53 protein-coding genes and 2 other annotated features (1 of these 55 running past the window's edge) are annotated in these 57,671 nt (G+C 30.1%); of the genes, 1 reads left to right on the forward strand and 52 read right to left on the reverse strand.

The window, feature by feature from the left end; genetic code table 11:
* Positions 1-144: 144 nt before the first annotated feature.
* Together KQI42_RS08965 and KQI42_RS08970 are read right to left on the reverse strand one after the other, a co-directional pair.
* Positions 145-1,101: an L-threonine 3-dehydrogenase gene (locus KQI42_RS08965; RefSeq protein ID WP_216518996.1), complete on the reverse strand. Its 957-nt coding sequence runs from the start codon at positions 1,099-1,101 to the stop codon at positions 145-147.
* Between the two features lie 129 nt (positions 1,102-1,230).
* Positions 1,231-2,055 carry a DegV family protein gene (locus KQI42_RS08970; RefSeq protein ID WP_216518998.1) on the reverse strand — a complete coding sequence of 275 codons (825 nt, stop codon included), beginning with the start codon at positions 2,053-2,055 and terminating at the stop codon, positions 1,231-1,233.
* Between the two features lie 317 nt (positions 2,056-2,372).
* Between KQI42_RS08970 and KQI42_RS21335 the strand changes: the two genes are divergently transcribed.
* Positions 2,373-2,498: a hypothetical protein gene (locus tag KQI42_RS21335; protein WP_281420384.1), complete on the forward strand. Its 126-nt coding sequence runs from the start codon at positions 2,373-2,375 to the stop codon at positions 2,496-2,498.
* Between the two features lie 481 nt (positions 2,499-2,979).
* Here the strand turns inward: KQI42_RS21335 and KQI42_RS08975 are convergent, their stop codons facing one another.
* From KQI42_RS08975 to pstB, 50 genes are all read right to left on the reverse strand, one after another.
* Positions 2,980-3,237 (reverse strand): putative metallopeptidase, encoded by a 258-nt coding sequence (locus tag KQI42_RS08975; protein ID WP_216519000.1) that lies wholly within the window; start codon positions 3,235-3,237, stop codon positions 2,980-2,982.
* 527 nt (positions 3,238-3,764) lie between these two features.
* A complete protein-coding gene (leuS, locus tag KQI42_RS08980; RefSeq protein WP_216519002.1) occupies positions 3,765-6,176 on the reverse strand; it encodes a leucine--tRNA ligase in 2,412 nt (803 codons plus the stop codon).
* A gap of 229 nt (positions 6,177-6,405) precedes the next feature.
* Positions 6,406-6,608 (reverse strand) — a binding site (T-box leader).
* A gap of 133 nt (positions 6,609-6,741) precedes the next feature.
* Positions 6,742-7,287, reverse strand: coding sequence for an SF0329 family protein (locus tag KQI42_RS08985; protein WP_216519004.1), 546 nt, complete (start codon positions 7,285-7,287; stop codon positions 6,742-6,744).
* A 67-nt stretch (positions 7,288-7,354) separates the two neighbouring features.
* A complete protein-coding gene (locus tag KQI42_RS08990) occupies positions 7,355-7,891 on the reverse strand; it encodes a hypothetical protein (protein WP_216519006.1) in 537 nt (178 codons plus the stop codon).
* Entirely contained in the window at positions 7,892-8,344 is a 453-nt protein-coding gene (locus tag KQI42_RS08995) for a hypothetical protein (RefSeq protein WP_216519008.1), read from the reverse strand.
* Between the two features lie 194 nt (positions 8,345-8,538).
* Complete coding sequence (locus KQI42_RS09000; protein WP_216519010.1) at positions 8,539-9,240, reverse strand: leucine-rich repeat domain-containing protein; 702 nt, start codon at positions 9,238-9,240, stop codon at positions 8,539-8,541.
* Positions 9,241-9,276: 36 nt separating this feature from the next.
* The gene (locus tag KQI42_RS09005; RefSeq protein WP_216519012.1) at positions 9,277-9,729 is read right to left on the reverse strand and encodes a leucine-rich repeat domain-containing protein; all 453 of its coding nucleotides are present in this window, start codon (positions 9,727-9,729) and stop codon (positions 9,277-9,279) included.
* Between the two features lie 64 nt (positions 9,730-9,793).
* Entirely contained in the window at positions 9,794-10,189 is a 396-nt protein-coding gene (locus tag KQI42_RS09010; protein WP_216519014.1) for a hypothetical protein, read from the reverse strand.
* Positions 10,179-11,327 (reverse strand): DUF3885 domain-containing protein, encoded by a 1,149-nt coding sequence (locus tag KQI42_RS09015; protein ID WP_216519016.1) that lies wholly within the window; start codon positions 11,325-11,327, stop codon positions 10,179-10,181. Before KQI42_RS09015 ends, KQI42_RS09010 begins: the two co-directional genes overlap by 11 nt.
* Positions 11,328-11,355: 28 nt before the next feature.
* Positions 11,356-11,853 carry a hypothetical protein gene (locus KQI42_RS09020; RefSeq protein WP_216519018.1) on the reverse strand — a complete coding sequence of 166 codons (498 nt, stop codon included), beginning with the start codon at positions 11,851-11,853 and terminating at the stop codon, positions 11,356-11,358.
* 367 nt (positions 11,854-12,220) lie between these two features.
* Positions 12,221-13,609: an asparagine--tRNA ligase gene (gene asnS, locus KQI42_RS09025; protein WP_246566319.1), complete on the reverse strand. Its 1,389-nt coding sequence runs from the start codon at positions 13,607-13,609 to the stop codon at positions 12,221-12,223.
* Positions 13,610-13,656: 47 nt separating this feature from the next.
* Positions 13,657-13,887: a binding site (T-box leader), on the reverse strand.
* A gap of 247 nt (positions 13,888-14,134) precedes the next feature.
* Positions 14,135-15,835 (reverse strand): Hsp70 family protein, encoded by a 1,701-nt coding sequence (locus KQI42_RS09030; protein WP_216519020.1) that lies wholly within the window; start codon positions 15,833-15,835, stop codon positions 14,135-14,137.
* Positions 15,836-15,847: 12 nt separating this feature from the next.
* Complete coding sequence (locus KQI42_RS09035) at positions 15,848-19,189, reverse strand: tetratricopeptide repeat protein (RefSeq protein ID WP_216519022.1); 3,342 nt, start codon at positions 19,187-19,189, stop codon at positions 15,848-15,850.
* 229 nt (positions 19,190-19,418) lie between these two features.
* Positions 19,419-20,741 carry a replication-associated recombination protein A gene (locus KQI42_RS09040; protein ID WP_216519024.1) on the reverse strand — a complete coding sequence of 441 codons (1,323 nt, stop codon included), beginning with the start codon at positions 20,739-20,741 and terminating at the stop codon, positions 19,419-19,421.
* A gap of 246 nt (positions 20,742-20,987) precedes the next feature.
* Positions 20,988-22,061, reverse strand: coding sequence for an ornithine racemase Orr (orr, locus tag KQI42_RS09045; RefSeq protein WP_281420388.1), 1,074 nt, complete (start codon positions 22,059-22,061; stop codon positions 20,988-20,990).
* 39 nt (positions 22,062-22,100) lie between these two features.
* Positions 22,101-23,465, reverse strand: a complete 1,365-nt coding sequence (locus KQI42_RS09050; protein ID WP_216519028.1) for a GlmL-related ornithine degradation protein — start codon at positions 23,463-23,465, stop codon at positions 22,101-22,103.
* On the reverse strand, positions 23,455-25,671 hold the full coding sequence (gene oraE, locus KQI42_RS09055; protein ID WP_216519030.1) for a D-ornithine 4,5-aminomutase subunit OraE: 2,217 nt from the start codon (positions 25,669-25,671) through the stop codon (positions 23,455-23,457). The genes KQI42_RS09050 and oraE overlap by 11 nt, the downstream gene beginning before the upstream one ends.
* A complete protein-coding gene (locus KQI42_RS09060) occupies positions 25,671-26,036 on the reverse strand; it encodes an ornithine aminomutase subunit alpha (RefSeq protein WP_216519032.1) in 366 nt (121 codons plus the stop codon). The genes oraE and KQI42_RS09060 overlap by 1 nt, the downstream gene beginning before the upstream one ends.
* 14 nt (positions 26,037-26,050) lie before the next feature.
* The gene (ortB, locus tag KQI42_RS09065; protein WP_216519034.1) at positions 26,051-27,469 is read right to left on the reverse strand and encodes a 2-amino-4-oxopentanoate thiolase subunit OrtB; all 1,419 of its coding nucleotides are present in this window, start codon (positions 27,467-27,469) and stop codon (positions 26,051-26,053) included.
* A 1-nt stretch (position 27,470) separates the two neighbouring features.
* Entirely contained in the window at positions 27,471-27,776 is a 306-nt protein-coding gene (gene ortA / locus KQI42_RS09070; RefSeq protein ID WP_216519036.1) for a 2-amino-4-oxopentanoate thiolase subunit OrtA, read from the reverse strand.
* A 52-nt stretch (positions 27,777-27,828) separates the two neighbouring features.
* Positions 27,829-28,878, reverse strand: a complete 1,050-nt coding sequence (gene ord, locus KQI42_RS09075; RefSeq protein ID WP_216519038.1) for a 2,4-diaminopentanoate dehydrogenase — start codon at positions 28,876-28,878, stop codon at positions 27,829-27,831.
* Positions 28,879-29,074: 196 nt separating this feature from the next.
* Positions 29,075-30,487 (reverse strand): sigma-54 interaction domain-containing protein, encoded by a 1,413-nt coding sequence (locus KQI42_RS09080; protein ID WP_216519041.1) that lies wholly within the window; start codon positions 30,485-30,487, stop codon positions 29,075-29,077.
* A 19-nt stretch (positions 30,488-30,506) separates the two neighbouring features.
* Positions 30,507-32,183: a sensor histidine kinase gene (locus KQI42_RS09085; protein ID WP_216519043.1), complete on the reverse strand. Its 1,677-nt coding sequence runs from the start codon at positions 32,181-32,183 to the stop codon at positions 30,507-30,509.
* Between the two features lie 214 nt (positions 32,184-32,397).
* On the reverse strand, positions 32,398-33,105 hold the full coding sequence (locus KQI42_RS09090; RefSeq protein ID WP_216519045.1) for a response regulator: 708 nt from the start codon (positions 33,103-33,105) through the stop codon (positions 32,398-32,400).
* Complete coding sequence (gene pgeF / locus KQI42_RS09095; RefSeq protein ID WP_216519047.1) at positions 33,095-33,865, reverse strand: peptidoglycan editing factor PgeF; 771 nt, start codon at positions 33,863-33,865, stop codon at positions 33,095-33,097. The genes KQI42_RS09090 and pgeF overlap by 11 nt, the downstream gene beginning before the upstream one ends.
* Positions 33,866-33,880: 15 nt before the next feature.
* Complete coding sequence (gene nrdR / locus KQI42_RS09100) at positions 33,881-34,339, reverse strand: transcriptional regulator NrdR (protein WP_216519049.1); 459 nt, start codon at positions 34,337-34,339, stop codon at positions 33,881-33,883.
* A gap of 66 nt (positions 34,340-34,405) precedes the next feature.
* Positions 34,406-34,648, reverse strand: a complete 243-nt coding sequence (locus tag KQI42_RS09105) for a YlmC/YmxH family sporulation protein (RefSeq protein ID WP_216519051.1) — start codon at positions 34,646-34,648, stop codon at positions 34,406-34,408.
* A 92-nt stretch (positions 34,649-34,740) separates the two neighbouring features.
* Positions 34,741-35,514 (reverse strand): RNA polymerase sporulation sigma factor SigG, encoded by a 774-nt coding sequence (gene sigG, locus KQI42_RS09110; RefSeq protein WP_216519053.1) that lies wholly within the window; start codon positions 35,512-35,514, stop codon positions 34,741-34,743.
* Positions 35,515-35,657: 143 nt separating this feature from the next.
* Positions 35,658-36,380, reverse strand: coding sequence for an RNA polymerase sporulation sigma factor SigE (gene sigE, locus KQI42_RS09115; protein WP_281420391.1), 723 nt, complete (start codon positions 36,378-36,380; stop codon positions 35,658-35,660).
* Positions 36,377-37,285 (reverse strand): sigma-E processing peptidase SpoIIGA, encoded by a 909-nt coding sequence (gene spoIIGA, locus KQI42_RS09120; RefSeq protein ID WP_216519055.1) that lies wholly within the window; start codon positions 37,283-37,285, stop codon positions 36,377-36,379. The genes sigE and spoIIGA overlap by 4 nt, the downstream gene beginning before the upstream one ends.
* Before the next feature lie 156 nt (positions 37,286-37,441).
* Positions 37,442-38,542, reverse strand: coding sequence for a cell division protein FtsZ (gene ftsZ, locus KQI42_RS09125; protein ID WP_216519057.1), 1,101 nt, complete (start codon positions 38,540-38,542; stop codon positions 37,442-37,444).
* A gap of 53 nt (positions 38,543-38,595) precedes the next feature.
* A complete protein-coding gene (locus KQI42_RS09130) occupies positions 38,596-38,967 on the reverse strand; it encodes a small basic family protein (protein ID WP_343231675.1) in 372 nt (123 codons plus the stop codon).
* A complete protein-coding gene (locus KQI42_RS09135; protein ID WP_216519059.1) occupies positions 38,960-39,685 on the reverse strand; it encodes a DUF881 domain-containing protein in 726 nt (241 codons plus the stop codon). Before KQI42_RS09135 ends, KQI42_RS09130 begins: the two co-directional genes overlap by 8 nt.
* A 16-nt stretch (positions 39,686-39,701) precedes the next feature.
* Positions 39,702-40,433 carry a DUF881 domain-containing protein gene (locus KQI42_RS09140; RefSeq protein ID WP_216519060.1) on the reverse strand — a complete coding sequence of 244 codons (732 nt, stop codon included), beginning with the start codon at positions 40,431-40,433 and terminating at the stop codon, positions 39,702-39,704.
* A 13-nt stretch (positions 40,434-40,446) separates the two neighbouring features.
* On the reverse strand, positions 40,447-41,196 hold the full coding sequence (locus KQI42_RS09145; protein ID WP_216519062.1) for a cell division protein FtsQ/DivIB: 750 nt from the start codon (positions 41,194-41,196) through the stop codon (positions 40,447-40,449).
* Between the two features lie 50 nt (positions 41,197-41,246).
* Complete coding sequence (gene murA, locus KQI42_RS09150) at positions 41,247-42,500, reverse strand: UDP-N-acetylglucosamine 1-carboxyvinyltransferase (RefSeq protein ID WP_216519065.1); 1,254 nt, start codon at positions 42,498-42,500, stop codon at positions 41,247-41,249.
* A gap of 79 nt (positions 42,501-42,579) precedes the next feature.
* On the reverse strand, positions 42,580-43,686 hold the full coding sequence (gene murG, locus KQI42_RS09155; RefSeq protein WP_216519067.1) for an undecaprenyldiphospho-muramoylpentapeptide beta-N-acetylglucosaminyltransferase: 1,107 nt from the start codon (positions 43,684-43,686) through the stop codon (positions 42,580-42,582).
* 5 nt (positions 43,687-43,691) lie between these two features.
* Positions 43,692-44,819 (reverse strand): putative lipid II flippase FtsW, encoded by a 1,128-nt coding sequence (ftsW, locus tag KQI42_RS09160; RefSeq protein ID WP_216519069.1) that lies wholly within the window; start codon positions 44,817-44,819, stop codon positions 43,692-43,694.
* A gap of 1 nt (position 44,820) precedes the next feature.
* Positions 44,821-46,182, reverse strand: a complete 1,362-nt coding sequence (gene murD, locus KQI42_RS09165; protein WP_216519071.1) for a UDP-N-acetylmuramoyl-L-alanine--D-glutamate ligase — start codon at positions 46,180-46,182, stop codon at positions 44,821-44,823.
* A gap of 18 nt (positions 46,183-46,200) precedes the next feature.
* Positions 46,201-47,166: a phospho-N-acetylmuramoyl-pentapeptide-transferase gene (gene mraY, locus KQI42_RS09170; protein WP_216519073.1), complete on the reverse strand. Its 966-nt coding sequence runs from the start codon at positions 47,164-47,166 to the stop codon at positions 46,201-46,203.
* 29 nt (positions 47,167-47,195) lie between these two features.
* Positions 47,196-48,662, reverse strand: a complete 1,467-nt coding sequence (locus KQI42_RS09175; RefSeq protein WP_216519075.1) for a UDP-N-acetylmuramoyl-L-alanyl-D-glutamate--2,6-diaminopimelate ligase — start codon at positions 48,660-48,662, stop codon at positions 47,196-47,198.
* A gap of 74 nt (positions 48,663-48,736) precedes the next feature.
* Positions 48,737-50,905, reverse strand: a complete 2,169-nt coding sequence (locus KQI42_RS09180) for a stage V sporulation protein D (RefSeq protein WP_216519077.1) — start codon at positions 50,903-50,905, stop codon at positions 48,737-48,739.
* Between the two features lie 12 nt (positions 50,906-50,917).
* Positions 50,918-51,394, reverse strand: a complete 477-nt coding sequence (gene ftsL / locus KQI42_RS09185; RefSeq protein ID WP_216519079.1) for a cell division protein FtsL — start codon at positions 51,392-51,394, stop codon at positions 50,918-50,920.
* A gap of 20 nt (positions 51,395-51,414) precedes the next feature.
* The gene (gene rsmH / locus KQI42_RS09190) at positions 51,415-52,347 is read right to left on the reverse strand and encodes a 16S rRNA (cytosine(1402)-N(4))-methyltransferase RsmH (RefSeq protein WP_216519081.1); all 933 of its coding nucleotides are present in this window, start codon (positions 52,345-52,347) and stop codon (positions 51,415-51,417) included.
* A gap of 17 nt (positions 52,348-52,364) precedes the next feature.
* Positions 52,365-52,796: a division/cell wall cluster transcriptional repressor MraZ gene (gene mraZ, locus KQI42_RS09195; RefSeq protein ID WP_216519083.1), complete on the reverse strand. Its 432-nt coding sequence runs from the start codon at positions 52,794-52,796 to the stop codon at positions 52,365-52,367.
* Positions 52,797-53,003: 207 nt separating this feature from the next.
* Entirely contained in the window at positions 53,004-53,732 is a 729-nt protein-coding gene (lgt, locus tag KQI42_RS09200; protein ID WP_216519085.1) for a prolipoprotein diacylglyceryl transferase, read from the reverse strand.
* Between the two features lie 68 nt (positions 53,733-53,800).
* Positions 53,801-55,087, reverse strand: a complete 1,287-nt coding sequence (gene yfmH, locus KQI42_RS09205) for an EF-P 5-aminopentanol modification-associated protein YfmH (RefSeq protein ID WP_216519087.1) — start codon at positions 55,085-55,087, stop codon at positions 53,801-53,803.
* Between the two features lie 11 nt (positions 55,088-55,098).
* Positions 55,099-56,376, reverse strand: a complete 1,278-nt coding sequence (gene yfmF / locus KQI42_RS21675; protein WP_216519088.1) for an EF-P 5-aminopentanol modification-associated protein YfmF — start codon at positions 56,374-56,376, stop codon at positions 55,099-55,101.
* A 147-nt stretch (positions 56,377-56,523) separates the two neighbouring features.
* A complete protein-coding gene (locus KQI42_RS09215; RefSeq protein ID WP_216519090.1) occupies positions 56,524-56,994 on the reverse strand; it encodes a YhcN/YlaJ family sporulation lipoprotein in 471 nt (156 codons plus the stop codon).
* A gap of 76 nt (positions 56,995-57,070) precedes the next feature.
* Positions 57,071-57,671 carry the 3' portion of a phosphate ABC transporter ATP-binding protein PstB gene (gene pstB / locus KQI42_RS09220; RefSeq protein WP_216519407.1) on the reverse strand. It continues 149 nt past the right edge of the window, so 601 of the gene's 750 nt are visible here — the last part of the coding sequence; its start codon lies off the right edge, out of view — the gene reads right to left on this strand; it ends in the stop codon at positions 57,071-57,073.

Below are 57,671 nucleotides of genomic sequence, written 5' to 3' on the forward strand. Positions count from 1 at the left end.
TACAGGCCTGTATTTTTATTTCTTTGCTATACTTTGCTTTTCTCCCCATAAAAAAATACCTCCAAGTAGATAGTCTATTTTTAATTAATTAGACTGTCTACTTTGGAAGTATCATATCAAATCTCTCTAGTCCTTATCAATTATCTATAATCCTAATTTAATTTTTAATTTTTCTAACATATCCTTAGTCATGGAATCTAAATCATATTTAGGATTCCATCCCCATTCTTCTCTAGCTGCCGTATCATCTAATGAATTTGGCCAAGAATCTGCAATAGATTGTCTCACTGGGTCTACTTCATAGTCTATTTCAAATTCAGGAATTACTTTTTTTATAGATGCAGCAATTTCTTCTGGGTCAAAACTCATAGCTGAAACATTGAAAGCATTTCTATGAATTAGCTTAGATGAGTCTGCCTCCATTAATTGAATTATAGCATCTAATGCATCAGGCATATACATCATATCCATCTTAGTTCCTTTATCTATAAAGCTAGTATATCTCTTATTCTTTAAAGCATCATAATAAATATGTACTGCATAATCTGTAGTACCTCCACCAGGCAAAGTTTCATATGATATTAATCCTGGGAAACGAACGCCTCTAGTATCTACTCCAAATTTTTTATAATAGTAGTCACATAGAAGTTCTCCTGCAACTTTAGTAACTCCATACATCGTATTAGGTCTTTGAATAGTATCTTGTGGTGTTTTATCCTTTGGTGTTGATGGACCAAAAGCTGCTATTGAACTTGGTGTATATACCATACAACTTTCTTCTCTAGCAACTTCAAGAATATTATATAAGCCATTCATGTTTATATCCCAGCATTGTTCAGGATGTTGTTCTCCTACTGCAGATAATATTGCTGCTAAATTAATTATAGTATTAACATCATGTTTCCTAACTACTTCAGAAATTCCTTTAGCATCGTTAATGTTTAATATTTCAAAGGGTCCAGACTCTATTAATTTTTCATGACCTTCTTTAACTCTTCTACTACTAGCGATTACATTATTAGCACCATAAATTTTTCTTAATTCTGTAGTCAATTCTGAACCAATTTGTCCTAAAGCTCCAGTAATTAAAATTTTTCTCATAAAAACACCTCCAATTATAATAAATTCCTTTACAATTCGTTACAATTATATCATATTTCCTTTAATAAAAAAATCTATTTCTTAAATATTAGATAATTAAGATTAAACTTTGGGCTTACAGCCCAAAGTTTAATAGAAACAAACTCCTATACTTTTAGGCCCTAAATGAGCACCAACTACTGGTCCTAATTCATCTATAGAAATATTTATATTAGGAAATTTCTCTTCTAAGATGTGTTCTAATCTATTTGCTTCTTCTTCATTTAAGATATGACAAATACTTATTCTTTCAACATTTTTAGGAATCTTTTCTATTATAGCATTTATCGCTTTATTTTTTCCTCTAACCTTTTCTAACAATTGAAGTTCTCCATCTTTTAGTTCAATTATTGGTTTTATATTTAATAAATTCCCAACCGTAGATTGTACAGAAGAAAGCCTTCCTCCTCTGCCCAAATATTCTAAAGTATCTGTTGTTACATAGATTTTCATTTTATACCTTTTATTTTCTAAATACGCTTCTATCTCTTTAGCCTCTTTTCCTTGCTTAACCATATTTACTGCATCTTCAACTAAAAATTTCAAATTTGAAGCTGCTTGTTCTGAATCAACAATAGTAATCCTTTTATCCCCTAACATATTTTTAGCAAGTATAGCACTATTGTAAGTGCCACTTAATTTAGAAGATAAAAGAATAGCTATTATCTCATCGTATTCTTTTAATGCCTTATTAAATTCACTCAAAAAATCACCAGCAGGTGGTTGTGATGTAGTTGGAAATAAGTTGGTCGTACTAAGTTTTTCAAAGAAGTTCTCAAATTCTCCTGGAAAACCTTCTGTATACATTTTTTCTCCCAAAACATAGCTAAGTGGCACAACTGTTACTTTTTCTTTTTCTACATATTCTTTTCTCATATAACTAGTGCTGTCCGTTATAATTTTTATTCTCGGCATTTAATTACCTCCTTTTATAATAGTTCTGTTCTTAAATATAGCAGAATTATATTATTTCATATTTTTATTTACTTTACAACTATATTATATTCAACTATAAAATAATTAAAATCAATGAAATTATATAAAAATAACTCTCTTTAAACATTAACACTTTTCTTTAATCAGCATAAACTATTATAGAGATCTAAAAAATACTTATCGCAGTTCTCTTACTCTTCACATTATTTTTATACTTAAACTTTAACAATTTATTTTCGGTACTCATGATCCAATGTAAGAGTTTTTGTTCTAAATTTTTATTAGGAGGTGCTATTATGGTAGATAATCAATGTCGTGGTGGATTATTTGGTGGTGAATGTGGTATGGATGATTCATTACTATTCTTCTTCCTATTATTAGTGATTTTATTCTGCAGTTGTGGCGGATTTGGTAGATGCTAAATTTCCCACCAGTCGGGGCTCGCCCCGATTTTTTTATGTTTTCTCATCTTTTTTTATTTATATATCTATCTTTATCTACAACAACCATAAATCTTCATATTTACCCATTGATACCATTGGATGCTCCTATGCCAGCCTTGAGCACTATCTTTATAAATAAAATCGTAGAACATCAAATTAATTTTAGTCCCTCAGTTGTTTTTCATTAAATGCCTTTACTTTTTCTTGTAATAATTTACTATATTTCTTAACATTTTTATTGTTTTAAAAAAATATAAGTTACTTTCCTTCATTTTCTTATTATTTTTCCAACTTTTTTAGGTATCCTTTCTTCATTTCTAAATATATATTTTCTTTAGAGTCTATTTCTTTACATATCTATAATGCTTGATTTTAGTATATTTATGATATATGCTGCTCTGGGTTTAGGAGATCATCGTTTATCAACTCTTTATTTCTGCTTTAGTTGTTGACTAATCTTTTAATGTTGCTCCATATCACTCCTATTCTTTATGTAGTATGGCTGTAAGTCTCCAAATTTATCTATATATCTAAGTTCATGACATATTAACGTTATTATTTGTTCTTTACTCACTTTTTCAATGAAATAATTTTTAATTTCTAAGATATAATCATATCCTGTTATTTCTGAAAATTGTTTATTAATTGACGTATAATTAAGTCTACACTTATCTTTATCAAATTTTTTAGATATAGTTATTATTTCTCCGTTAGCCATTGTTTATTACATTTTTCAAAAATAATTTATCTTAAATATTAACACTTTTCTTCAGCCAGCATAAACTGTTAAAGAGACTTTAAATAAAATTTTTCACCTCTAATCCCTTGTTTTCCATATTATTTTTATACTTAAATATTAACAATTCATTAACATTACTCATATTTTAATATGAGGGTTCTTGTCCACTACCTCTTATTATAAAATATATGGTAAATAACTAATGTAGTGATTGGATTTAGTAGACGCTAAATACAATACAATCGAGGCTTGTCCTCGATTTTTTCTTTATTAATTATTTTTTATTTTCTTTTAGATTAGATACACATTTATTAATCAATTAGTTAAAATAATGTTAACATGAAAATAATATCTTAATTAGCCAGTGATACTGTTGAAATGATTCTAAAAAACTATGTTCATACTGATGATGAAATCATAAAGGCTGTCGAAAAAAATCAATCAAATTTTTGAAGATTTTTTGACGACAGCCTATCAACCTAGTATTTTAACTGAATTAAGTGCTTTTATTTTACAACTATATTATATATTTTTCCCATTACAAATATTTCTTTCACTATTTGTTTTCCTTCTAAATATTTCATTATATTTTCATCAGCTTTTGCTTTTTCCTTTACAATATCTTGACTATCATTAACATTTACCACTATTTTTCCTCTTACTTTTCCATTTATTTGTACTGGTATTTCAACTACTTCATCTTCTGTTTTAGCTTCTTCATATTGAGGCCAAGTTGTTTCATGTAAATATCCAGGTAAGCCAATAGTTTCCCACATCTCTTCTGTTATATGAGGGGCTACAGGATTTAATAATATTAAATAAGTCTTCAAGTCTCCTTTAGTAATTTTTCCAAAGTCATTAAATTCATTTAATAAAGACATTAGGGCAGCAATACCTGTGTTGAATTTTAATGTTTCGAAGTCTTCAGATACTTTCTTAATTGTCTTGTGAATACTTGATTCTAATTCCTTTGTATAGCTATTGCCTTCTGTTAAGATATCTTGAAGTCTCCATACTCTTTCAAGGAATCTTCTACATCCCTTTACACCATTTTCTGACCACGGTACGGATTTTTCAAAGTCTCCAATGAACATTTCATAGGTTCTTAATGTATCTGCACCATAATCTCTTACTATATCATCAGGATTTACTACATTTCCTCTTGATTTTGACATTTTCTCATTATTATCTCCCAATATCATACCATGAGAAGTTCTCTTTGCATAAGGTTCAGGTCCAGGCACTACTCCAATATCGTATAAAAACTTATGCCAAAATCTTGAATATAATAGGTGAAGTGTAGTATGCTCCATTCCACCATTATACCAATCTACCGGTAGCCAATATTCTAATGCTTCTTGAGAAGCAAATTCTTCTTCATTACATGGGTCAATGTATCTAAGGAAATACCAAGAAGACCCTGCCCATTGTGGCATTGTATCAGTTTCTCTATGGCCTTTACCTCCACATTTTGGACATGTAGTTTCTACCCAATCCTTAATATTAGCCAATGGTGACTCACCAGTATCTGTTGGCTCATAGTTCTCTACCTCTGGTAACATAATAGGTAATTCTTTTTCAGGTACTGGCACCCAACCACATTCATCACAATGTACTAGAGGTATTGGCTCACCCCAGTATCTCTGTCTAGAGAATACCCAATCTCTAAGCTTGAAGTTTACTTTTCTAGTTCCAAGACCTTTATCTTCTAGCCATTTAGTAATATATTCTTTTGCTTCCTTTACTTCCATACCATTGATGAAATCAGAGTTTACAACAACTCCTTCTTCTGTATCTGTGTAGGCTTCTTTTTCTACTTCTCCGCCTTTTATTACTTCGATTATAGGAAGATTAAATTTCTTTGCAAATTCCCAGTCACGAGTATCGTGTCCTGGTACTGCCATGATTGCTCCTGTACCATAGCTCATAAGAACATAATCAGAAATCCAAATAGGAATTTCACGGCCTGTAGCAGGATTTATAGCTCTTAAACCTTTTATTTCCACCCCTGTTTTTTCCTTTGATAGTTCAGTTCTTTCAAAGTCTGATTTCTTACTTACCTCATGCTGGTATTCTTTAATTTCTTCTAGATTTTCTATCTCATCTTTATATTTTTCTATTAGAGGATGCTCAGCAGCTATAACCATATATGTTGATCCAAATAGAGTATCAGGTCTAGTAGTGAATACTCTTAACTTATCTTCTTTTCCTGCAATTTGAAACTCTACTTCTGCCCCTTCAGATTTACCAATCCAATTTGTTTGCTGAGCTTTTACTCTTTCAATATAATCTACTTTATCTAGGTCAGATATTAGTCTATCTGCATATTCAGTTATCTTTAACATCCATTGGTTTTTTACTCTTCTTACTACTTCACCGCCACATCTCTCACAGTTTCCTTGGACAACTTCTTCATTTGCTAATCCAATCTTACATGATGGACACCAGTTAATAGGCATTTCTTGCTTATATGCCAAACCTTTTTCAAATAGTTTAAGGAATATCCATTGAGTCCATTTATAATAATGTGGGTCTGTAGTATTTATTTCTCTTAACCAATCAAATGAAAATCCTATTGATTGCAATTGAGCTTTAAATCTTGCAACATTTTGCTCTGTAACTATAGCTGGATGGATTTTATTTTTTATAGCAAAGTTTTCTGTAGGTAATCCAAAAGCATCCCATCCCATTGGAAATAAAACATTGTACCCTTCAAGTCTTCTCTTTCTAGAAACGATATCCAATGCCGTATAAGGTCTTGGATGGCCTACATGCAGTCCATTTGCTGATGGATAAGGGAATTCTACTAATGCATAAAACTTTGGCTTATCAGATTTATTTGATGCTTTAAAAGGTTCTCTTTCTTTCCAAATTTCATGCCATTTTTTTTCAATTTCATTTGGTCTATACTCTCTCATATTCTTTCCTCCTTCATAATGCAATTCTCATAGCAGTAAAGCTCACTTAGCTAGGTCATTTACCGCAGTCTCGCAGCTCAAATCTATTCACTCGCTAACAGTCGTGCAAATTTGGTCCTCACAGACACTCCCAATGATAAATTCTACATTAAGGTTGGTGCTCATTGCGTTTGACCTACTAAAGCTCACTTCGTTCGCTAAGTTAGGTCATAAAAAAACCTTTCATCTCTATAGAGACGAAAGGTAAATTCCGCGGTACCACTCTTATTGATATTTCTATCCACTCAAAATATAACGGCATTTAACCGACTAAGATTACTTTTTCACCTTAGTAACTCAAGGACGAGTTCAGTCTTCATCAATGCTATCTTTCACCAACCGATAGCTCTCTATAATTAATTAGGACTTACTACTTCCCTTCACAGTATTTATTAATTTAAGACCTATTATAACCAATAAATCATTTTAAATCAAGATATTTTTATAATTTATACCTTTACCCTATTGCATTTTATTTAATCTTTTGGAGGATCTCCTTAAGTATAAATATCTTTCCTTGTACTCTTTATAATAAATTCTCGGACTCAAGCCTTAGTTTATAAAAGAATTGTAACCATTGAGGCTGATTATCAACTTCTGGTATTATATTCATTAGGGTACGCTTTCCTATTCTTCTGTCCATAATTGCAAACATTCGTATCATAGGATTAGGGGAATTAATACTTTCTTTTATATCTAAATTTTTATATTCCCCAATAGCATCCGTAATATGGTAAATTTCAAAAAAACCATCATTATTCATCATTTCATTTACCATATCTTCAACCTCTTCATTTTCTTCATTATACAAAGTTTCTTTTCCTGTCCATTTTCTGGTTGGAACTCCCCTCTCCTCTTTTAATACCCTCTCCTTATAAACATAACCCTTTACATAATAATTAAAGGGATTTCCTCTTAAAACCTCCTTCCCATCAACTCTTATGGCAATTCTTCCATAATCATCATGTGCTTTACGATAATGAGTTATAAAATATTGTACTCTTCCCTTTAATGATTCACATATATAATCATTCTCCAATTCTCGTCTTAATCCACTCCATGAATTACCCATTCAATAACCCTCCTATATCAATTTTCTTACTCTCTAAATTCCTATCTTACTTTAAATAGTTAATTATCTATTCAAAAAAAGATTTTAATGTTTCTTTATAACTTGGAATATCAATAATTTCTAATTCTACTTCCTCCCCAAATAAATCTAACATTATTTCTTTCATATGGCAAATCAACTTCCAAGGTGCTAAAACATTTCTTTCCTTAATGAATATATCTACATAATACGGAGATTCTCCTTGGTTATTTTTTATATCTAGTAAACTACCTATTTTATATTTAGGAAATATTTTATAATTGAAATTATTCTTAAATATACTTGTAGGATAATAAAGGATTGTAACTAAATGAAGTTTTGCTCCATTTAAAAACTCCTTATAAGATTCTAAAAATTTATTATACCCCTCATCTTCTTTCTCTATATAAAGATTATTTTCTATATAATATTCCATACAATCTAAGTCCATTAAATCAAAATGAAATACTATATCTTCACCTCTTGAATCCGACGTTATATCAAATTCAACTTCAGTAGGAAATTCAGAAAATCCATATATACCAAACCAATAATTCCAATGACGAATCTTTATATATCTTTTCACTTATACCTCTCCCTGTAAATTATCTTTGAGCTTGTCTTTAATATATTCTTCATAGGATTCATCAATATTTTTAATACATATATCCTCCCATATTTTTAATAGCTTTTCTATTCTTTCATCTATTTCATCATCTTCAATATAAATACCTTCATCAAAACTAGAACTATCTTCTACATATCCATATTTATTTGTATAAGCTAAAGTCCTGGGAACTGTACATGCTGAAATATGTGGGCATGGATTTTCTAAACAATAATCTCCTGGTTTCCCTATACTATATTTACAAAAAGTTGGTACTTTAATTTCACCATCTGTATCAAGTCCACATATTAATTCAAATAAACCAATCCTAAACCATCTATCATCTTTCTCCCAAACCTTACCATCTTCATCTATTACATTGCCTTCTTTATCTACAATATGACCGTATTCATCTATTTTATTTTGATTCATAAATAGTCCTCCCACGTTTTTATTTTAAATGTAATATTTAATTACATCTCTTATATTTTTCCTAATCATTCCATTAAAATAATGTAAACGTCAAATAGATACCTGTTACAGTTATTTAACAGAATATAGATTTATCATGTTTAGCCTGTCTTTTTCTTGACAGAGAACCAAAGTTATCTGTTAATACTATTTAATTAAAAGTCTTTAATTTGAAGTTTCTGATAATATTCCTTTATAGGACTATAGTCAGATATTTGGTTTTCATTAAGTACTAAACATGTTAATTTGTTAAGCTTTTCTAGAGAATTTATGTCATATATTTTATTAGAATTTAACTTTAGCTCTGTTAAATTTTCTAAATTACTAAGGGCACTTATGTCTGAAACCTGATTATTAGATAAATCTAATTTTATTAAATTCGTTAGATTCCGTAAAGGACTTATATCACTTATTTTATTATTATTTAATTTTAACTCTGTTAAATTTACTAAATTTTCAAGAGCACTTATGTCAGAGATTTGATTATCAGATAAATTCAATTTGGTTAAATTTGTTAGATTATGTAAAGGACTTATATCACTTATTTCTGCATTGAACAAATTTAGCTCAGTTAAATTTTCCAAGTTATTTAAAACACTTATATCCTTTAGATTACTTTTGCCTCCAGAAATATAACCCGGTAAATGTAATTTTTGCAAGTTGGATAGGTTGCTTAGAGAACTTATGTCTGCATTCCCATCATAGCCTAAATATAGTTCAGTCAAATTTGGTAGATTACTTAAGAAGTTTATATCGCTAATTTCATAAGAATAGAAGTATAATTCAGTTAAATTGCTTAAATCTCCTAACACATTAATATTTATATGCTCACAATATGAGATATTAAGTATATCCAATTTTGGTAGATTACTTAAAGGGGTTATATCCTCAACTCAGGTACGACTTATATTCAATTGAGTTAAATTCTTTAAGTTATTCAGTGCACTTATGTCACGAATATCATTATTGTAAGATAGATTTAACTTAACTAAGTTAGTTAAATTACTTATACTGCTTATATCTCTAATGCCATTCCATGATAAGTCTAACTCTTCTAAATTGGTTAGATTCTCAATTCCGCTCAAGTCTTTAATATTAGCTGAAGCAATTTCAAGGACAGTAATGTTTTCCAAGTCTGCTTTATGTATTTCACCTGTCATTTTTGATGTTTTTTTTCTGATTGCTTGCTCCAAATGAGGATCCGAAAAAGTAATGAAATCACTATTGTGATTATTTTTTGCACTATTAGAATTTTGAGTTAATTGATTGGCTCTATCTTGGTTATAATGCACACCTAGCCATATTATACAAATGCAAGCTATAATAACAGTAAGATATTTTTTCATTTAAAAACCCTACCTAGATTAAAAGCTTAAGGCATATATCTTAAAATTATAAAATACATGATACTTACATTAAAATAATCTCTTTTGCAATAATATATCCACACATCCATAAGGACGCTGTTAAATAAAATACTCTGTACTCCTTCTCTTTTAAGTAATCCTCTAATTCCTTAATGTTACTTACTTCAATTGTTGGAAATCCATATTTTAGAACTTCTGAAATCCTATTAACTTTCTCTAATAAAAAGCATTCTATTGTGACTTGATAAATCTCTAAAATAATATTATTCAAAAGAACGTTTTCAAAAACATGAGCAAGTAGCCCTTGAAATCTAATAACTACTTCTTCGTCATAACTCTTTGTATTTATTTGTAAAATCTGTTTTTCAAAGTCAACCATATAAGAAATAATTATATTATCATGTACTAACCCATATTCTTTAATAATATTATTTTTCACTTTTCAAATCCCTCTTTCTTCTATGCCACTCATTCCAAAATGCTATATATCCATTTCTTTCAAATTCATCTTCTGGAATATTTTTAGACAAAGATTCCTTATAAAAATTTTCCACCATATTAGCAAAATGCAATACTTCTTCCTTATACTGAAGATAATAAGCAAATACAGTATTTCCTTTTTCAGTAATAAGCCTAACCATACCATCTTCATGTAGAACAGTCCAATCAATTCCATTATCACATCCTATGATTTCTACCTCATGTAAAGTTTCATTGGGAACCATAGAATGTCCACAGCAAGGTAACATATGCTCTCCTTTTGCTAACAAATGGTCTTCAGATAAGGTCTTTAACATTCTAAGAGCTGCTGCACTAATAGTACATGAATAGGATAATTCTTCTCCTATAGTAACTATTATATCTCCATGAAGACATAAATCATTAGGATCATCCTTGGTTTCATTTATCCAATAAAGATTGTTTACTTTTATTTTGAAATTTTGATAATCTAACGTAAAAATACTATCATGAAATTCCTTCCATACATCAGTAAGATATTCTTCCTTTAGAGCAAAAACATAAATTCCTCTATCATCATATAAATGAAAAATGCATCCACTATTAATATCCATAGCAAAAATAGATGAACAAAAATCTATTTCTCCACCTATATCTGATAAAATTATCTCTCTAAATAATTTCTGTATATTTATTTCTTTCACATGATATAAATGTCTTATACAGGTATAGATTTCATTATCTTGATGTATTGATAAATCATCCTTACGTATAGGATATTGCCATTTTAACTCATATGTATCATATTTAGATATATGAGTTAGAGTACTTTCTAAAAACTCCTTCTCTATTTCATCATCTTGTCCAAATAAATTATCGTAAACAACTAAAAGATTATCACTATAATTTATAAATCTATATATTTCTGTAGCTTTCTGAAGACACTCTTCTACACATGTTTCATTTAAGCTCCCATCTTCCAGATACTGATACCTTTTACTTAACTCATCAATATGAAGCATATATTTATGAGTTAGTCTATTTAAAGTCTTGTCTTCTACTCCATATTGTTCTAAAATATTTTTTAAAATATCATTTAGTCTTTCTTGTGTTTTCAATTTCTATTCACCTACCTTTTATTGTTCCTCAATTTTTAATAACAAGACAAACACCTGTATTTTCTAAAATGAATAAAACATCTTCTTTGCTCATCATAGATAAGTTTATCTCCTTTTTCGTAGGTTTAAAATAATGTTCTGTAAAATAATCTATTTCATCATTAACTATTAATAAATGCTCTAATGGTATATTACTTAATTTGGGCATTATGGTATAATGCTTTGAATAATCACCTCCAAGATAAATACTCCATATCTCTATCTCAGTATGAGGTTGCATATATTTAAATAGATAATTCTTAAAATTTTCTATGCAGGAAGCTTCTTCCGTCAACCCAACATCATGACAATACTTTTTAGTAATTAAATTAGATACTTCTACATTATCCTTTGAACAATAGCAATTTATTACTGAAAAACCTTGTAAAAAGCCGATTGTAGTTTTAGAAACAAAAACTTTTTTGAACTGTCTCATATCCATCTCTGGTAGTGGAAAATCATAGGCTAATAAATGTATTACACTCAAATCATATCACCTCATTTTCCATTTATTACTCATAATTAAAATTTGTTTAACATGATTTTAACTAAAAACATAAAAACCATATTTATGATAAAGCTTCAAACCATTAGATTATTAATGGTTTCTATGCTTGTCATTATTATATCATATTCTCTTCAAGAGAGTTCCAAAGGAAATTATGATTTTTATTATCTGGGAGATAATTCTCCAAAATAGTTAGTGATAAAATAATAAAGAGAGGATTATATAATACATAATAGATAGACGTAAATTTATGAATTAAAGTATATTTATTTATATCTTATATTAATTTTCCAAAATATTAAAAACAAGACCCTAAGAATATAAATCTTTCCTAGGATCTTGTTTTTTAAAATTCTGCAGATTTTACTGTTCTAGGGAATGGGATTACATCCCTAATATTTGACATACCAGTCATATACATAATTGCTCTTTCAAAACCAAGGCCATATCCAGCATGTTTAGTTCCACCATATTTTCTTAATTCTAAATACCACCAGTAATCTTCTGGATCCATTCCATTCTCAATTATCTTTTGTTCTAATACATCTAATCTTTCTTCCCTTTGGCTGCCACCAATAATTTCCCCTACACCTGGAACTAATAAATCCATAGCAGCTACAGTTTTATTGTCTTCATTCATCCTCATGTAAAATGCTTTTATTTCCTTTGGATAGTTTATAACAAATACAGGCTTTTTAAACACTTTTTCTGAAATATATCTTTCATGTTCTGTTTGTAAATCTACACCCCATTCTACTGGGTATTGGAATTCTTCTCCTGATTTTTGAAGTAACTCAACAGCTTCTGTGTAAGTTATACAACCAAAATCAGAATTTACTACATTCTCTAATCTTTCAATTAAACCTTTATCAATAAAGGAATTGAAAAATTCCATTTCTTCCTTTGCATTTTCCATAACGTATTTAATAATAAATTTCATCATATCTTCTGCTAATTGCATATTATCTTGTAAGTCAGCAAAAGCTATTTCTGGCTCAATCATCCAAAATTCTGCTGCATGTCTAGCCGTATTTGAGTTTTCTGCTCTAAAAGTTGGCCCAAAAGTATATACGTTTTTATAAGATAAAGCAAAAGCTTCAGCCTCTAGTTGACCACTTACTGTTAAATTAGTTTCTTTACCAAAGAAGTCTTTAGTAAAATCTATTTCTTTCTCATTTGTATAGGGAATATTGTGCAAATCCAATGTTGTCAATCTAAACATTTCCCCAGCACCTTCAGCATCACTAGCAGTAATTATTGGAGTATGAACATATACAAATCCTCTTTCTTGGAAAAACTTGTGTATTGCATAAGCTGTTAAAGATCTTACTCTAAATACAGCATTGAAAGTGTTGCTTCTAGGTCTTAAATGAGCAATTGTTCTCATATATTCAAATGTATGTCTTTTCTTTTGTAATGGATAATCTGCAGTTGAATATCCTTCAATTTCAATTTCACTAGCCTTTACTTCAAAAGGTTGTTTAGCTTCTGGTGTTGGTATTAGTGTACCTTTTACCTTTATTGATGAACTAAGTGGCAATTTTTCTATTTCCTTAAAATTCTCCAATCCTTCTTCAAAAACTATTTGAATATTTTTAAAGAATGTTCCATCATTTAATTCTATAAATCCAAAAGTCTTTGATGATCTTGATGTTCTAATCCATCCTTCCAATTCAATTTGTTGATTTAAATATTTATCCGTGTCATTGTAGATACTCTTAATAGTAGTTTTCATAATACTCTCCTTTCTTTTTTATCAAAAAATATAAAAAAACCTTCATCCAAAAGGACGAAAGTTTAACTTCCGCGGTACCACCCTAATTGCTAATGCCACTTTAACACACAATAATGTGTTTCACAGGTAACGGTGTGATTCCGTCTAAGTCTACTCTCTTAATGATTTCGATTAGAAACTCAAGGATGTTCTTCAATATAAGTCTCGTACCTATGTCTCACTATCATAGGCTCCCTTTGACTACCTCTTATATCTACTCTTCCTATCAAAGTTTTCTTATAACCAATAGGAAAGCTCTGCTTTGATGTATTTTACTTAATGAACTTTCCGTAAATGAGTTTCAAGAAAAGTTACCTTTAACTCTTTGATATATGCTTTTCTTACTTTTATATAATTATAGTTATTTTACTTGGAGTTGTCAATAAATTTAGCTAATCTTTCTTTTATTTCTTTATTATATCCATTTTACTAAATTTATACCATAAAATAATTCCTTATAAAACGGCGTTCTTGAAAAATACTATTTTATCTTAGCTTCTGCTCTTCTTCTATATAATCCAACTCTTCTTTGAATACTTCTCTTGCATTTTCTATTTTTATAGGATCCTGAGTTTTAAGTGCAGATTCAAATTTTACAATTATATAATCTAACTGCTTTCTCGTATCTCCTACACTCTCCTCATACATTCGTTCACTTTTGAATAAAAGAAGTTTATTTTTTTCCTGTTCTCTAGGAGGAATCTTCAAGTAACTTATTTCTTCCATTCGCTTCTCTATCATTTCATCAGTCATATCATTATTTTTGTTTTTAATAATTTGTTTGACTTTATTTCCTATAGAATTTACTTTAACTTCTACTTCCAATATAGAATTAATATCATAAGTGTATGTTACATCTATACTTTCTTCACCTGCCAAAGCTAAGGGAACTTCTACAAATAACTCTCCCAAAGATATATTATTCTTTGCAAATCTACTCTCCCCTTGAAGTATATTTATTCTTATTTTACTTTGATTATCATATACCGTATATAGAGTTTGAGTTCTACTTGCAGGAATTACAGTATTTCTATCTATTATTGGACAAAAATAACCTGCTTCTTTTCTATTATTTTCCCTTTCCATAACAACTTCTGTTCCTAAAGTATATGGACAAACATCTGTTAAAATTACTTCTTTTATATATTGGTTTCTTTCTTTCAAAGCAGCTTGAATTGCTGCACCTAGAGATACTGCTTCATCAGGGTTAATTGATGTATTTGGAAACCTTCCAAAAAGCTTATTTACAAACTTTCTTACAATAGGAAGTTTTGTAGAGCCTCCTACAAGTATTACATCATCTATTTGAGATAATCTCAGATTTGTATCATTTAAACTTCTCTTTATAGGATTTCTAATTTTTTCTAAAAGAGGTTCACACGCCTCTTCATAATCATCAATATCTATTTGAAATTCAATTCGTTCATCATTTATAATACAGTTCATAGAAGATATTTTACTATCTGAAAATCCTCTTTTACATTTCTCTGCTTGGTCCAATATATGTGATAAAGTCTTTGAATCTAGAGACTCTATATCTATTTTGTTTTTTTTGATAAATAGCTCAACTAGAATTTGAGTAAAATCTTCTCCGCCTAAATAATTGTCACCAGCAACTGCTCTAACTTCAAGTATATTATTGAAAAGTTCTAAAATGGAGACATCAAATGTACCTCCACCTAAATCAAATACTAAAATTTTAGCATCAGCTTTTTTTTGATACAATCCATAAGCTATAGCTGCGGCTGTAGGCTCACTTATAATACGTTCTACTCTAAATCCAGCCATTTCTCCTGCTTTTTTAGTTGATTTTCTCTGTTCATCGTTGAAATATGCAGGAACACTTATTACTGCTTCTTCTATTTTTTCACCAAGAAAATGTTCTGCATCTTCTTTTAAATATTTCAATATAAATGATGATAACTCTTCAGCATTAAATTCATTTTTCCCTAGTTTAAAAACTTTCTGACTTCCCATATCTCTTTTAAAAACCTGTGCTGTACTGTCATAGTAAATTGCACTTCTTTCTAGTGCAGTTTCACCTACATATATATTAGAATTTTCATCTATACTAACAACAGATGGTGTTATGTTTTTCCCTAAACGATTGGGAATTATTTTCGCACCATCTTCTGTAAAATATGACACTGAACTGTTTGTTGTTCCTAAATCTATTCCTATTATCATGCTATTCTCCCCTTATTTTTTAGATGCTAATCTTTTAACTGCAATATACGCATAAAGGTACTCTGGCTCATATTCTAATACTATATTATAATACTTCAATGCTTCTTCTATATCTCCTTTGGCTTCTGCTAACATACCCATTAAAGCAAATTTTTCATAACATTTTCCATATGGACAGCCTTTACATTTTTTGTATTTATCCATTTGAGCAATATAGTGTTCGGCATTTTTAATATAGCCCATATTTATATATGCCCTTGTTATATTGTGTAGTCTAGCAGGCAGATATCCATCATCTGTAAAATATTCTTTTTCATCGCCTATATCTTTAATACAATACTCTATTGACTTTTTAAAATAACTTTCTTTTTTAAATCCTAAAAATTTATATACCATTCCTATATGAAAATATATAATAAATAGATTTTCATAATCTGTTTTATCTACATCTTTTAATGCTTTTTTATAATAATGCAGAGCTTTTATATATTTATTTTGATATAAATAGAATTTACCTAAATCAAGGTAGGCATCGGTATTATTTTTACCTTTACAAATTGCATCTTCATAATAATATTTTGCCTTCGACAAATCACCTTTAAGTCTATATAAATCTCCCTTTGTACGCTTGATTTCATTTATATCTGCATTTTCTACATTTTCCATATGTTCGCTGCATATTTTAATTCCTTCATCATATTTACCCATTACTACATATAACTCACTCAAACTTTCATAAAAAACATCCTTATTAGGAAACCTTTCCAATCCCTTTTTTAAATATTCTTCAGCTTTATCATATTGTTCCAATATCCTATAAGTCTTTGCTATATTATTAAAGGGCAGAGGTGTTTCTTCATAATCCATACATTCCATAGATTTGAGATAATACTCCAGAGCTTTCTCATACTCCCCTAAATTGTGATAATTAAATCCCAAGTTATTGTATGGAAACGGATTTGCAGGGTCTAACTCAATTGATTTTAAATAATTATCTATACCTTCTTGAGTTCTTCCAAGTCTTGAAAGGGTGAGTCCCTTTGAAAGATAGTTGTATCCCGTTTCTTTTATCTCAATTAGTTTATCCCTATATTTTAAAGCTTCATTGTAATAGTTTCTTTTTTCATCTCCCGTTGAGCATTGTGCCTTTTCCTCTAACATACTGGCAATTGCAGAGTAGGCTTCTGTACGTTCAGGATTAATATCCAGAAGTTTATTATAATATTCTATGGCTTCGTCTAAATTACGCTTCCCCTCATGAGCTGCTGCTAAACGATAAATAATTTTTTCATCATTAGGATATTCATTATCAAGCTCTGTAAATATATTTATTGCTTCATCATATTCTTCCAGTTCGTGATGTATATATCCTTTGTAAAATACAAATTCAATTTTTTGAGTTAGTTTAACAGCTTCATTCATAGCATTAAGTGCATCTTGAAATTCATACATAGCTACACATACATCTGCTTCCGCATATAAAATATCCAAATAAAATTCTTCTTTGTAGTCATTTTTTACATGCTCATCTTTTAAATCCAACACCAATTTATATGCCTGTTCCCTTACCTCCACTATAGTTTCAAGGGTTTGCCTTAAAGCTTTAACTTTATACAGCCTTATTTCTTCATTATTTATATCATTGTCTTCAGCCCTTTTTATAATATCTAAACAATCTTCGTATTTGCCAAATAGATGGAATGTCTTTATTGCTAGAAGATATGGCATATAATATCCTGACTCTATGTTTATAGCATTGTAATAATCATCAATTACATCCTGATACCTTTCCATATTGTAATAAGCTTCCTGTCTGAACAAATATGCCGGATAATAATCTGATGCCCTTTTAATTATTTCATCACATATATCTATACATTCTTCATTATTTTCATATCTTAAAAATGTCTGTGCTTTATAATTCATATATAGTAGTTTGTTGTTTTCATCTTTTTCATTTTGAATTGCCTTTTCTAAATAACTTAAAACTTCTTTCAAATTTTCTTCGTTTTGTTCTTTTATGTTTGAAAGAGTTATTGCAATTGTATAATATGAATATCCAAAGTTTCTTAATCTCTTTGCTGTCTCTTCACTTCCATCATCTTCTATTTTTTCTAAATCATCTACCCAAGCTAGTAAAAGGGGATATGCTTTTTCATAATTGTTGACAGATAAATATGTCCTTCCCATTAAATTGTTATATAATGGTTTGTTATCTTCAGGAATGTCTACACCTTCTAAAAGATTTATGGTATCGTCAAATTTATGATTTTGATAAAAGCACCATCCTAATTCCACTAATGCTTCAAAGTCATCAGGATTTTCATCGAGTTGCTCCTTATAACTTTCTATCAAATATTCATTTGCTTTCATCATTTCATTTGAAGCATTTTGGTCACCAGAAAAAACATATAACATATCAAGGAACCATTCTTTTGCTTTAAAATATTCCTTTTCTGCTAAAAAACATTTACCTAATCCTAGTTTCGCACTATAGTGATTTGGAGTTCTTTCAATGAGTTTTTCATAATATTCTTTTGCTCTGGAGATTTCACCTATCTGGAAAGAGACTTCTCCTACGTATAAGGTAATATAGTCGGAATTAGGATATTTATTTCCCAATTCTATTATAATTTCTTCTGCATATTTATCCTTTCCTAATTTTAAATAATGTCTAACAACTTCTACATCTTCATAGGGATGATAAATTGCATTATTTTTCATTATTTCAATTTCTTTTTCTATACCCTCTAGCTCATTATAATCTAGCATATCTTTTACTCTAAAATAATGCCTTATATAATCATCATATTCTCCCAGTTCAGGACCTTCAAATAGATAGAAATCCAAAAAATCCTCATAAAAAATAGAATTGCATACGAAATCTATGAAATTTTTAGGGAATTTTTCGTAAAGTTTTTCTCTATCCTCTGTAATATCAAATCGTTCATCTATTAATGTCCATACTTTATGGGGCAGATAGTAATTATCCATAAAAAAAGCAAGTAACCTTTCTTGAACAATCTCTACTGTGTCTAAACCTATACAAATATCATCACTTAAAAGCTCTCTCCATTTATCCAGAGATATTCTGTCTGGAAAATCAAAGTATTTTTCTTCTGCTTTTTTCATCCACTTTCCTATATCATCTAAGTCATCAAATTCTATAAATGCTTGTTCTTTCTTTAGTTCTTGTATATGTATAATTGCATCTTCATATGCTTTTCTAAGTTCCTTAAATCCTTCTGGATCATCTTCTGGATTTACATTAACAAGTTTTTCTCTATATGCAGATTTAACTAAATCTTCATCCTCAGTTTTATCGATTCCTAGTATATTCCAAAATTTTTCCATTGTTCTTTTCGCCCCTTTATATAGTTTTATATTTCTATTATATCTGATGAAGATTTTCATATGATTTGTCACAGGGAAATTCTTCATATAACATATATCGGAGTTTTTAACAAAAAATAAAGATGCAAAATAGTTCTTTATAAGAATTTAACTATCAACAGTTGATCTTAATATTAATTTATATACTTATCTATTTTATAAATTTAAAATTAGCTGATAATTCTGTTTATTATAATTCTTTACCATAAGATAATAGTCTTTTCTTTATTTCTTTTTCATATCCATTTTCTGTTGGTTCATAGTATTTCTTTCCTATAAATTCAGTAGGCAAATATTGTTGTGGAATAAAAGCATTTTCATAATCATGAGGATATTTATATCCTATGCCATGACCTAAATTCTTTGCTCCAGGATAATGGCCATCCCTCAGATGTGTAGGTACCTTGCCTATTTCTTTGCTTCTTATATCCTCTAGGGCTTTATCAATACCGATATATGCTGCATTGCTCTTTGGAGCAGTAGCTACATAGACTGCTGCTTGTGCTAAAGGGATTCTTCCTTCTGGCATACCTATTACATTTACTGCATTGAAGGCAGATACTGCAATATTTAAAGCATTGGGATCTGCATTCCCTACATCTTCCGATGCACAGATTATAATTCTTCTAGCAATAAACTTAGGATCTTCTCCTGCATTTATCATTTTTGCTAACCAATACAAAGTAGCGTCTGGATCAGAACCTCTCATACTTTTAATAAAAGCAGATATGGTGTCATAATGTTCATCACCGTCTTTATCATATCTAGCTGTTTTTATTTGTATAGATGATTTTATTGTGTTCAAATCAATTTGGACTATTCCATTTTCGTCCTTTGAAGTAGAGAGAACTCCAATTTCTAATGAATTTAAAGCCATTCTTCCATCACCATCAGCTATAGTAATTAAATAGTCTATGGCTTCTTTATCTATATCTACTTTATATTCTCCTAATCCTTTTTCTTTGTTAGATAGACCGTTTTCAATTATCTTACGTAAATCTTCTTTTGTTAGACATTCTAATCTTAATACCATAGCTCTAGAAAGTAATGCCTTATTTACTTCAAAATAAGGATTTTCTGTAGTGGCACCTATTAAAATAATTATTCCTCTTTCTACAAAGGGAAGTAAGGCATCTTGCTGTGATTTGTTAAACCTATGGATCTCATCAATAAACAATACTGTTCTTTTATTGTATAATTTTAAATTTTCTTCTGCCCTCTCCATTACTTCTCTAATATCTTTAACTCCAGAGGTTACAGCAGATAATTTTTCAAATATCATATTGGTAGTATTAGCTATTATCATGGCTAAAGTAGTTTTTCCTGTCCCAGGAGGACCATATAAAATCATTGAGTTTAGCCTATCTGCTTTTATTGCTCTATTTAAAAATTTCCCTTCTCCCAAAAGATGATTTTGACCTACAAACTCTTCTATAGTTTGTGGTCTCATTCTATCTGCTAAAGGTGCATTTTTTTCTAATTGTTTTTCCATATTCATGGTAAATAAATCCATTTAATCACCTATCTTGTTTATTCATATATTATCTTTTATATTATCTTAGAATAAAGCATTAGTCAATCTGACTATCAGTTCTTTCATCGATTCATATTTCCAAAAATAGATTTAGGTTACCAATATCTTTTATTCATTAAAATTTCAAGTTTTTACTAATTACCTTTGATAAATTTTCATTAATAAACAAACAGGCTTTAAGAAGTTTAGTTCCCAAAGCCTGTTTGTTTTAATTATCCTATATAATTATTCTAAAATTATTTTTTCAATAAATTCAGAAGTCATTGCCCTAAGTATGCTTACGTAAGTCATTTTAAATTCAACTATATCTCCAACCTTATAGTCTATATTACTGTCACTACCATCTAATATTAAGTGATCACTGCTTCCTCCAAGGATAATAATTCCTTCATCTATAGGATGTATATTATCAAAATCTATATCTTGTTTTCCAACAGCACATAGAATTCTTTTACGAACTCCTCTATCTACAAAAGTAGGTGTATTACCAAAAGCATCTTTTCCTATTTCTCCTGTAGGAACTGAAGGTTTTTCCTTTAGTTCAATAATTTCAGCCTGTAACTTAAATCCTCCCGCATCTGTACCCAATATTTGCTTACCATAAGCAGCTTCTCTGCCAAGAATTAAAGATTCACCTAATCTTAAATTATTTATAACTTCTATGCCTTCATCTTTTGTCAATAAATGAATACTACTTGAGTTACCTCCAGATACAATCTCTAATCTTATTTTATATTTTTCTTCTATGTCCTCTGCTAAAGATGATAGTCTATTTAAAATTTCTTTATTCGGAATAACACCACCATAGCAAGTTAAATTGGTTCCTATTCCTGCTAACCTAACACCTTTTAATTCTAATATTTTCTCAATACTTTGAAATAAGCTTTCATCACTATAATATCCTTCTCTTAAATCTCCTAAGTCTACCATTAGAATAATTTTATGAACTTTACCTTTCTCCACAGCCTTTTCTGACAATGATATTATTGTTTCAATTTCTGAATTAAGGGATATATCTGCATATTCCACTACTTTCTCTACTTCGGATTTCATTGGTAACCTTAACATTATCTTAGGTATTTGAAAATCTTTAAGTCTTATTAAGTTTTCAATTCTAGAATCTGCTAAATAGCTAACTCCTCCATCTACATATGCTTGAGCAATTTTAGGATTACCACAGAATACTTTAGTAACACCGGCTACTTTAATATCATGTTTATTACATAAACTGACTACAGTCTTAACATTATTTCTTATTATATTTAAATCTATTGTCATCCTTGGGTAACTCAAATTCATCCCTCCAATTATTATAAAATTAGTCCAACTATCGTTGGACTATTTAAGATTAAGACTATTCTTTAAAAGTCTTAATGCTTCTTCTGGATATTTTTTAGCCATTACTCCTAAAGAAGCCATAATATAATGATTGTCAATGAGTATTTCTGCCTCTTTATTTGGTAATAATTCATTTCCTTTATTACTCAAAGCTATCTCTTTTAAAATAGATACTCTGTTTGGTAAACGAGTTAAGGCTCCACCAGTACCAATTATATACTTAACTTGTGTTAAATCCTTACCTTCCGCTATGGTGTTTTTCCCTCCAGGACCATATAAATGTCTTAAATGTCCAGCATGACGTTTAACTCCCGTAATAGTAGCATGAAGTGCCAATTTTTCTACAAATTGTTTCTCTAAATCTGTTACTGGTATTGGTTTATGATATAATATTATGTTTTCTAGTTCTTCCATAGTTATATTTAGTTCCTTTACTAGCTCTTCTTTCCCAACCATTTCTACTATATTATGCATATTCACATATACACCTAAATCACCTTCTACCGTTCTTTTAGCTAAAGGTTCAGGATTAATTAAAATTCTTGAGACTTCATCACTGTCTTTTGTCACAGAATGAATATCTGAGGTTGCTCCTCCTACATCAATGGTTATTAAATCACCTATTGAATCATAAAGCAATTGACTGGCTTCCATAACTGCCCCAGGTGTAGGCATTATAGGACCTGTAACCATTTCTCTTACTTTTTGCATTCCTGGAGCATGGATAATATGCTTTTCAAATACCTGTTGAATTACTTTTCTAGTCGGTTCAATATTTAATTCATCAATCTTAGGATAAACATTATCTACAATATAAAGTTCTGTATCTTTGTCATTAAATATTTCTAATACTTCATCATGATTTTCAATATTTCCTGCATAAATTACTGGTATATTAAGATTTAAATCTGCAATAAGTTCAGAATTATGAAGAGCTGTATCCCTTTCACCATAGTCCACTCCACCAGCAATAAGTATTATATTTGGGTTAATCTCTTTGATCTTCTTTAGATCAGACTTTCTTAACTTGCCTGCAGTTATATATTTAATATTAGCTCCAGCTCCTAATGCAGCTTCTTTGGCAGCTTTAACCGTCATATCGTAGACTAGACCGTGAACCGTCATTCTTAGTCCTCCTGCTGCACTACTGGTAGCTATTAGCTCTTTATACTCTATAGTTTCTTGACTTAGATTTTTAGATAAATCATTAATTGCTCCTTTAAGACCAATGTTTACATCACCTTCTAAAACAGTAGTTGCAGATTGACCCTGCCCAATAAATTTTGGGCAGGAATCTAAATCATTAAAAGCATTCACTACAGTAGTAGTACTACCTATTTCAGCTACTAAAATATCAATTCTCATTTGCTAACTCTCTTCTTTTCTTAACTAAAAATGTAGCAACATGGTCTCCTTTTGAACCTCTTCCAAAGCCAGCATCCATACCATTTTCTACAGCTAATTCATTGGAAACTTGAGTTCCTCCTGCAGCAAGGATGATTTTATCTCTTATACCTTTTTCAATACATAGTTCATGAAGTTTTTTCATATTTTTATAGTGAATATCATCGTGACTTATTATAGTTGAAGATAGTATAGCATCTGCATTTAATTCAATAGCAGCATCTACTAGCTTTTCAACAGGTATGGATGTACCTAATATATGGCACTCTATACCAAATCTCTCTATACCACCATGTTTAATATCGATTATTTCCCTTAATCCAACGGAATGTTCGTCTTCACCGACAGTAGCTGCAACTATTTTCATCGGTTTTTCTTTAATATCATTTCTAATTTCATCTTCTGTTAATATTTCTGGCTTAGGTGGTATAACTAAATCATCTATATCTATATTAAAGGCTACTCTTCCTTTTAGTTCTATACGAGTTCCTTCAGCTTCTTGCATAATCTCTTTATGAATTACTTCTACATCTTCTAAGCCTAATTTTTTACCTATTTCTATAGCAGCAAATTCAGCTACTCTCTCTTCCGTTGGTAGGAATAGAGTCATTAATATGATTCCATCACCTAACCATTCCATTTCAGGTTTTATTTTTGAAGATTTTCTAAGTTCTTCAACTTCTTTAAGTCTTACATTGACATTATCATTTTCATCTAACTCATCAATAAATATGATTTTACTTGGATCTTCAAAAGTACCTCCACCTATTAAAGAAGCTGGATTATCAATTAAAGATTCATCATATTGTCCAATATTATTATATCCAAAATGAGCTGTAACAGGAGCCATATAATCAGTATCTCTTTCAAATACTGTACCTTCGCCTACACCAGCATCAATCTTTCTAACTATTCCATCTCCATTTCTTTCTGGATAATAACCAGAATCAACAAAGAATCCACTTTCTACAGCTTTAAAGTATCCTCCTACTTCAAGAATCTCCTCCATAAATAGAATAGCTCTTTCTTTTAGCTCTCTAACAGTTTCAGCTAATTCTCCTTCATTCCTCTTTAACTCTACCATAGCACCTAAACCATCCATACCTGCAAATGCTTGCCTAGCCGTATCTACAGCTTCAATATTATATATATGCCAAGGAACATTTCTTCCTTCATCAGGTGTAATAGTTGATTGAATATCTGCTCTAGTAAGTTGAGATATTAAAAGGTTTAATACATGGGTTACTGTAGCTTCTCTAGTTGAAGACTCCATATATTTTGTATTCATTTGAGCTCTCATCTTGTATTCGGCAAACAATTCCCTTAAAGCCACAGCATAAGGTAAATCCAATCTCATACATGGAGCTGGAGGAGCTGTTGGTGGTACTGTTGATAGACAAATATTTTGTTTTTTCATTCCAACCTTTACTGAGAATATAGAATTTATAGCATGTTGTACCATTAGTTCAGGCATTACTTTCCAAGCTTCCCTCGCAGTAGCATTGGCATTATGTGCACCATCAATTTGAGCTATATCTGCCCATGCCATAACCCTTTTAGCAGCAGCAGCATCTACAAAGGATCTTATCATATTAATATTTCTATATAGCACATTATATTGAGGGTCTTGGTGAGCCCCATTAACTCCTTCTTCTGCAAACATCACTGCTATTTCAGGTCCTGCTACTCCACTAATGTAAGAGTGATAGTTAATTGGTCTTCCCACTTCATCTTCAATATAATCTAAAGCCTTTCTTTGTGCTCTTACTTGCTTTCTTGTTATTGGAATTCCACCTACGCCTTGTGGTGTTCCTTCTATTAGACTTTCAAAGTGAGATTGTCCAGCAGTTCTAATAACCATTATATGATCTGCTCCATGCCATGCAGCCATTCTCATACGTCTAATATCATCTTCAAATCTACCTGAAGCGATTTCCGTTGTAATTACTGCTTTTGGTTGTGGATCTATGGAATCAAAGTATTTTGCTGCAGGTAATGGCTGACTATTTTCTAAAGGTAAAGATGAATCGTAATACTCAAATTTTCCTATCTGTCTATTTTCACCTGCACCTTCTCTCCAATGCCAACCTCTTCTTCTAGGTGTATATTTATCTATGTCCTTTAATATAAATTCAATATCAAGCTTTTCATTTGGTTTAAGTTCCACTAGTTCACACCTCCCTTGAATAGGACTACTACGTCATCCCACATTTGTCCATTAACTAATCTAAGTCCTGCTTCTCTTATATCCATATTTTTACCTTTAGCAAGTTTATATACTATATGACCTGCTCCTTTTCCTAATAGACCTCTATCCATAGCACCATCAACTATAGCCTTTGCTTCTAAGCTTGAGAATCCCATTCTTAGAAGAACAGACCTTTCAATAGATGGAGTAGTGTTCTTTTCTGCAAGATCTATTAGTGGGTCAACAATTTTTTCAGCTAATTCCCAAAATCTTTGTTCAAGTTCTTCTTCGGATAAATTAGCTAAATGTTTTCTTCTTTCTTGAAAATCATCTGCTCTTGTCATTTCACTACCTCCTATTAATATCCTACTCCTAGTTCATCAAGGATTTGTTTAACAAAATCCAAATTAGATTTTGTGTCTTCAACTAGGAAATTCATGTCTTCTTTAGTAACCTTTTCAACCTTAAGATTTTCAATACAATTTCTTATATAAGATCTTCTCGTTTTATCTAATTCTAATTCTTCAATTTTTATATAGCTTGGATCCTTAGGAAGGATAATATTTTTTCCTGGTATTTCTTGCGCAGGATCACCAATTAATATTTCAATACCATTTTCCTTTGCAAAAGTTAATTGAGGTTGTATATGCTTTCCTGCACCAGTATATTCTGTTTCTTGAACTACTATGATTTGATCCTCATCCATTTCTTGAGCAAGTTTAAAAGCTGCAACTAAAGAAGTGTTTCCAGCAGGTCCTCTTTCTAATCCTTCAAGTTGAGCTAATACTTCTGTCATATAGAACACAGAGCCTTGATTCATAGTTACATATCTATCTATATATCTTAATGGTCTTGCAGCAGACCTTGGAACGTCTGATCTATCTGGCCAAGTAGCAAAAGGTATCCCAAAGCCAGTATGACCTGTGGTAAAGGATTTTTTATTAAACTGAGTATCACTAGCCATGTGTAATCCTTGTAAGCTAACACTAGCTCCAACAATTTCAGTATCAGTAGCACCTGCCTTAATTAAACCTCTAGCTGTTCCAGTTAAGTTTCCACCACCTGCATTAGTAACAACTACCACATCTGGATCCTTACCTTCTCTTTCTCTAAATTCCATAGATAATTCATAACCTAAAGTTTCAACTCCAGCAATTCCAAAAGGAGTATATAAAGAAGCATTAAAATATCCTGTTTCTTCTAACATTATTAAGAAAGTATAAAATAACTCTGGTCCTACAGATAATTGAACTACTTCAGCCCCATAAGCTTCACATGCTCTAGCTTTTTCTATAATTTCTGGCTGTCCTATTCCTCTAGAATCATAACATTCTTGTACTATTATACATTTAAGTCCTCTCATAGCAGCTTGTGAAGCTACTGCGGCACCATAATTTCCACTAGTAGCAGCAATAACTCCCTTATATCCTAATCTCTCAGCATGGTAACAGCTGGTAGCAGCTCTTCTAGCCTTAAAGCTACCCGATGGATTACCTGCTTCATCTTTTATAAATATTCTAGCCCCTTTTCCTTTTGGTGCAAATTTTCTTGCAAGTTTAGTTAAATTTCTAAGTTCAAGTACAGGGGTATTTCCTACTCCAGTTTCTCTCTGTATTCTTTCAATTTCTTGTAGACTATATCCTGTTTCTTTCATCATTCTTTCATAATCAAAAGCAACACTACCAGACTCAAATATTTCATAGTCTATTCCTATAGCTTTTTTCATTATTTCGCCTTTTCTAGCCATTACAGCTTCAAAACTCATATCCCTAGTCATTTTATTCACCATCCTTTGCTATTAATTCTCTTACTTGACGACCAATATACAGTAGCTCTGGAACACATTTTCCAAAATCGTGTTTATAATATGGATTAACCTCTATTAAAGTACCTTCGATTTTTCTTCCAATATAAGTCTCTACTTCTACAGTATCACCTATATTAGCACTTTCGTTAATTAAAAACCCTTTATCCCACATTTCTAAAGGAACATTTTGTGTATCCTCTGGAATATGAGGAGATCTTTCTCCTGCTTTTAAAACTATATTATGAATTCTTACCCAATCACCTTTTTTAGCATTCATTTATATCCCTTCCTTTCTATCTAAATAGAGGCCTAATATCTTAGGCCTTATATTATCTTTCTATTAAATCTCTCATGTCCCCCATTATTGCTCTTGGAACTGGTAAGTCTATCATTGTCTTTAATCCTGGTCTTGCATTAATTACATTTGGAATCATATTAACAGTCATAGCAATAGTTCCAATTCCTCCTGGTACCTCTGGAGTAATGGACATATTAATATTAGGTGTTCCCTTAATTGTAATATAATCTCCAGTAGTTCCACCTTCTAATTGTGGTTCTACTTGTTGTGGATGAAGCATTTCAATTTTTAGTTCTCCATCTACATATCCAAACCCTTTCATATTACATCCTGCAACATCTCCAGGTTGAACTTCCTTATAAGGAGCTTTTCTATATACATTAGATACTATTGGAGCTCTCGTAAGTTTAATATCATCGCTTAATTTCCATCCTAAAGCATCAGAAATCATAGTTATAGATTCTGGGAATCCAACGTGGCCTGCTAAATCGTTTTCATTAACTCTTCTGTTAAATTCATCTACAGTTATTCCTACTCCTTGTCCATGCATTACAGCTGGTCCAAATGGTGAAAGATTGTTAATCCTTTCTGCTTTTATACTTTCTACATCAATACAAGCACCTGTTAATGTAATTACAAGTAAATCCATAATAAGTCCCGGGTTTATTCCAGTGCCTAAAACTGTAACACCGTTTTCCTTCGCTATTCTATCTAACTCTTCAGCAAGCTCTGGCTCTTGTGCTTGAGGATAAGCCATTTCTTCCGCAGTTGATACTACATTGATTTTTCTTTCAAGACAGTATTTCATCTTATCAAATGAATCTCTTGTAAAAGAATCAGTAGCAATTACTACAATATCAGCAGCTCCTTCTTTAATAACATCTTCGTAGGATCCTGTAAGTAAATCTTCTCTATCTCCTCTTTCAATGTCTAAGAAGTTATACATGCTCTTTCCTATTTTATCTCCTCTTACCACTGCTCCTACTATGTCTACACCTTTCTTGTTAAGAAGCATCTCAGCAATTCCTTTTCCCATTGCACCTAAACCCCAAATTATAACTTTAACATTTTCTCTTTCCATAATAAAAACACCTCCAAAATATATTTAAATATTTATTATGCAATATCTCTGCCAACTCTATTAATATTACTATTTTTTTATTAAACATACTCATTTTCAGTATTCTAATAATTATTTAAGTCTTATTGCTTAAATGTTTTGAAAAATCTCTTCAAAAAACGCAAAATTATTTGCACTATCTGCAAATAATTTTGCGTTACATATTATATTTCTTTAATTTATGTTGTAATGTTTGTCTTTTAATTCCTAAATCTTTCGCAGATTGAGATATATTATTATTATTTTTAATTAAAATATTTAATATTATATCTTTTTCCATCTCTTCTAACATTAAAGGTAAAGGCTGATTTTTATTATTAAAAATAGATGCTTTAGTTAAAGGTTTATCTTTTATTATATGAAGTGAAGATATAAAGTCATCTTTTTCTAAAATTTTATCTGTAGAGGATATAAAGTTCATGGCTCCTTCTATGACATTCTCTAACTCTCTGACATTCCCTGGCCAAGAGTAATCAAAAAATGAGTTTATCACGTCATTAGAAATTCTCTCTACTGTTTTTCCCAGTATAGGGTTATATTTCTTTATGAAATGATTACATAAAATTGGTATATCGCTTTTCCGCTCCCTTAAAGGTGGTATATATATATATATTACATTTAATCTATAATAAAGATCCCTTCTAATAGTTCCCTTCTTAAGACTTTCTACAGGATCTTCATTAGTAGTAGCAATAATCTTTACGTCAACGGGTATTTCTTTAATTCCTCCAACACGTCTTATATAGCCTTCTTGCAATACCCTCAAAAGTTTGGCTTGTAAAGGTAATGACATAGAGTTAATCTCATCCAGCATTAAAGTACCACTATTTGCTTGTTCAAATATGCCCTCTCTTTCTACAGCACCAGTAAAGCCACCTTTATCTGTACCAAATAAAATTCCCTCTAGTAAAGATTCGGGTATAGCAGCACAATTCTGAGCAATAAAAGGTTTGTTCTTCCGAGACCCTTGATAATGTATACTTTGACCAAATAGCTCTTTTCCTGATCCAGTTTCACCATATATTAATACACTAGAAGCTGAATTACTAGCCTTTTTTCCAATCTCAATAGACCTTAAAATAGATGGATCTTCGCCGATAATATCATTAAAAGTATATCTTCTTATCTTATTCTTATCTTCTTTATTCTTTACTTTGGAAGATTTAAGTTCTTTTTGTAAATCAATTAACTGATCAGATAAATTTTTAATATGGGTTACATTATTAGCAATTTCCAAAGCTCCTACAACCTGTTGGTTTAATAAAAGAGGAATAGTAGAATTTATAGTAGTTATCCGCTGTCCTTTAAAGTTCAAATAGGTTTGAGTACTATTTAAGATGGGTTCTCCTGTATGAAGTACCTTAATTAAAGTAGAAGTATCTTCATTTAAACTTGGAAATATTTCTAATATATCTTTTTCCATTACTTGGTCAACTTCTAATCCTTCGAGATTAGCCATTACTTTGTTATATATTACTGTTCGACGTTCATAATCTATGACATGAATACCAATGTCTGTATGCTGCAAAATATTTTGCAGTACGATTTCATTTAAATCCAATTTTTTCATGCTATCCATCCTTAGTTTATTAATTTAATGGTATTTTTATAATGAAAGTAGTTCCTTCTTCTAATTGGCTTCTAACTTTGATGGTTCCATTAAAAATTGATACAATATGTTTCACTATAGCAAGACCTAAACCTGTACCTCCTACTTGCCTAGATCTAGACTTATCCACTCTATAAAACCTTTCGAAAATTCTTTCTTGATGTTCTTTACTTACTCCTACTCCATTATCTATTACTTCTATTAGTAAGTTATCTCTTTCATTTTTGGCTTTGACTTTAACAAATCCTCCTGGTGGAGTATATTTGATTCCATTGTCCACAAGATTTATCATCATTTGTTTAAAATAATTATAATTTCCTTTAATAAAAGAAGTTCCTTTTCGTACCTCTTTTATTAAAGTTATACTTTTATTCAATGCTTTACTATTTAAAATCTGAAATACCTCATCTATAACTTCTTCCACGTATATAAGCTCTTTTAACAAATCATGTTTCTTGTTTTCCACTTCGGATAGAAGCAATAAATCATTGGTTAAAGCATTTAGTCTATTTACTTCTATATCCATAATATTTAAAAATTTATTCGCAACATTTCTATCTTCTATAGCACCTTCTTTTAGGGTTTCAATAAATCCTTTTAAAGAAGTTAAAGGTGTTTTTAATTCATGAGATACATTGGCAACAAAATCTGCCCTTACCATCTCTAATTTTCTTAATTTACTTATATCTTGTATAATCAAAACCACTCCTATTTTTTTGGTTGGATCTTTAGTAGAAGTGATTGAATTAGAGTACAAGTTTATAACCTTATGATTTGACAAGGTCATTTCTACTTCCTGTTTATAAAAAGAACCTTGAGCTATGACTTCAGTGATAATCTCTTTAAATCTGTCTTCTATCAAAATCTCATCAATGTTTTTTCCCATAATATCTTCTTTAATATTTAAAATATTTTGGGCAAAAGGATTTATAAGAATTACATTTAAACTATTATCGAAAGCAATTACACCATTATCTATACTGGTTAAAGTCGCTTCTAACTTTGTATTAGCTCCTTGCAATTCTTTTATTGTATCTTGAAGTTTAGTACCCATTAGATTAAAATTTTGAACTAAATTGTCCATATCTTTATCGCCATAGAAGTCAATCTTTTCATCATATTTTCCTTTAATGATACTCTGAGTAGCTTTAGTAATATCCTTATAAGGTTTGGTTGCATGTTCTAAATACCTTAGACCTATTAAAAAAGCTATTAACAATCCAGTTACTATTGATATAACCATATATTTACCAAAAGTATCATTTACTTCTTTTAAATCTCTTGAATATACTGTCATATTTATATGAGTAATAAATTGACTTTTAACTTCTACAGTTTTGGTAAATAATATATCTAAAGGTTTAGCATTATTTTCTATTCCCATATCGTGAGTAGACACTAGAGACCCATCTTTTAAGGTTAATATTATTTTAGTACCTATTAGCTTTGAATAATTATCAACTAGATTTTCTAATTCTTTCTTATCAAAAGTTCTTCTTTCTTCTAATAAATCTTTCAATAAAAGTATATTTGATTCAACCTTTTCTTCTAAATTTCTTACATAAATGGTTTTCTGAAAATTCAAAGATACAAAACCAGTAATAATACTGCTTGAAATGACTAATATTAGAAAAGTTATCGTTATTCTCTTTCGCATGTTTTAGCTCTATAAAATCTACGGACTTATACAGTCATTGTAGATTTTATTCATACACTAATACTTTTAATTAGTGTACATAATAGCATCTCTCTACAATGCTATACCATAGGCCAACGGTGTTTCTATTCACCTCTTTTCATTAAGTCAAGCAACTAATTTTCTATAGTGAAAATGTAGAGTAGTCGATTAATTCATTTTTTATAGGATTTTCTTAAATATTATAGTTAGTTCTATTAATTTTATATCCTACACCTCTTACAGTTTCAATGTATTGAGGGTTTTTGTCATCTTGTTCTATTTTTTTTCTTAAATTTCTAATATGCACATCCACAGTCCTAGTTTCTCCGTAATAATCATAGCCCCAGACCATATCTAAAAGTGTATTCCTAGATAATACTTTGCCACTATTTTCTAATAAAATTCTTAAAAGTTCAAATTCCTTTAAAGTCAATTCTATAGGTATACCATCTCTAGTCACTTCATATTTTTCTAAATCTATTTTGACATCTCCCAAAACAATTATCTTTTCATTGAAATCCTTATTTTTTTCTCCACTTCTCCTTAATACAGCCTTTACTCTTGCTGTTAATTCTTTAATACTAAAAGGTTTAGTAATATAGTCATCAGCCCCAATCTCTAAACCGTATACTTTATCTGTTTCGCTAGTTTTAGCTGTCAACATTATTATTGGTATATCTTTACTTTGATCTCTTTTTAGTATTTTACAGACCTCTAGACCATCTATTAATGGAAGCATTAAGTCTAAAATTATCAGATCAAATCTTTCCTTAGAAATTAAATTTAAAGCTTCTTCACCATCATAAGCAGTTTTGACACTATAACCTTGGTTTTCTAGATTATATTTAACTAGCTCTACAATGTGTATCTCATCATCTACTACTAATATTTTAGTATTCATTACTACACTCCTTTTCATCTACTTTAAGCATTATAGCAGCTATCATCCTATTTTTTATACCTTTTTCTTTCCTATAGGAGTAGAATCTATGAGTATTACAGCTTGTACAGGTAGTAGTTGAGTATATATTTTCTTTTTTAATTCCACTATTTTCAAGATTTGTCCTATTAACTTTCCACAAGTCTAAATAAATTTTATTGCCCCTTTTGATTAAAATAGAATCATAATTTGGATATCTATCTAAAAATAATTCTTCCACATCTTTTCCTACCTCATAACAACAAGGACCTATAGATGGACCAATTACTGCCATTATATCTTGAGGATCAGAGCTATAATATTTGATCATATTTTTTATAATATTTTCACCAATATTATTTAATGTTCCCTTCCATCCTGCATGAGCTAAAGCTATAACTTTTTTATTTGTATCTAAGAAATATATTGGTACACAATCAGCATGATAGGTGGTCAATATTATTCCGGGAATATTTGTAATAATTCCATCTATTTCTTCCTTTAATAAATCTCTAGAATTTATATTGTCATTATCTATAATTAAAATGTCTATCCCATGCACCTGTTTAGTTGAAAAAATTTTCTCTTCGGATACATTAAATATTTTACTTAGATTAGAAAATAGCTTATCTTGTTCCCATCCAATCCTCGTTGAAAATAGATGTTCTGTCAAATTTGTATTTTTCAACTCTTCAATTTCATAATATAAAATTTCATTTCTATATACTGATGATATGCCCATTATCTCACCTCTAGTTTATTTTCCTTCATCTAACATTTTCTTTAACTCTTCCATAAAGGTATTTAAATCTTTAAATTGTCTATACACAGAGGCAAACCTTACATAAGCAACCTCATCAATGTTTTTAAGTTTAGTCATAACCATTTCACCGATTTGCTGACTTGTTACCTCTTTTTCTAAGGAGTTAGATAAGGTTTTCTCAATATCATCTGCAATATTTTCAATAGTATTCATGGAAACAGGTCTTTTTTCACAAGCTTTTATAACACCGTTTAATAATTTATTTCTATCATAAGACTGTCTATTTCCATCTTTTTTAACTACGATTAAAGGTATTTCTTCTATCTTTTCATAAGTTGTAAATCGTTTTGAGCACTTAATACATTCTCTCCTTCTTCTTATAGCCTGTCCTTCATCTGTTGGCCTAGAATCTACTACTTTGCTCTCAAAATACTCACAATATGGACACCTCATTTTCTCACCTCTTCCTGCGTTTCTACACCTTAATTATAATATATGAGCTAATAATTGTCTAATATGTTATTCTTCTATATTTAAGTCAACTAATATTGCATCAGTACCAATTTTCACTATATCTTCCCATTCAATAATTAAATCATTATTTTTTCCAAAAAAACTTAACATCTTTCCTGAACCAGGTAAAACTAAAGCTATTACTTTGCCTTTTTCTAAGTCAATTTCAAAATCATAAACAAGTCCAATTTTAGCTCCATTGTTTACATTTATTACTTCTTTTTCTCTCATATCAGATAATTTTACCATTACCTCACCCTCTTCCTATATTTATATATTAATATGTATATTTTATAATAGGGCTAAAATATGCATAGAGTTTATGAGGTAATGGTTATTATTTATACAAGTTTTCTCATTTGCTTTAAAGCATTCTTCTCCAATCTAGAAACTTGGGCTTGAGATATACCTATTTCTTCTGCTACTTCCATCTGTGTCTTTCCTTCATAAAACCTTAAATTTAAAATTAACTTTTCTCTATCATTTAATCTACTTAAAGCTTCCCTAAGTGCAATACCTTTTAACCATACTTCATCTTCAGATTTTTCATCTTTAACCTGATCCATTACAAAAATAGCATCCCCACTATCATGATATATGGGCTCAAATAAGGATATAGGTTCTTGAATCGCATCTAGGGCAAATACAACTTCTTCCTTTGGTAGATTCAATTCTTCTGCAATTTCACTAATTGTTGGTTCTCTTAAATTTTTATTTACTAAGTGGTCCCTAGCTTGTAAAGCCTTATAGGCTACATCTCTTAAGGATCTACTTACTCTAATGGAGTTATTATCTCTAAGATACCTTCTAATTTCTCCTATTATCATAGGCACTGCATAAGTAGAAAATCGAACGTTGTGACTCAAATCAAAATTATCTATAGCCTTTATTAATCCGATACATCCTACTTGAAATAAATCGTCTACGTGTTCACCTCTTCTATTAAACCGTTGAATTATACTTAATACTAGTCTTAAATTACCTTGAATAAATTGCTCTCTCGCTTGCATATCTCCAGCTTTAATTTTTATAAATAATTCTTGCATTTGATCATTAGTTAAAACAGGTAATTTTGCAGTATTAACTCCACAAATTTCCACCTTATTTGTGTGCATCCTATTTTCATCCTTTCATGATGTATTGCCCCTTTCAAATAAAATTATTACCTCTAATCCTTTTTTTATTCATTCATTCTTATGTATTAAAAATCATTTTAAATAAAAAAGTTCCCATTGAAGCGAACTTCAACAGGAACTTTTTACATAAGTCTTACCATTTCTTTTTTTAATCTTTTTATTATTCTTTTTTCTAAACGAGATATATATGATTGAGAAATTCCTAGTAAATCTGCAACTTCTTTTTGCGTTTTTTCTTTTCCATTAACTAGTCCAAACCGTAATTCTACAATAGTTTTTTCCCTAGTAGATAATTTATTTATTGCTTGATTTAGTAATTCTTTGTCTACTTCTTCTTCTAAAAATTTGAAAATCACATCTCCTTCAGTTCCCAAAATATCCGATAATAAAAGTTCATTCCCATCCCAATCTACATTCAATGGTTCATCAAAAGATACTTCATTTTTGGTTTTGCTAGTTCTTCTTAAATACATTAAAATTTCATTTTCTATACATTTAGAAGCATAGGTAGCCAACTTAATATTTTTATCTGGATCAAAAGTATTTACAGCCTTGATTAATCCAATAGTACCAATAGATATTAAATCTTCTATAGATATTCCAGTGTTTTCAAACTTTCTAGCTATGTAAACTACCAACCTTAAATTTCTTTCAATTAAGACACTCTTTATCGAATCATCATACTTCAATCTAGACAAAAAATAAACTTCTTCTTCTGGTTTTAAAGGTGGAGGTAATACTTCTCCACTACCAATATAATATATACCTTCAAGAAGATTAAATTTTTTAAGTATTTTATATAAGCATAACTTAGCTTTAATCTTAATCTTATCCAACATTCTCATATTTGTTCCCCCTGTCCTAATATTTCAGGATGTAATAGACCATTATATTGATGGTCCGTTGATAACTTTTCATTATATATTCCTACAATTATATCTTTATTTATTTCTTTCCTTCCATCTTTAAAAGAAATAACAACATAATCAGGTTTAAAACCAATTATCATTCCATTCGTGTTTCCAATGGATTTATAAGGAATGAGTCTTAACACCATTTTATCTTTGACCTCATCCATTATTTTTCCCATATGTTCTAAATCTTTATCTCTATTATTCATATACATTTCAATAACATTTGAGGGTAATATGTAGTCTAAAGCTTCAAATTCGGCAATTATAACTGGTGTCTTAGTTATTGGTTCTTTTAAAGAATTACCTGTATCAATTAGAGCTGTAAAGTATGCTTTCTTTTGATTCAGTGCTACTGTTACTTTAGTTAAATAATTTTCTTTATTTACTTTAACAAAGTAGTACTTCAGTATATTCTTAATAAGAATTGTTGCTACGACTATTCCTAGTATTAAATATTTTACTGGAAATCCCTTTATATTCAATTTGAATATAGAATTCGGAGTATTATTTGATATAAAATAAATACCAATACTAGCTCCAGCAAAAATAAAAGAGACAACATAAAAAGCAGATATCTGTTTTAAAAATAGATTAAGTCGATTTGGATTAAAAGCTAATATAATAATCAAGATAGATAAACAAAATTTAATAGAAAACTTAGTCATAAATTGCAGTGATGGGAAAAAAAAGACTAAAGTATAAATAGAACCAACAATAGCAGCTAATAACATTCTTAATCTAGTAGTTTTCGTTCTCGTTATGCTTTTCGCAACATATAATATAATATAGTTAATAATTGCATTTTCTATTAATAGGTATTCTGCAAATATGTACAAAAGAATACCTCCTTTATAAATATTATACTAGAAGCTTATTCAAATAATTATTACTTTATGTATATTATAAATTATTTTTTATAAAAAATTTGTCAATATTTAATTATTAAAAAAAACGTATCTCTTCAATAAGATACGTTTTTTGACCATTCTCTCTTAATTATTTTTATCTCTTCTTCTAAGGAATATAGGAATATCTAAATCTTCAACCTCAGATTTACTAGCTGCTACTTCTTCTTCTCCTTCTTTTTGTTGAGAATCAAGACCAGCTTTTAGACTTTTAGTTTTGGGATTATCTGCCTTTTCTATGTCAAAGCCTGTCGCAATAACAGTTATTTTTATTTCATCTTTCAGACTTTCATCAATTCCTGCTCCAAAAATAATATTTGCGTCTTGATCAACTGATTGTCTTATTAAATCAGCAGCTTCATTAACTTCAAAAATTCCTAAATCTGCTCCACCAGTAATATTTAAAAGAACAGCTTTTGCCCCTTCAATTGATGTTTCTAACAATGGACTTTTTACAGCTTGTTTGGCAGCTTCTGTAGCTCTATTATCACCAGAAGATTGTCCTATACCCATATGAGCTATCCCTCTATCATGCATAATAGTTTTTACGTCAGCAAAGTCTAAGTTAATTAAATTTGGTACAGCTATTAAGTCTGATATACCTTGAATTCCTTGTTTCAACACTTCATCAGCCATTATAAATGCCTCTACCATTGTAGTCTTCTTTTCAGCTACTTGGAGAAGTCTATCATTTGGAATTGTAACCAAAGTATCTACTTTATTCTTTAATTCTTCAATTCCTCTTTCAGCATGAACTAATCTTCTTTTTCCTTCAAAAGTAAAAGGTTTAGTTACAACTCCTACAGTCAGTATACCTAGTTCCTTTGCAATTTCAGCTACTACAGGGGCAGCACCAGTACCTGTTCCTCCCCCCATTCCAGCAGTTATAAAGATCATATCAGCACCTTTAATAGCATCCATTATTTCACTTCTATTTTCTTCTGCAGCCTTAGCACCAATATCTGGGTTTGCACCAGCTCCCAAACCTCTAGTAATCTTTTCTCCAATTTGAAGTTTAATTTCTGCTCTTGATGAATATAAAGCTTGTCTATCTGTGTTTAAAGCGATAAAGTCAATACCTCTTACTCCACAGTCAACCATTCTATTTACAGCATTGTTTCCTCCACCACCTACACCTACAACCTTTATCCTTGCAAATTGTTCCACATCCACATCAAAATCAAACACTTTTTTAAACCCCCTTATCTTATTGTAGCTAAAGCTATAATTTTTAAATTAATTTAGTTTAAATCTAATTCATCTTTCTTTGTTCTTTTTTTAAATAATAATAATCGTCTAATAGCTGCAAAATTTTCAAATAATCTGCCACCAAAAGTAAATATAGCTGCATAGTATAAAGGAACTCCTAACCTATCTCCTATGTATGCTAAAAATGCAGCTAAAATTGCATTTCCAAAAAAACCTGATATAAATATATTAATATCAAAGTTCTTTTCTAAATTAGCTTTTATTCCACCAAACACCGAGTCTAAACATGCTAAAATTGCCACAGAAATATACAACGAATAAGTTGTATTATAAGTAAATGGTAGTAAAAAACCTATTATAGCACCAATTAAAATTCCCATAAGTGCAAAAAACAATTTAATCACCCTCTCCTAGTGGTTTAGCATACTTAAAGTTAAATCTTCCTGAATATTCAGGAATTAAAATCTTGTCTTCCAGTGTAGATTCAATTCCTATTTGATAAACATTCTTCAGTGTATCGCCATAAGTACCAGGTGCATTTATTGAAGCATTTAATAGTTTAGGATCTCCTATTGCTTTTATTATAAAAGGTGTTCCTAGACTTTTTCCATTAACTTTAATTATTGGACCACCACACTTAATTTCAGATATTGATAAAACTCTTTGTCCATTAATACTAATAGCTTCAGCTCCAGCTACGGTTAAATCATTTAATATATTTAATATATCCACATCATGAATTACATCATAGTTAATATTCATACCTATCACTTGATTTTCTGCATTATCATACATTTTTATAATTATGCCTGGTCCTTCGAGAGCCGTATGTCCTGATTTAATCTTATTGCTTTTAAGTTCTTGTGATAAAATATCTATTATACTATCATCACCTTTAGCAATATTCTCTAACATTTTTAATTCGTCTTCCTTAACTTTAATCATTTCTTTCATATTAGTAACTTCATCATTGACCATGTTTATTTCATTTTTAGCAACTTGAATAGATCTTAAAGTAACTGGGGCATAACTCTCAACTTTTAACTTCATTTGAGTAGACATAATCACCCCAATTAATATACTAAACAACATTAATATGATTTTTGGATTTTTACTTTTCATTTGCATCCCTCATATTTTAATTAGCACCATCTTCCATTGGCTTAGAATATATAAATTCTTTAATCTTTCTGTATTTTGGTATTACTATTTTCTTTTCTTGATTTATATGAATAATATAATCATAGTTTTCTAATTGCCAGACTATACCACCTTTAAATGCTAAAGCCGATTCTAATGTACTCGGATCTCCTATTGCTTTAATGACTATAGGTGAATTTGTAGATACACCATTAATCTCGATATGATCTCCTGCCCTAACGATTTCTGTATAAGAAGTATATCTTTGATCATTTATTGATATAGCTTCTGCCTCAGCTGCATTTAAAATACTGACTATCTGAAGTATTATATCAAGTTCATCAACTATAGGGCTATATTGTTCACCAAATTGTAAATCTATTGGTGGATCATTGATCTCTAAAGTAATTCCTGGACCTTCTAAATCCACATATCCAGCTAGCATCCTATACTTTAAAGTATCCTTATAAAGGTTCTCGGCATATACATTTTTATCTGCTTCTCCTTTTTCGTATTGCTTAATCTTAGTCTCTAATTCTTCAAGTCTTTTTAACTGTAAGTCCCTTTCTCCTTGTATCTTCTTTAATTCCACTGCCAACTGTTGAGCTCTCTGAGTAGGAAGTACCCCTTCGCCTACAGTCTTATTTATGGTTTTAAATTGAATGGATAAAATAAGACCAAGAAAAATTGAAACTAGGGCTAACGCCATTTGCTCCTTTAAATTTTTCATACTAATCCCCCTATTAATTATCTGTAATAATAATTGGGTTTTCACCTTTATTCATTAATATCATCTTACAAGAAATTTCCTTTTCTTCAATATCCTTTAATATTTTTGATAGGAAACTTAATTTATATTTTACATTATCTATGCCACCAAAGGCAACACTAATACCATTATTTAATGTAATATTAATATTGTTATTATCTGTCATGTCAATTGTTTCTATTTCGGGTAATATTTTCAATGAATTGCTTACAGTTATCAGATCAATTATTTCTTTATTTTCAATCTGAGAATAAATATTGTCACTAGGTTTTAAGTTATCTATATTTAATCCAACAATTATTGGTAATTTATCTTCGTTATTATTCTTAGCTTGTAATACGTAACCGTCTATGTCTATATATAAAAATGTGCTAATATTTTTAATCAGTGCAATTTCTTTACGTTCATCAACTTCAATAATGATAGTTTTCGGAAGTTTTCGTCTAATTTTTGCTTCTTTTATATATGGTAAATTTTTTAAAGCTTTTTCTCCAGTCCTTGTACTTACTTTAAATATGTTTTCCCCAGATTTAATTAAAGAAGCATTAACTAAATTATCATAAGTCATTTTCTTATTACCTATAACTTTAATATTATTAATATTAAAAAATGTAGTTTTAAAAGCTAACATGATTAATAATGAAAATATAAAAATTAATAAAACAAATCTAAAAAACATTTTTCTTCTTCTTAACTTTTTTTCGACTCGTGACCTTTTTTTCATTAGACGCCACCTCAACGCTTGTCCATACTAGTAACTAGCAGCAAAAGCTGCTAATCTATCTTCTTTATATCTGCTCCTATATCTTGCAAACTTAAATGTAAATTCTCATATCCTCTTTCGATGTGGTAAATATTCTCTACTTCTGTAGTACCTTTGGCTACTAATCCTGCTAAAACCAGAGCAGCTCCTCCTCTTAAATCTTTAGCCGTAGTTTTAGCTCCTGTTAATTCTTTAACGCCTTTAATTACAGCAACTTTTCCAAAAGTTTTTATTTTGGCCCCCATTCTAGCTAATTCTTCAGCATGTTTAAACCTATTTTCAAAAATAGTTTCAGTTATAATACTGGTTCCACTAGCTATTGATAATAAGGCCATCATCTGTGCCTGCATATCTGTCGGAAACCCTGGGTAAGGTAAAGTCTGCAACATTTCAATAGAATTAATCTTTTTAGGTCCAACTACTTTTATAGAGTTATTATCATAATAAATTAGAGCTCCAGCTTCTTTCAACTTAGCGATTATGGCTTGTAAATGATCAATAATTACATTTTTTATGATAACCTCACCTTCTGTTATGGCTGCCGCAGCCATATAGGTCCCTGCTACAATTCTATCAGGGATAATATTATGAGTAACATCATGAAGGTTCTTAACTCCTTCAATAGTAACGACACTAGTACCTGCTCCAGAAACTTTTGCACCAGCCTTGTTTAAATAATATTGTAAATCTATTATTTCTGGCTCCCTAGCTGCATTTCTTATAATAGTAGTTCCCTCTGCAGTTACTGCTGCCAATATGGTATTCTCTGTAGCACCTACACTAGGATAATCTAGCTGTATATCACATCCTTTCAATCCGTTAGTCTTGCAATGTAAAAATCCATGAGACTCTTCTATTTCTGCTCCTAATTCTTTTAAAGCTTTTAGATGTAAGTCGATTGGTCTCGGTCCTATTTCACATCCTCCTGGATAACTGACGATTACTTCTCCACACCGAGCTAGCATAGCTCCCATTAAAATAATTGAAGATCTCATTTCTCTAACTAGCTCTTCTGGTATTTTTATTTGATTTATAGGTTTTGAATCAACCCAAATTATCTTATCTATCCTTTCTACAGAACATCCTAGGGAAGTTAATATCTTTTCCATAATTTCAACATCTCTTAGGTCCGGAATATTTAATATTGTGCTCTTATTACCACTAATAACTGTTGAAGCTAGTATTGGTAATACAGAATTTTTAGCACCAAAAACAGAAACTTCTCCCGATAATTTATTGCCACCATTTACAATAAATTTCCCCATTTTTTGCACCTCCAAAATATGCACCAACTCATGTATATATCATCATACTATGCATATTATAAGAGGGTGTGACAATTTTTTATTTCCCTGTTAATTCATCTATTAAATTAACAATTCTTTCTGCCGCATCTATTTTTCCCAACCTTTTACTATTAGCAGCCATATCGGATAATCTATTTTTGTCCTGTAGGACTTCGTTGATTATATGACTTAGTTCCTTACCACTTAAATCATTCTCTAACATTACAATACTAGCCCCTTTTTCTTCAAAAGCTCTAGCATTATATTCTTGATGATTTTCCGCTGTATAACTTTTTGGAATTAATATACTTGGTACTCCAACTGCTGAAATTTCAGCTAAAGTTATGGCTCCTGAACTAGTTATAACTAAATCAGCTAAATTTATACCTTTAGGTATATCATAAAAATAGGGTAAAACTCTTATGTTATTATTTAAAGAAATTCCTTCTTTAGAAAGTCTTTTCATAAAGTCATCATAGAATCTTTTTCCAGTAACATGAATTATTTGAATATCCTTATTTATAAATTCTTCTTTAATCATATAGTACATTGCTTCATTTAATTTCCTCTGCCCACCACTGCCACCAAAGGATAATATAAAAGGAAGACTCTTGTTTATATTCAAAGCTTTATAAGCTTCTTCTTTATTAATCTTAAGAATTTCACTACGAATAGGATTCCCAGTATTTGTTACCCTATCTGGGTACTTAAAATACTTTTTTGATTCATCAAAAGTAACTGCTACTTTATTGACATACCTAGATAGTATTTTATTTGTAACTCCAGGAAAAGCATTTTGTTCATGAATTAAAGTTGGAATTTCCCTCTTACTAGCCATATAAACTACAGGACCGCATACATATCCACCAGTTCCTATAACTATATTGGGTTTAAAATCTCTAATAATTTTTTTGGCATCGTTTATTCCACATAATAATTCTTTAATTGCTATAAAAGCTTCCTTATTAATCTTTCTAGGCATTCCTTTGACTCTTATGGTTTTAAAAGCAAAACCTTCTTTAGGAACTAGTTCTTTCTCTAAACCTTTCTCTGTCCCTACATATAATATTTCTGCATTTTTATGTCTTTTTTTAATCTCATTAGCAATTGCTAATGCAGGATAAATATGTCCGCCAGTTCCTCCGCCTGTAATTAGATATTTCACAATCTTCAACTCCTATCTAAATCTGTATGTCTTGAAATATTAAGTAGTATGCCTATAGCAGACATATAAAACATTAAAGATGTACCACCATAACTCACAAATGGTAAAGTTATACCTGTAGTAGGTATAGAAGAAGTAACTACAGCAATATGGATTAAAGATTGTATTGCAACTAAAGAAACTATTCCTGTAGCCAACAAACATCCGAATAAATCATCTATATTAAGAGCTATTCTAATTCCCCTCCATACTAAAAGTAGAAACAACATGATTACTGTAAGAGAACCTAAAAATCCTAATTCTTCACCTATAATAGAAAAAATGAAATCATTATAAGGCTCTGGTATATAAAAAAACTTTTGTCTACTCTTACCTAATCCCAAACCAAACAATCCTCCTGAGCCTAGAGCGTATAAAGATTGAACAGCTTGCCACCCTTCATCAAGTTTATTAGCAAAAGGATCTAAAAATGCAGTGATACGTCTTCTCCTGTAAGCATGCTCTTCTCCTGTAATAGCCTTTATTAGCAGTAAAAAAGCAGCAATTATTAAACTAAATAAATGTGACATTTTCATTCCTGCTATAAAAAACATGCACATCAACGTACCAGCTAAAGTTATAGTAGTTCCTAAATCTTTCTGTATATATATTAAGCCACAAGAGAAACCAATAATGATCAAAGCTGGTATTGTTCCTTTTTTTAAGGTTGCTATATCATCTTTCTTTTTAGCAAGAAAGGATGCAAAGAATATTATAGATCCTATTTTTATAGCATCTGATGGCATAAAAGTAGTAAAACCTAAGTTAATCCATCTTCTAGCACCTTTTAAAGACACTCCTAAAGGTGAAAATATTAGTAGACCCGAAAGAGCCGACAAACCGTAAATAAGACGTGACATCTTATTTAGCACCCTATAATCAAAATTCATAAAAAACAGAAGACCTACTAATCCAATAGCTGAAGCTATCAATTGTTTTCTTAAAAAAAAGTATCCATTATTAAAATCTTTCATACCTTCAGGCCAACTAGAACTAAAGACCATGATTATACCTATAAACACAAGGAGTATAGTTGCTAAAAGCAGAGTAAAATCAACAGCCTTCTTCTTAGCAACAGCTTTTTTTCTAGCCATCTTATTCCTCCTTTAAGCTATAAACAACTTTTTTAAAATCCTTTCCTCTATCCTCAAAGCTTTTATACATATCCCAGCTTGCACAAGCTGGTGATAAAAGTACATTATCTCCTTTGTCCCCTAGTTCATAACTTAGATTTACTGCTTCTTCCATACTTTCTACTGTAAATATATTTTTGTAACCTTTATCTAGGGCAGAAGATTTAATTTTTTCCTTGGTTTGACCTAATAAAATTAAAGCTTTTACTTTACCGTTAAAAGAAGAAATATATTCACCAAAATCGGAACCTTTGTCAAGTCCACCAGCGATTAGTATAATAGGGCTATTTATAGCTTCTATAGCTTTAATACTAGCATCAGGATTGGTTCCTTTAGAATCATTATAGAAATTTATCCCATCTATGGATGAAACAAATTCTATTCTGTGTTCCACACCAGGAAAAGTTCTTAACACTTCTGCCATGATTTCAACATCTAATCCCATTATCCATCCTATCCCTATACTACCTAAAGCATTTTCTAAATTATGTTTTCCCAACATTTTTATATCTTTATAAGGTAGTACTTTGGTGATTTTCTCTTCATCTTTAATAACAATATATTCATCTTCAATATAAACGCCTTTATCTAAAATATTATTAACACTAAACCAGATAACATTAGAATTAATTTCATCACCCATATTTCTAAGAGTAATATCATCATAGTTAAGAACTACAAAATCACTTTCATCTTGGTTTTTAAATATCTTTTTCTTAGCATCTACGTAATTTTCAATGGAACCATGCCAATTTAAATGGTCAGGTGTAATGTTTATAATTAAGCTTACTTTAGGTTTAAATTGTATAGTATTATCTAATTGAAAACTGCTAACTTCTATAACAAAAACATCTTCTTCTTTAGCATTAACCATATCCCATAAAATCCCTACACCAATATTTCCAGCCACGTGGGTATTAAAATTAGCTTTATTAAAAAATTTTCCTACTAAAGTTGTAGTAGTTGTCTTGCCATTTGTTCCAGTAATGGCGATTATATTCTTAGTAGGGGAAACTCTATAAGCTAACTCTATATCTGTAATAACTTCTATATTTTTGCTTTTAGCTTTTTTTATTATATTAGCAGTTGGGGGAATCCCTGGACTTTTAATTATTAAGTCTATTCCCTCTAAGGGTACATCATTAGTATTTAAGTATTTATCTAGATCAATATCTTTAATCTGAGTTAAAAAGTCTTTTAATTCTTCTTCAGATTTTGAATCGCTTATTATAAGTTTTGATCCTAATTTATTAAGAGCTTTTACTGTTGAAACTCCACTAATCCCCAGCCCTAGTATTAAGACTCTCTTATCCTTTAAGTACATAAAACCACCTTACTTTCATTAATTTAAACTAATTACACCTAGTAAACAAAGTAAAACTGTCGCGATCCAAAATACTGTTACTACTTTGGTTTCTTTCCAGCCTTTTTGCTCATAATGATGGTGGAGAGGACTCATTAAAAATACTCTTTTTCCCGTAAGCCTAAAAGATGTTACTTGAATTATAACAGACAAAGCTTCTGCAAAATAAATTCCTCCAACTATAGGTATAATAAGTGGCAAATTTAAGAGTATTGCTATGGCAGAAACTGCTCCTCCCAAAGCCATAGATCCTGTATCTCCCATAAACACTTTAGCCGGATAAGCATTAAATATTAGAAATCCAAGACAAGCTCCTGTTAGCGCAACTGAAAATATAGATATACTACCCATACCCCAGTTCAAAGATACTAATCCAAAAAAGGATAATACTATTAATGTAACACCTGACGCTAATCCGTCTAAACCGTCTGTTAAATTAACACTATTAACAGTTCCAACTACAACAAATGCGATAAAAGGCACATATAAAATCCCTAAATCTAGATATCGATTTCTTAAGAAAGGAACTATTAATTTAGTACCCAGCATAGATGTATGAGATTGATATATAGCTAACATAGTAGCTAGTAGTATTTGACCTATAAGTTTTTGATAAGGCTTAAGCCCTAAGGATCTTTTCTTTACTATTTTTACATAATCATCTATAAAGCCTATTAGACCAAAACCAAAAGTTGCTATAAGTAAAATATACATATCTGTATTCAACATACCTGAAGTTAAAACTGTAATAAGTAAAGCTATAAAAATGATTATACCTCCCATAGTAGGAGTACCATTTTTTTTCAAATGGGTTTTAGGTCCCTCTTCTCTAACATTCTGTCCAATCTTCAACCTTCTTAACATCGGTATAATAATAGGACCAAGAATAAGAGTTATAAAAAATGAAATACAAATAGTTCTAATTATATCTATATAATCAATCATTTATTTTCTCCTCTCCCGTATCTATGCAATTATATTTCTTTATCTTTTAATATGTCTAGTACAATTTGTCTTTCATCGAAAGGCAACACTTCATCGCCAATAATAGTATAAGTTTCATGACCTTTTCCTGCCAGTAAAATAATATCCTTTGGCTTAGCATTATCTAGTGCATATTTTATGGCTTCCCTTCTATCCACTATTTGAACATAGTTGCCCTTTGCTCTTTTTACTCCCTCTACTACATCATCAATAATCTTTTCTGGTTTTTCATGTCTAGGATTATCCGATGTAACAATACAAAAATCAGCATGCTTAGCCACAGTTTCACCCATAATAGGTCTTTTAGTCTTATCTCTATTTCCACCTGCACCAAATAATACGATTTTCCTACCTTCTGCAAACTGATCTATTACAGTAAGAACCTTTTCAAGACCATCAGCAGTATGAGCGAAATCTATAATAACAGTAAAGTCCTTATTAGTAGGCACTACTTCGAACCTGCCTTTTATTCCAGAAACAGCTTCTAATCCTTTTTTTATAATACTTAGGTCTATCCCATAAGCAAATGCGCAACTAGCAGCAGCTAATGCGTTGTAAATACTAAATTCTCCTGGTACATTTAATAAAATTGGAGTACTTCCATTGGGGGTATTTAGTATAAAACTTACTTTATCTAAACTAAAAGATATCATTGTTGCATATATATCCGCTTTTTCTTTAATACCGAAAGTAATCAAAGGTACTCTATTAGCTGTTTGAGAAACTATTTTTTTACCATAGTCATCATCTATATTGATAATATTATATTTCTTAGTTTTAAAAAATAGTTTTAATTTGCTATTAAAATAATTTTCCATTGTTTCATGATAATCTAAATGATCCTTAGTTAAATTTGTAAAAATTCCCACTTCAAATTCTGTATACTCTACTCTCTTTAATTCAAGTGCATGAGAAGAAACTTCCATAACACATTTCTTTGTATCTGCATTAACCATTTTTCTCAAATTTTCTTCTATTGTTAAAGAATCAGGAGTTGTATTTTCCAATTTAATTACTTCATTATCTATTATAGCACCAATTGTACCTAAAATTCCTGTTTTTACATTATTTTCTTCTAATATACTTTTAATAAAATACGTTGTTGAAGTTTTTCCATTTGTACCGGTAATACCAATTAACCCAATTTCATTTGATGGTTCTTCATAAAAATTTGCAGCAAACTTTGCTAAAGCATCTGTTGAATCCTCGACTTTAATAAATGTAATATCTTTATCTATGTCTAAATTTATCTCCTCTTCCAAAATTACTGCCTTAGCACCATTTTCAATAGCTTTTTCAATGTAATGATGTCCATCTACTGTAAATCCTCTTTGTGCTATAAAAAGATTTCCTTTTTCTATCTTTCGTGAATCATGCTGAATTCCAGTTACTTCTACATCCAAGCTTCCCTTAAGTAAACTAACAGGATAATCTTTCACTATAGACCTAATGTCCATTTTCCCCACCTACTTTCATTTATCCTTATATAATTAATTAAAAGGCAACTTAAACAAAGTCGCCCCTAATCATATTACTCTTTTACATCTGAAAATTCAACTTCAACATTTCTTCCTTCGTCTATTATTTCACCTGGCGCTGGATTTTGCTTCTTCACTATACCATTACCTTTAAGGTCGTATTTTAAATTTAACTTATCTAATTTTTTTATTACTTCTTCTTTAGTATTTCCCGTTAAATCTGGCATTGTGATCTTATTTGATTGTTCTTCATTTAAATATAAGTCTACAATAGAACCTTTTTGAACTTTAGTCCCAGGTAATGGAAACTGATCAATAATAGTGGATTCAGAGGTAAGATCAAAATATTCTGTTGTATACTTAAATCCTAAGTCTGTTAATATTTTTCCTGCTTCTCCAATTTTTTTATTGACTATATCTGGAACTACTACTGTTTCTTCAATCATAGATTTTTCTTTCTCAGTGAATTGAGGAGTAACCTCTAAATAATTTAAAGTTTCTTCTATTACACCTTTAGCAGCAGGTGCCGCTATAACACCTCCATAATATTGACCAGCACTAGGCTCATCTACAATAACTAAAATAGCTATTTGTGGATCATCAACTGGTGCCACTGCAGTAAAAGATGCAATATACTTTCCTGGTGCATATTTACCATCAATAATTTTTTGTGCAGTTCCTGTCTTACCCCCTACCCTAAATCCAGGAATATAAGATTTTGTTCCTGAACCTTCAGAAACTACAGATTCAAGCATTTTTAGCATAGTTTTTGACGTAGATTCAGATATAACCTTTTTTCTAACTTCTGGTTCAAAATTAAACACTACATTACCTTCATCATCTATTAGTTCTTTCACCAATCTTGGCTTCATTAAATTTCCTCCATTAGCAAGAGCTGAAACTGCATTTATTAGCTGTATAGGTGTAACTGCTACACCATGACCATAAGACATAGTAGCAAGATTTATTTCTTTTATGATATCTGTATTATAAGGGATTATTCCTCCTTGCTCACCAGTAAGATCTATATCTGTATTTTCTCCAAATCCAAAACCTTTAATATATTTATAGAGATTTTCTTTTCCTAATTTTCTTCCAACATCTACAAAAACAACGTTACAAGAATTATTCATTCCCTCTGTAAAAGTTTGAGGTCCATGAGGATTGTACCATCGTGAACATTTCAATATTCCACCAGGTATATCTCTAACGAAGCCGTTACAATAGAATTGAGTATTTGGATTTACTATATTCTCTTCTATAGCTGCTGCCGCTGTAATAATTTTAAAAGTAGATCCAGGTTCATAGGCATCATTAATAACAAAATTTCGCCACATATCATACCATCTTTTTTCTAATTCTTCGTTAGGAAGATTCTCCCACTCTTTTTTAGTTTCTTCGTCCAAAGGCTCCCTTGGTGTATTAGGGTCATAATCTGGTTTCGTTGTCATAGCTAGGATGTCTCCAGTCTTTGGTTCCATAACTATTATAGCTACATTTTTAGCTTTGTTTGTTATCAGCGCTTCGTGTGCAGCTTTTTCTGCAAAATGCTGTATAGTTTCATCTATAGTCAATACAACATTTAATCCGTCTGAAGCCTCATATATTTTTTCCCCATCATAGGGTAATTGTCTTCCACCTGCATCAGTTGTTTTAATCCATTTTCCAGGCGTACCAGAAAGATATTTATCAAAAGTCTTTTCCACTCCATATAGTCCATTATTGTCAATATCAGTAAATCCTATAATATGACTTGCAAAATTTCCATAAGGATAAAACCTTTTATTATCATCAATAATTTCTATACCAGATAACTTTAATTTTCTTAACTCAGCAGCCTCTTCCTTTGTTATCCATTGTTTAATTTTTTCTACTCTTTGTTTCTTCGTAATTTTTTCGTAGATCAATTCTTCATCCATACTAAGTACTTTTGCCACAGCTTTTGCTGTTTCATGAGAATCTTTAATATCTGCAGGACTTGCCCAAACAGTATAAGCACTAACACTTACAGCTAGTTTTTTCCCGTTTCTATCATAAATTACTCCTCTTTTAGATTTAATGTCAATTCCCTTTGTCCATTGCTCTAAAGCGCCTTTCTTTAATTCTTCACCTTTAACTATTTGTAAGTATCCTAATCTACCTACTAATAATAATACAACAAGTGAAACTACAAAAAACACGAAGATTAATCTTTTCTTTGATGAATTGCTAGGTGTGGCCAAAACTAAAACCTCCTAAAACAAACTTGACACCATGCTAATAATATTTTTTAACTGCTTTACTATAGTAACTTTATCTCCATCTATATCAGTAGAAACTTCATTTATAGTTAAATAAACAATCTGTTCTTCTGAAGGATAGTCCATGCCCAGCTTATAAATTGCATCTTCTTCTATTCTTGACGAACTTTTTATTCCTTCTAATTCTGCAATTAAATCTTGCTTGGTTTTTTCTAACTCGATTTTTTCTCTTTCTAATTGAGTAATTTCTGATCTGACTTTTGTTATATTAGCATATCTAAATAAAATAGACAAACTAAGAATTAAAAACATAGTAGCAATACCAATAAAAGATAATTTAATATTACTATTATTCTTTTTCTTTTTAGCCACTTTCCTATTTTTTAAGGATTTTGTTTTTTTCTCACTAACCTCTAAAATTTCTTCTGGGTAATAACTCAACTCACTTTTAGCTACTAACACTTTATTCACTCCTCCCAAAATTTAGAACTTTAAAGTTTCTCAGCTATCCTAAGCTTTGCACTCCTTGATCTAGGATTCATTTTGATTTCATTTTCTGTAGGAATAATTGGCTTTCTAGTAATAATTTCTATCTCTCTTTTCTTATTACACATACATATTGGTATATTTGGAGGGCAAATACAATCCTTGTATAATTCTTTAAAAGTTTCTTTTACAATTCTATCTTCCAAAGAGTGGAATGTAATTATGGCTAATCGTCCTCCTTTATTTAGAAGACTACACATTTTAGGAATAGATTCCTTTAAAACTTCCAACTCTCTATTAACTTCTATACGAATAGCTTGGAAGGTTTTCTTAGCAGGATGATGTCCTTCCATTCTTACTTTTTTAGGAATAGCTTTCTTTATTGCTGAAACTAATTGAAAAGTTGTATCTATGGAAGAAATTTTTCTTTCCTCCACAATAAACTGAGCAATTCTTTTAGCCCATCTTTCTTCACCATAGTTCCATATAATCCTCTCCAATTCTTCTTCTGAGTATTTATTCACAACTTCCCATGCTGAAAAAGGATTTGTCCTATCCATTCGCATATCAAGACGAGCATCTTTATTATGTGAAAATCCTCTTGACTCCTCATCAAGTTGATGAGAAGACACTCCTAGGTCAAGTAAGATCCCATCAACTTTTTCAATATTTAATTTTCGTAAAACTTCCTCAATATTCTCATAGTTACTATGGACTAATAATACCTTGTCTTTATGTAATGATAGAACTTCTTCTGCTTTCTTTAAGGCATTTAAATCTTGATCTATGCCTATTAATTTCCCATTATCTAGTCTTTTAACTATATGGGAAGAATGACCTGCACCACCTAAAGTTCCATCAACATAAATTCCATCCTTTTTAATATCTAATCCTGATATTACTTCATGAAGTAATACAGATGTATGTTCAAAGTTCACTGTAATATTCCCCCAATCTAAATCCCAAGCTCAGCCATTTTTTCTGCAATACTATCATAGCTTAAGTTATCATCGTCATTATAAGTATCCCATTCTTCCTTACTCCATAATTCAATTCTTGTTGACACTCCAATTATGACTGCATCCTTATCTAACTTAGAATGTTCACGAAGATTAGCTGGAATTAGTACTCTTCCTTGTTTATCTAATATACATTCAGTAGCGCCAGAAAAGAAAAATCTAATAAAGGCTCTTGCATCTCTATTGGTAAGTGGTAAAGTTTTTAATTTTTCTTCTAAAACAAGCCATTCTTTTCTGGGATATACAAAAAGGCAGTTATCAAGACCTTTGGTCATTATAAATCCATCTCCTAGGTCTTCTCTAAACTTAGAAGGCATTATTATTCTACCTTTATCGTCTAAAGTATGTTGGTATTCGCCAATAAACATACCACTCACTCACCTTTTCTGTATAATCTGTTCCACTTCCCACCACTTTACTCCACATTACATTAATTCTATACTAATTTCATAATTCCTTCTACATTTTTTAAAAAAATATATTTTTTTTAGTACTTTGGACCTATTTTTCATTTTTTGACTAGTTTTTCTTTGAATTAACAGAAAAAGAAAAAAGCAGAGAATTTTTTCTCTGCTTTAAACGGTTTTTCTTCTTTTAATAAAATAATAAAAAGGAATTAATATTCCAACTATGCTGATTAACTGAGCAACCCTTATAGATCCTAACATTAAACTATCCGTCCTTAAACCTTCTACAAAGAATCTAATAAAAGAGTAAAGCATTAAATAAAGTAAGAAAACCTCTCCAGGGACCTTCTTCCTATTCTTTCTATACCAAAGTAAAAATAGAAATAATAAGAAATTCCATATAGATTCATATAGAAAGGTCGGATGAACTCTCTGTCCATTAACCATAATTCCCCAAGGTAGATTTGTAGGACTTCCATAAGCTTCTTGATTTATAAAGTTGCCCCAGCGCCCAATAGCTTGAGCTAATATTAAGCTTGGTGCACAGGAATCCGTTATCTTCCAGAAGTCTACATTTCTTTTTCTACAGAAGATTAATGTAACAAAAATAGCCGATAATATGACTCCATGAATTGCTAATCCCCCACCTCTGATATTAAATATTTCTATTGGATTATGTCTATATTCTTCCCAACTAAATATAACATAGTATGCGCGGGCTCCTATTAAACATATAGGTATAGCATACAGCAGGAGGTCTATTAAAGTATCTTCTTCTATACCTACTCTTTTAACTTCCCTTAAAGCTAATATAGCCCCTATAACTACCCCTAAAGAAATTAATATTCCATACCATCTGACCTCAATCCCAAATAATTGAAACGCTACTGGATCCATTATAAGCCACCTTTCTAATTTCTTTTTAATAACTAAGTATACCATATATCATTTATATTTCCTAGGCATTACAATGGATTTATTACAGATAATACTACGTTTTCTTTAGTAAAATGCTCATTGAATCTATTAATTATATCTCTATAGGATATAGATTCTAAGACATTTAAATAATCTGTTAATAAGAAATTATCAAAATATAAATCTATAAAATTATTTGCTATAAATTCTACTGAATTTAATCCCATTAAAAAGCTGCCAATAGTTTTACTTTTAATACGATTAAAGTCTTCTTCCTTTAATATAGCATCTACAGGCCTATCTATTAACCTCATTATTCTATCATATACTAACTTAGGATCTTTAGATTCGCCACTTATTAAAGAATGACCATAGGTAGACTTTCCTGTAAAATAACCTCCAAAACTACTATCTATTAATCCTTCTTCATACATCTCGTTATAAAATATAGAACTAGGACCAAAAATTATATCAAGGATTAAATTAGTTATAATACCCTTCTTTACCTCCTCTTCTCCCATTAGACCAAGACTATAATCTTTAAATCCTATATAAAATAATGGTGCAGAAGTTGTCATCTTTTCTTCAATAAACTTTTCTTTAATTTTTTTAGGTTCATTAGGATAGACTCTATGAATATCTTCTGTCTTTTCATAATCCTTTTTCTCGGTTTTATCTACTACTCTTAGTATTTCATCAAAAGAAAGGTCTCCTACTATAAACAACACCATATTTGATGGATTATAAAAAGTGTTATAACATTTATATAATAATTCTTTATTTATACTTTGAATACTTTCAACCGTTCCAGCAATATCTATTTTCACTGGATGTTCTTCATACATCCCTTTTAAACAGTTAAAAAACACTTTCCAGCTTGGGTTATCTTCATACATCTTTATTTCTTGGGCAATAATACCTTTTTCTTTTTCTACATTTTCATCAGTAAAATACGGATTTTGTACAAAATGGATTAGTAATTCCAAGTTCTCATAAAAATTATCTGTTGAGTAAAATAAATATGCGGTTTGACTAAAGTTTGTATATGCATTTACATAAGCTCCCATTTTAGAAAACTTATCAAATATATTTTCATCTGGCTCTTCAAACAGCTTATGTTCTAAAAAATGAGCTATACCTTCTGGAACTTCTATTGTATCTTTTTCTCCAATAGGGATAAATATGTTATCTATTGATCCATAGTTTGTAGATAATATAGCGTACTTTTTGGTATAACCTTCCTTAGGCATAAAGTAAACCTTTAAACCACCGTCTGTTTCTTTATAAAAAAGTTTCTCTTTTATTTTATCATTATTATATGTGTTAGTAGTCAAAACGCATCCTCCTATTCTTTTACACTAGTATTTCTAATAAAATAAATCGTATCTAATATTATTTGATTTGTAGCTTCGACTATTTCATCTTTAGTAACTCTATCTAGATCATCTAACATTTCTTCTAAAGATCTATTATCATTGGTTAAACTTTGGCTAAAGAAAAATTCAGATATTAGAAAAAGACTGTCTTTTATAGACTCAGTAGAAGTCTTTATAGATTTTTTAGATATTTCAATATCTTCATCTGTAAAAACACCTTTTTTCATTTCCTCTAATTGTAATCTAACTATATCTATGGTTTTTTCAAAATTTTCAAATTCAATACCAGCATCTATTAGCATTATAGATTTATATTTATATATACTGGAAGTTATATAATAAGCTAAACTTTCCTTTTCTCTTACATTTCTAAATAACTTAGAATTTGGACCACCACCCAGTATATCACTAGCAACAATTAAAGCATTATATAATCTATCTTCATAAGGAATTCCTGTTCTATAACCTAAAACTAATTTCCCTTGACTTATATCCATATCTTCATGAATCATATTCTTAGTTTGTACTCCACTAATTATTGGTTCTCTTAGAACATTTAAAATATTTTCTCGTTCTATCTTATTAACGTTTTTTATATAATCTACTAGATTGTTATCATATTCTCCAGCGTAGAATATTTCTATTGGGCTATTAGACAATATATGTTTATAATGGTTGTAAAGTACGTCCTCGTTTATTTCATCTAAATCTTTAATGTATCCAAAAGGATATATGCTGAATTTTTCATTTTTACACATTTCTTCAATACATCTTTCAATAGCATAATTTCTTTTATCGTTTATTCTTCCTTCTATTCGTCTTCTTAAATTCTCTTTTTCCTGTTCTACATAATCTTTTTTAAAGTATCCCGCTTCCAATGTTGGATTATAAATAATTGATTTTAGTAAATCTATAACCTCATATATATATTTGCTATCTTTAACATAATCTCCACTAGCACTTTCTATAGTAAATCTTAATACTTGTCTCTCGCCTCTTTTATTTACACTTATACTCAAGTCTGCACCATACATTTCTTCTAACTTTTTTTGTATTTTTAGATTATTATCTAGCTCTTCAGTACCTCTTCTTAGAACCAAAGGCAATAATGCATTTTTTGTAACTTCATCTTTTGATAAAGGTCTAATGAAATAATAGCTTAATAAATTAGACTTAAATTTATTAGTCTTTATTAAATTTAAATTTATTCCATTTCCAATGTTTATTCTTTCAGATTTTAGTGTCACTAAATATACCTCCTTTTTAAACATATATTTTTACTATACCCACATTTATTAATTGTTACTAATATTAATATTAATAATTCTTTTAAATAATACAATAATAAAAAAGGTGCTATAAATAGAAAGAAAAAACCCAATCTTTCGATGGGTTTAATTATCTTTTTTGATTTTTTCAATTATCCTGTTTATCTCTGTAACATATCCATCATAAGGCTTACCTTTCATCAGACCTCCTATAATGTTTTCTACTTGTTCAAATATTTTTTCATTCTCTGTTATTACTACTTGCCTTATCATAGAATCGTTTTCAACAACTAAATTAATTATAGTTTCCTTCATGGCATCTGTTAACTCAGTATCATATGCCATTTTTATCCCTACAACTGCAATATCATTAAAAATAATGCAGGTAGCATTATCTACACCAAAAAGCTCTACTACTAAATCAGATACACTTTCTGATCTATCTATTATAGCTTTGTCTGGTGCTCCAACCTCCACAGTACTATCGTTTATGTCTTTTCCTTCTAATGATTCTTTGTTTGTATTGGCTCTACATCCTACTTGAGCAATTAAGAGTACTCCAATAAGTATTAAAACTATTTTTTTATTTTTAATCATAACTTCATCTCCCTTCTTGTTTATAGTTTTACAATAAAAACAAATTTTATAACAAAAAAAAGGCAAAATTTTGCCTTTATCCAAATATTCCATTAATATATCCTTTTGTTCTATCGTCATCTGGACTTTTAAAAAGCTTTTTTGTCTCTTTATATTCAACCAAATTCCCTAATAAGAAAAATCCAGTAAAGTCAGATATCCTTGCAGCCTGCTGCATTGAGTGAGTAACTATTATTACAGTATAACTTTCTTTTAGTTTCAATATTAACTCTTCAATCTTTGATGTTGCTATAGGATCTAAGGCAGAAGTTGGTTCATCCATAAGTATTACTTCTGGTTCCACTGCTAAAGCTCTTGCTATACATAATCTTTGTTGTTGCCCTCCCGATAAACTAAGTGCAGATTTACTTAACCTATCCTTGACCTCATCCCATAAAAAAGCTTGTTTTAAACTCCTCTCAACTATTTCATTCAATATTTTCTTATTCGTTATCCCATGAATCTTGGGGCCATAAGCTACATTATCATATATATTCATAGGAAATGGATTTGGTTTTTGAAAAACCATTCCAACTTTTTTTCTTAATTTTATTTCATCCATGTCCTTATATATATTAAGCCCATCTAACTTTATGGTTCCATCAACTTTTACTCCTGGAACTGTATCATTCAATCTA

The sequence above is a fragment of the Tissierella simiarum genome (assembly GCF_018917865.1).
In the GTDB taxonomy this organism is placed as follows: domain Bacteria; phylum Bacillota; class Clostridia; order Tissierellales; family Tissierellaceae; genus Tissierella_C; species Tissierella_C simiarum.

What these genes read in the sequence shown, in the direction of transcription:
- KQI42_RS08965 (WP_216518996.1), bottom strand. Translation starts at nt 1,101, where the DNA reads ATGAGAAAAATTTTAATTACTGGAGCTTTAGGACAAATTGGTTCAGAA.
- KQI42_RS08970 (WP_216518998.1), bottom strand. Translation starts at nt 2,055, where the DNA reads ATGCCGAGAATAAAAATTATAACGGACAGCACTAGTTATATGAGAAAA.
- KQI42_RS21335 (WP_281420384.1), top strand. Translation starts at nt 2,373, where the DNA reads ATGGTAGATAATCAATGTCGTGGTGGATTATTTGGTGGTGAATGTGGT.
- KQI42_RS08975 (WP_216519000.1), bottom strand. Translation starts at nt 3,237, where the DNA reads ATGGCTAACGGAGAAATAATAACTATATCTAAAAAATTTGATAAAGAT.
- leuS (WP_216519002.1), bottom strand. Translation starts at nt 6,176, where the DNA reads ATGAGAGAGTATAGACCAAATGAAATTGAAAAAAAATGGCATGAAATT.
- KQI42_RS08985 (WP_216519004.1), bottom strand. Translation starts at nt 7,287, where the DNA reads ATGGGTAATTCATGGAGTGGATTAAGACGAGAATTGGAGAATGATTAT.
- KQI42_RS08995 (WP_216519008.1), bottom strand. Translation starts at nt 8,344, where the DNA reads ATGAATCAAAATAAAATAGATGAATACGGTCATATTGTAGATAAAGAA.
- KQI42_RS09005 (WP_216519012.1), bottom strand. Translation starts at nt 9,729, where the DNA reads ATGAAAAAATATCTTACTGTTATTATAGCTTGCATTTGTATAATATGG.
- asnS (WP_246566319.1), bottom strand. Translation starts at nt 13,609, where the DNA reads ATGAAAACTACTATTAAGAGTATCTACAATGACACGGATAAATATTTA.
- KQI42_RS09030 (WP_216519020.1), bottom strand. Translation starts at nt 15,835, where the DNA reads ATGATAATAGGAATAGATTTAGGAACAACAAACAGTTCAGTGTCATAT.
- KQI42_RS09035 (WP_216519022.1), bottom strand. Translation starts at nt 19,189, where the DNA reads ATGGAAAAATTTTGGAATATACTAGGAATCGATAAAACTGAGGATGAA.
- KQI42_RS09040 (WP_216519024.1), bottom strand. Translation starts at nt 20,741, where the DNA reads ATGGATTTATTTACCATGAATATGGAAAAACAATTAGAAAAAAATGCA.
- orr (WP_281420388.1), bottom strand. Translation starts at nt 22,061, where the DNA reads ATGAATTTGAGTTACCCAAGGATGACAATAGATTTAAATATAATAAGA.
- KQI42_RS09050 (WP_216519028.1), bottom strand. Translation starts at nt 23,465, where the DNA reads ATGAGAATTGATATTTTAGTAGCTGAAATAGGTAGTACTACTACTGTA.
- KQI42_RS09060 (WP_216519032.1), bottom strand. Translation starts at nt 26,036, where the DNA reads ATGACAAGAGCAGATGATTTTCAAGAAAGAAGAAAACATTTAGCTAAT.
- ortB (WP_216519034.1), bottom strand. Translation starts at nt 27,469, where the DNA reads ATGACTAGGGATATGAGTTTTGAAGCTGTAATGGCTAGAAAAGGCGAA.
- ortA (WP_216519036.1), bottom strand. Translation starts at nt 27,776, where the DNA reads ATGAATGCTAAAAAAGGTGATTGGGTAAGAATTCATAATATAGTTTTA.
- ord (WP_216519038.1), bottom strand. Translation starts at nt 28,878, where the DNA reads ATGGAAAGAGAAAATGTTAAAGTTATAATTTGGGGTTTAGGTGCAATG.
- KQI42_RS09080 (WP_216519041.1), bottom strand. Translation starts at nt 30,487, where the DNA reads ATGAAAAAATTGGATTTAAATGAAATCGTACTGCAAAATATTTTGCAG.
- KQI42_RS09085 (WP_216519043.1), bottom strand. Translation starts at nt 32,183, where the DNA reads ATGCGAAAGAGAATAACGATAACTTTTCTAATATTAGTCATTTCAAGC.
- KQI42_RS09090 (WP_216519045.1), bottom strand. Translation starts at nt 33,105, where the DNA reads ATGAATACTAAAATATTAGTAGTAGATGATGAGATACACATTGTAGAG.
- pgeF (WP_216519047.1), bottom strand. Translation starts at nt 33,865, where the DNA reads ATGGGCATATCATCAGTATATAGAAATGAAATTTTATATTATGAAATT.
- nrdR (WP_216519049.1), bottom strand. Translation starts at nt 34,339, where the DNA reads ATGAGGTGTCCATATTGTGAGTATTTTGAGAGCAAAGTAGTAGATTCT.
- KQI42_RS09105 (WP_216519051.1), bottom strand. Translation starts at nt 34,648, where the DNA reads ATGGTAAAATTATCTGATATGAGAGAAAAAGAAGTAATAAATGTAAAC.
- sigG (WP_216519053.1), bottom strand. Translation starts at nt 35,514, where the DNA reads ATGCACACAAATAAGGTGGAAATTTGTGGAGTTAATACTGCAAAATTA.
- sigE (WP_281420391.1), bottom strand. Translation starts at nt 36,380, where the DNA reads ATGAGAATGTTGGATAAGATTAAGATTAAAGCTAAGTTATGCTTATAT.
- KQI42_RS09135 (WP_216519059.1), bottom strand. Translation starts at nt 39,685, where the DNA reads ATGAAAAGTAAAAATCCAAAAATCATATTAATGTTGTTTAGTATATTA.
- KQI42_RS09140 (WP_216519060.1), bottom strand. Translation starts at nt 40,433, where the DNA reads ATGAAAAATTTAAAGGAGCAAATGGCGTTAGCCCTAGTTTCAATTTTT.
- KQI42_RS09145 (WP_216519062.1), bottom strand. Translation starts at nt 41,196, where the DNA reads ATGAAAAAAAGGTCACGAGTCGAAAAAAAGTTAAGAAGAAGAAAAATG.
- murA (WP_216519065.1), bottom strand. Translation starts at nt 42,500, where the DNA reads ATGGGGAAATTTATTGTAAATGGTGGCAATAAATTATCGGGAGAAGTT.
- ftsW (WP_216519069.1), bottom strand. Translation starts at nt 44,819, where the DNA reads ATGGCTAGAAAAAAAGCTGTTGCTAAGAAGAAGGCTGTTGATTTTACT.
- murD (WP_216519071.1), bottom strand. Translation starts at nt 46,182, where the DNA reads ATGTACTTAAAGGATAAGAGAGTCTTAATACTAGGGCTGGGGATTAGT.
- mraY (WP_216519073.1), bottom strand. Translation starts at nt 47,166, where the DNA reads ATGATTGATTATATAGATATAATTAGAACTATTTGTATTTCATTTTTT.
- KQI42_RS09175 (WP_216519075.1), bottom strand. Translation starts at nt 48,662, where the DNA reads ATGGACATTAGGTCTATAGTGAAAGATTATCCTGTTAGTTTACTTAAG.
- mraZ (WP_216519083.1), bottom strand. Translation starts at nt 52,796, where the DNA reads ATGTTTATTGGCGAATACCAACATACTTTAGACGATAAAGGTAGAATA.
- lgt (WP_216519085.1), bottom strand. Translation starts at nt 53,732, where the DNA reads ATGGATCCAGTAGCGTTTCAATTATTTGGGATTGAGGTCAGATGGTAT.
- KQI42_RS09215 (WP_216519090.1), bottom strand. Translation starts at nt 56,994, where the DNA reads ATGATTAAAAATAAAAAAATAGTTTTAATACTTATTGGAGTACTCTTA.